General features: G+C 53.9%; 52 protein-coding genes (2 of these 52 cut by a window edge). 24 read left to right on the top strand and 28 right to left on the bottom strand.

The annotated features are described in order from the left end of the window. On the bottom strand, positions 1 to 737 hold the 5' portion of the coding sequence (locus tag DFO56_RS22415; RefSeq protein WP_045512563.1) for a gluconate:H+ symporter. Its footprint begins 598 nt before the window's first position; only the first 737 of its 1,335 coding nucleotides appear in the window; it begins with the start codon at positions 735 to 737; its stop codon lies beyond the left edge, outside the window. A 66-nt stretch (positions 738 to 803) separates the two neighbouring features. Continuing rightward, on the bottom strand, positions 804 to 1,871 hold the full coding sequence (gene uxuA, locus DFO56_RS22410) for a mannonate dehydratase (protein ID WP_045512616.1): 1,068 nt from the start codon (positions 1,869 to 1,871) through the stop codon (positions 804 to 806). A gap of 383 nt (positions 1,872 to 2,254) precedes the next feature. On the opposite strand from uxuA, the gene cspA reads away from it, so the two are divergent. Then, positions 2,255 to 2,467, top strand: a complete 213-nt coding sequence (gene cspA, locus DFO56_RS22405) for an RNA chaperone/antiterminator CspA (RefSeq protein ID WP_017457639.1) — start codon at positions 2,255 to 2,257, stop codon at positions 2,465 to 2,467. 9 nt (positions 2,468 to 2,476) lie between these two features. Continuing rightward, positions 2,477 to 2,665: a cold-shock protein gene (locus DFO56_RS25040; RefSeq protein ID WP_072051654.1), complete on the top strand. Its 189-nt coding sequence runs from the start codon at positions 2,477 to 2,479 to the stop codon at positions 2,663 to 2,665. A gap of 89 nt (positions 2,666 to 2,754) precedes the next feature. On the opposite strand, the gene DFO56_RS22395 is transcribed toward DFO56_RS25040, so the two are convergent. Then, complete coding sequence (locus DFO56_RS22395) at positions 2,755 to 3,534, bottom strand: helix-turn-helix transcriptional regulator (RefSeq protein WP_020455106.1); 780 nt, start codon at positions 3,532 to 3,534, stop codon at positions 2,755 to 2,757. 59 nt (positions 3,535 to 3,593) lie between these two features. Here DFO56_RS22395 and DFO56_RS22390 point away from each other — a divergent pair, with 59 nt between their 5' ends. Next, positions 3,594 to 4,403: a methyltransferase domain-containing protein gene (locus tag DFO56_RS22390; RefSeq protein WP_114413905.1), complete on the top strand. Its 810-nt coding sequence runs from the start codon at positions 3,594 to 3,596 to the stop codon at positions 4,401 to 4,403. A 40-nt stretch (positions 4,404 to 4,443) separates the two neighbouring features. Here the strand turns inward: DFO56_RS22390 and DFO56_RS22385 are convergent, their stop codons facing one another. Then, positions 4,444 to 5,325 (bottom strand): alpha/beta fold hydrolase, encoded by an 882-nt coding sequence (locus tag DFO56_RS22385; protein WP_045512557.1) that lies wholly within the window; start codon positions 5,323 to 5,325, stop codon positions 4,444 to 4,446. A 139-nt stretch (positions 5,326 to 5,464) separates the two neighbouring features. Between DFO56_RS22385 and DFO56_RS22380 the strand changes: the two genes are divergently transcribed. Both DFO56_RS22380 and DFO56_RS24850 read left to right on the top strand, forming a co-directional pair. Then, positions 5,465 to 6,040, top strand: coding sequence for an ABATE domain-containing protein (locus tag DFO56_RS22380; protein ID WP_045512555.1), 576 nt, complete (start codon positions 5,465 to 5,467; stop codon positions 6,038 to 6,040). Positions 6,041 to 6,170: 130 nt separating this feature from the next. After that, positions 6,171 to 6,521 carry a hypothetical protein gene (locus DFO56_RS24850; RefSeq protein WP_045512553.1) on the top strand — a complete coding sequence of 117 codons (351 nt, stop codon included), beginning with the start codon at positions 6,171 to 6,173 and terminating at the stop codon, positions 6,519 to 6,521. A 100-nt stretch (positions 6,522 to 6,621) separates the two neighbouring features. Here DFO56_RS24850 and DFO56_RS22370 read toward each other — a convergent pair whose 3' ends face one another. Further along, complete coding sequence (locus DFO56_RS22370; RefSeq protein ID WP_045512552.1) at positions 6,622 to 7,689, bottom strand: SDR family oxidoreductase; 1,068 nt, start codon at positions 7,687 to 7,689, stop codon at positions 6,622 to 6,624. 103 nt (positions 7,690 to 7,792) lie between these two features. On the opposite strand from DFO56_RS22370, the gene DFO56_RS22365 reads away from it, so the two are divergent. Beyond that, positions 7,793 to 8,725, top strand: coding sequence for a LysR family transcriptional regulator (locus DFO56_RS22365; protein WP_020455101.1), 933 nt, complete (start codon positions 7,793 to 7,795; stop codon positions 8,723 to 8,725). A gap of 64 nt (positions 8,726 to 8,789) precedes the next feature. Beyond that, complete coding sequence (locus DFO56_RS22360; protein ID WP_045512544.1) at positions 8,790 to 9,911, top strand: cupin domain-containing protein; 1,122 nt, start codon at positions 8,790 to 8,792, stop codon at positions 9,909 to 9,911. A gap of 56 nt (positions 9,912 to 9,967) precedes the next feature. On the opposite strand, the gene DFO56_RS22355 is transcribed toward DFO56_RS22360, so the two are convergent. From DFO56_RS22355 to DFO56_RS22345, 3 genes are all read right to left on the bottom strand, one after another. Then, positions 9,968 to 10,279: a CcdB family protein gene (locus DFO56_RS22355; protein WP_045512541.1), complete on the bottom strand. Its 312-nt coding sequence runs from the start codon at positions 10,277 to 10,279 to the stop codon at positions 9,968 to 9,970. Between the two features lie 3 nt (positions 10,280 to 10,282). Next, on the bottom strand, positions 10,283 to 10,528 hold the full coding sequence (locus tag DFO56_RS22350) for a type II toxin-antitoxin system CcdA family antitoxin (protein ID WP_020455098.1): 246 nt from the start codon (positions 10,526 to 10,528) through the stop codon (positions 10,283 to 10,285). 137 nt (positions 10,529 to 10,665) lie between these two features. Beyond that, positions 10,666 to 11,382 carry a nitroreductase family protein gene (locus tag DFO56_RS22345; RefSeq protein ID WP_082071801.1) on the bottom strand — a complete coding sequence of 239 codons (717 nt, stop codon included), beginning with the start codon at positions 11,380 to 11,382 and terminating at the stop codon, positions 10,666 to 10,668. A gap of 485 nt (positions 11,383 to 11,867) precedes the next feature. Between DFO56_RS22345 and DFO56_RS22340 the strand changes: the two genes are divergently transcribed. Next, positions 11,868 to 12,299 (top strand): hypothetical protein, encoded by a 432-nt coding sequence (locus DFO56_RS22340; RefSeq protein ID WP_045512538.1) that lies wholly within the window; start codon positions 11,868 to 11,870, stop codon positions 12,297 to 12,299. A 2-nt stretch (positions 12,300 to 12,301) separates the two neighbouring features. On the opposite strand, the gene oxyR is transcribed toward DFO56_RS22340, so the two are convergent. The 9 genes from oxyR to DFO56_RS22295 form a co-directional block, all read right to left on the bottom strand. Beyond that, positions 12,302 to 13,216 carry a DNA-binding transcriptional regulator OxyR gene (gene oxyR / locus DFO56_RS22335; protein ID WP_020455094.1) on the bottom strand — a complete coding sequence of 305 codons (915 nt, stop codon included), beginning with the start codon at positions 13,214 to 13,216 and terminating at the stop codon, positions 12,302 to 12,304. Between the two features lie 210 nt (positions 13,217 to 13,426). After that, a complete protein-coding gene (locus DFO56_RS22330) occupies positions 13,427 to 14,437 on the bottom strand; it encodes a glycosyl hydrolase family 8 (RefSeq protein ID WP_052679823.1) in 1,011 nt (336 codons plus the stop codon). A 43-nt stretch (positions 14,438 to 14,480) separates the two neighbouring features. After that, on the bottom strand, positions 14,481 to 15,410 hold the full coding sequence (gene galU, locus DFO56_RS22325) for a UTP--glucose-1-phosphate uridylyltransferase GalU (RefSeq protein WP_020455092.1): 930 nt from the start codon (positions 15,408 to 15,410) through the stop codon (positions 14,481 to 14,483). Between the two features lie 34 nt (positions 15,411 to 15,444). Further along, entirely contained in the window at positions 15,445 to 16,404 is a 960-nt protein-coding gene (locus tag DFO56_RS22320; RefSeq protein ID WP_045512536.1) for a sensor domain-containing diguanylate cyclase, read from the bottom strand. Between the two features lie 46 nt (positions 16,405 to 16,450). Beyond that, complete coding sequence (bcsD, locus tag DFO56_RS22315) at positions 16,451 to 16,912, bottom strand: cellulose biosynthesis protein BcsD (RefSeq protein ID WP_045512534.1); 462 nt, start codon at positions 16,910 to 16,912, stop codon at positions 16,451 to 16,453. Positions 16,913 to 16,924: 12 nt separating this feature from the next. After that, complete coding sequence (locus DFO56_RS22310; RefSeq protein ID WP_052679822.1) at positions 16,925 to 20,626, bottom strand: cellulose biosynthesis protein BcsC; 3,702 nt, start codon at positions 20,624 to 20,626, stop codon at positions 16,925 to 16,927. After that, the gene (locus tag DFO56_RS22305; RefSeq protein ID WP_045512531.1) at positions 20,623 to 22,941 is read right to left on the bottom strand and encodes a cellulose biosynthesis cyclic di-GMP-binding regulatory protein BcsB; all 2,319 of its coding nucleotides are present in this window, start codon (positions 22,939 to 22,941) and stop codon (positions 20,623 to 20,625) included. The genes DFO56_RS22310 and DFO56_RS22305 overlap by 4 nt, the downstream gene beginning before the upstream one ends. Then, a complete protein-coding gene (gene bcsA, locus DFO56_RS22300; protein WP_082071804.1) occupies positions 22,931 to 25,048 on the bottom strand; it encodes a UDP-forming cellulose synthase catalytic subunit in 2,118 nt (705 codons plus the stop codon). The genes DFO56_RS22305 and bcsA overlap by 11 nt, the downstream gene beginning before the upstream one ends. A 190-nt stretch (positions 25,049 to 25,238) precedes the next feature. Next, positions 25,239 to 25,631: a hypothetical protein gene (locus DFO56_RS22295; RefSeq protein WP_045512529.1), complete on the bottom strand. Its 393-nt coding sequence runs from the start codon at positions 25,629 to 25,631 to the stop codon at positions 25,239 to 25,241. Between the two features lie 568 nt (positions 25,632 to 26,199). Here DFO56_RS22295 and DFO56_RS22290 point away from each other — a divergent pair. After that, positions 26,200 to 27,843, top strand: coding sequence for an EAL domain-containing protein (locus tag DFO56_RS22290; RefSeq protein ID WP_045512527.1), 1,644 nt, complete (start codon positions 26,200 to 26,202; stop codon positions 27,841 to 27,843). Between the two features lie 879 nt (positions 27,844 to 28,722). Beyond that, on the top strand, positions 28,723 to 30,051 hold the full coding sequence (locus tag DFO56_RS22285; protein ID WP_045512525.1) for a diguanylate cyclase: 1,329 nt from the start codon (positions 28,723 to 28,725) through the stop codon (positions 30,049 to 30,051). Between the two features lie 20 nt (positions 30,052 to 30,071). On the opposite strand, the gene DFO56_RS22280 is transcribed toward DFO56_RS22285, so the two are convergent. Together DFO56_RS22280 and DFO56_RS22275 are read right to left on the bottom strand one after the other, a co-directional pair. Next, positions 30,072 to 31,214 (bottom strand): PLP-dependent aspartate aminotransferase family protein, encoded by a 1,143-nt coding sequence (locus tag DFO56_RS22280; RefSeq protein ID WP_045512523.1) that lies wholly within the window; start codon positions 31,212 to 31,214, stop codon positions 30,072 to 30,074. A gap of 10 nt (positions 31,215 to 31,224) precedes the next feature. Next, a complete protein-coding gene (locus DFO56_RS22275; protein WP_045512521.1) occupies positions 31,225 to 32,595 on the bottom strand; it encodes a cystathionine beta-synthase in 1,371 nt (456 codons plus the stop codon). A gap of 395 nt (positions 32,596 to 32,990) precedes the next feature. Between DFO56_RS22275 and DFO56_RS22270 the strand changes: the two genes are divergently transcribed. From DFO56_RS22270 to DFO56_RS22250, 5 genes are all read left to right on the top strand, one after another. Further along, positions 32,991 to 34,013 (top strand): methionine ABC transporter ATP-binding protein, encoded by a 1,023-nt coding sequence (locus tag DFO56_RS22270; RefSeq protein ID WP_045512519.1) that lies wholly within the window; start codon positions 32,991 to 32,993, stop codon positions 34,011 to 34,013. Beyond that, positions 34,006 to 34,674: a methionine ABC transporter permease gene (locus tag DFO56_RS22265; protein WP_020455079.1), complete on the top strand. Its 669-nt coding sequence runs from the start codon at positions 34,006 to 34,008 to the stop codon at positions 34,672 to 34,674. The genes DFO56_RS22270 and DFO56_RS22265 overlap by 8 nt, the downstream gene beginning before the upstream one ends. Before the next feature lie 18 nt (positions 34,675 to 34,692). Continuing rightward, positions 34,693 to 35,505 (top strand): MetQ/NlpA family ABC transporter substrate-binding protein, encoded by an 813-nt coding sequence (locus tag DFO56_RS22260; RefSeq protein WP_025263848.1) that lies wholly within the window; start codon positions 34,693 to 34,695, stop codon positions 35,503 to 35,505. A gap of 157 nt (positions 35,506 to 35,662) precedes the next feature. Beyond that, positions 35,663 to 36,844 carry an acetyl-CoA C-acetyltransferase gene (locus DFO56_RS22255; RefSeq protein WP_045512514.1) on the top strand — a complete coding sequence of 394 codons (1,182 nt, stop codon included), beginning with the start codon at positions 35,663 to 35,665 and terminating at the stop codon, positions 36,842 to 36,844. A 475-nt stretch (positions 36,845 to 37,319) separates the two neighbouring features. Next, positions 37,320 to 38,000, top strand: a complete 681-nt coding sequence (locus tag DFO56_RS22250; RefSeq protein WP_020455077.1) for an oligogalacturonate-specific porin KdgM family protein — start codon at positions 37,320 to 37,322, stop codon at positions 37,998 to 38,000. A gap of 332 nt (positions 38,001 to 38,332) precedes the next feature. Here DFO56_RS22250 and DFO56_RS22245 read toward each other — a convergent pair whose 3' ends face one another. Next, on the bottom strand, positions 38,333 to 39,508 hold the full coding sequence (locus tag DFO56_RS22245) for an oligogalacturonate lyase family protein (protein WP_045512512.1): 1,176 nt from the start codon (positions 39,506 to 39,508) through the stop codon (positions 38,333 to 38,335). Positions 39,509 to 40,007: 499 nt separating this feature from the next. On the opposite strand from DFO56_RS22245, the gene kduI reads away from it, so the two are divergent. The 3 genes from kduI to DFO56_RS22230 all read left to right on the top strand — a co-directional run bounded on the left by kduI (position 40,008) and on the right by DFO56_RS22230 (position 43,402). Next, positions 40,008 to 40,844 carry a 5-dehydro-4-deoxy-D-glucuronate isomerase gene (kduI, locus tag DFO56_RS22240; protein WP_045512591.1) on the top strand — a complete coding sequence of 279 codons (837 nt, stop codon included), beginning with the start codon at positions 40,008 to 40,010 and terminating at the stop codon, positions 40,842 to 40,844. A gap of 60 nt (positions 40,845 to 40,904) precedes the next feature. Then, entirely contained in the window at positions 40,905 to 41,666 is a 762-nt protein-coding gene (kduD, locus tag DFO56_RS22235; protein ID WP_017457661.1) for a 2-dehydro-3-deoxy-D-gluconate 5-dehydrogenase KduD, read from the top strand. 317 nt (positions 41,667 to 41,983) lie between these two features. Next, on the top strand, positions 41,984 to 43,402 hold the full coding sequence (locus DFO56_RS22230; protein ID WP_017457662.1) for a sugar porter family MFS transporter: 1,419 nt from the start codon (positions 41,984 to 41,986) through the stop codon (positions 43,400 to 43,402). Between the two features lie 33 nt (positions 43,403 to 43,435). Here DFO56_RS22230 and DFO56_RS22225 read toward each other — a convergent pair whose 3' ends face one another. From DFO56_RS22225 to DFO56_RS22200, 6 genes are all read right to left on the bottom strand, one after another. After that, entirely contained in the window at positions 43,436 to 44,566 is a 1,131-nt protein-coding gene (locus DFO56_RS22225; protein WP_045512509.1) for an oligogalacturonate lyase family protein, read from the bottom strand. Between the two features lie 66 nt (positions 44,567 to 44,632). Beyond that, positions 44,633 to 45,922, bottom strand: coding sequence for an ABC transporter substrate-binding protein (locus DFO56_RS22220; RefSeq protein WP_020455072.1), 1,290 nt, complete (start codon positions 45,920 to 45,922; stop codon positions 44,633 to 44,635). 140 nt (positions 45,923 to 46,062) lie between these two features. Then, complete coding sequence (locus tag DFO56_RS22215) at positions 46,063 to 47,190, bottom strand: ABC transporter ATP-binding protein (protein ID WP_020455071.1); 1,128 nt, start codon at positions 47,188 to 47,190, stop codon at positions 46,063 to 46,065. A 12-nt stretch (positions 47,191 to 47,202) separates the two neighbouring features. Further along, a complete protein-coding gene (locus DFO56_RS22210) occupies positions 47,203 to 48,105 on the bottom strand; it encodes a carbohydrate ABC transporter permease (RefSeq protein WP_017457666.1) in 903 nt (300 codons plus the stop codon). Next, positions 48,098 to 48,988: a carbohydrate ABC transporter permease gene (locus tag DFO56_RS22205; RefSeq protein ID WP_025263850.1), complete on the bottom strand. Its 891-nt coding sequence runs from the start codon at positions 48,986 to 48,988 to the stop codon at positions 48,098 to 48,100. The genes DFO56_RS22210 and DFO56_RS22205 overlap by 8 nt, the downstream gene beginning before the upstream one ends. A gap of 506 nt (positions 48,989 to 49,494) precedes the next feature. Further along, on the bottom strand, positions 49,495 to 49,821 hold the full coding sequence (locus tag DFO56_RS22200) for a cupin domain-containing protein (protein WP_045512504.1): 327 nt from the start codon (positions 49,819 to 49,821) through the stop codon (positions 49,495 to 49,497). Positions 49,822 to 49,990: 169 nt separating this feature from the next. Between DFO56_RS22200 and DFO56_RS22195 the strand changes: the two genes are divergently transcribed. Then, positions 49,991 to 50,683: an aspartate/glutamate racemase gene (locus tag DFO56_RS22195; protein ID WP_020455069.1), complete on the top strand. Its 693-nt coding sequence runs from the start codon at positions 49,991 to 49,993 to the stop codon at positions 50,681 to 50,683. On the opposite strand, the gene DFO56_RS22190 is transcribed toward DFO56_RS22195, so the two are convergent. Then, positions 50,680 to 51,606, bottom strand: coding sequence for a LysR family transcriptional regulator (locus DFO56_RS22190; RefSeq protein WP_045512588.1), 927 nt, complete (start codon positions 51,604 to 51,606; stop codon positions 50,680 to 50,682). The two genes, DFO56_RS22195 and DFO56_RS22190, sit on opposite strands and share 4 nt — an antisense overlap. Positions 51,607 to 51,728: 122 nt before the next feature. Between DFO56_RS22190 and lysA the strand changes: the two genes are divergently transcribed. After that, entirely contained in the window at positions 51,729 to 52,991 is a 1,263-nt protein-coding gene (gene lysA / locus DFO56_RS22185) for a diaminopimelate decarboxylase (protein WP_045512496.1), read from the top strand. On the opposite strand, the gene DFO56_RS22180 is transcribed toward lysA, so the two are convergent. Then, a complete protein-coding gene (locus DFO56_RS22180) occupies positions 52,988 to 53,992 on the bottom strand; it encodes a LacI family DNA-binding transcriptional regulator (protein WP_161796286.1) in 1,005 nt (334 codons plus the stop codon). The genes lysA and DFO56_RS22180 overlap by 4 nt on opposite strands. Positions 53,993 to 54,276: 284 nt before the next feature. Between DFO56_RS22180 and DFO56_RS22175 the strand changes: the two genes are divergently transcribed. The 4 genes in view from DFO56_RS22175 to DFO56_RS22160 are tightly spaced (at most 56 nt apart) and all read left to right on the top strand, a layout consistent with a single transcriptional unit that may run on beyond the window. Continuing rightward, positions 54,277 to 55,605: a PTS sugar transporter subunit IIC gene (locus DFO56_RS22175; protein ID WP_017457673.1), complete on the top strand. Its 1,329-nt coding sequence runs from the start codon at positions 54,277 to 54,279 to the stop codon at positions 55,603 to 55,605. 7 nt (positions 55,606 to 55,612) lie between these two features. Continuing rightward, entirely contained in the window at positions 55,613 to 57,040 is a 1,428-nt protein-coding gene (locus tag DFO56_RS22170) for a glycoside hydrolase family 1 protein (RefSeq protein WP_045512491.1), read from the top strand. Between the two features lie 9 nt (positions 57,041 to 57,049). Beyond that, a complete protein-coding gene (locus tag DFO56_RS22165; protein WP_020455064.1) occupies positions 57,050 to 57,367 on the top strand; it encodes a PTS sugar transporter subunit IIB in 318 nt (105 codons plus the stop codon). A gap of 56 nt (positions 57,368 to 57,423) precedes the next feature. After that, positions 57,424 to 57,671, top strand: the 5' end (the start) of a protein-coding gene (locus DFO56_RS22160; protein ID WP_045512489.1) for a GntR family transcriptional regulator. Its footprint extends 526 nt past the window's final position; the window shows 248 of its 774 coding nt (coding positions 1–248); the start codon lies at positions 57,424 to 57,426; its stop codon lies beyond the right edge, outside the window.

Genomic DNA, 57,671 nt, shown 5'->3' with positions numbered 1-57,671 from the left:
ACCGACGCGACAATCATTAGCACCGCCGGGATCAGCGGGATTAGAATGCTGATGCTGAACGGTGGCAAATCCTGCGCGGTTTTCTCTTCGACCGGTTTCAGTAGCGAATTCAACGGAATCGCGTTAATACCCGGCAGGTATTTGGGCAGCAGAATGCCCGCGCAAAACAGCGCCGGGATAATCACTAAAATGCCGTACAGATAGACCTGTACAATGTCGGCGTTGAATGCGCTGATGAGCGCGACCGGGCCGGGCTGCGGCGGGAAAAGGCTGTGTCCCATGGTCGCGCCAACCACGGTGGGCACCACTAATTTCATATACGGAATATTGGCTTTTTTAGCGATATTCAGCACCAGCGGCATTGCAATAAGAAATGCCACTTCATAAAACATGGCGATGCCAAAAATAACGCCGATAAACATCAGCCCGACCGAAAGAAAACGCGTCCCGCAGCGTTCAATGACGCTATCCGCAATCCGCTGGCTGGCACCAGATTCGGTCATGAATTTACCGATGATAGCGCCAAATATAATAATCAATGCAAGATGGCCGAGAATACTTCCCAGACCGTCCTGAATAACCGTGACAATTTTATCCAGCGGAATACCTTCCATGATCGCAACAAATATCCCCGCAATCAGCAAGGCGAAAATATTGTGAAATTTATATTTAAGATTCATAACGACCAGGAGCGCAATACCAACCAGCACCCAAAATAGCGCTAACAACGGGGACATAGAGAATACCTTTCGGATTTGCCTTACATGAAAGCCGGTGGAGCCACCGGCCTGAATGACATTTTATTAATGTTGTTTTTCGAGTGCTTCCCACAAACCGTGCAGGTAGGTGACACCGAGGGCGCGGTCGTAAAGCCCGTAGCCCGGACGCCCGGTTTCGCCCCAGATAAAGCGCCCGTGGTCGGGGCGGATATAACCATCAAAGCCGTTATCGTAAAGTGATTTCATTATCTGGAACATATCCAGCGAGCCGTAGCGGGATAAATGTGCAGACTCATAAAAATCTTTATCTTTAATGAGCTTAATATTTCTAACGTGAGCAAAGTGAATACGTTTGCGGCGGGTAAATTCTGCGAGGATTTGGTAGACATTATTATCCGGATCTTCAGCAATGGAGCCAGTGCATAATGTAATACCATTGGCTTCTGAATCCACCGCATTACAAATCCAGTCGAGATCGTCGCGGTTTTTTACAATACGCGGCAGCCCAAAAATAGAATACGGCGGATCGTCCGGGTGAATGGCCATTTTTATGTCGACTTCTTCACACACTGGAATAATGCGTTTAAGGAAATACACCAGGTTTTCGCGCAATTTCGCGTCGTCGACATCTTTATATTTGGCAAACAGCTCCTGCACTTTTGCCAGCCTTTCTGGCTCCCAGCCGGGCAGGGCGAAACCGTTGGAATTCTCCAGCACCTCTTTCACGACTTCATCAAGAGTTTTATCGATGCCTTTTTTCTCGAACGCCATGGTGAGTGAACCGTCTGGCAGAACGTAATTCATGTCGGTTTTCATCCAGTCGAAAACCGGCATGAAGTTATAGCAAATCACCTTGACGCCGACTTCCGCCAGGTTGCGAATAGTTTGCTGGTAGTTGGCAATTAGCTGCTCGCGGCTGGGCAGGCCAATTTTGATATCATCGTGAATGTTAACGCTTTCAATGACTTCCATTTTTAAACCAGCCTGATGAACCTGATCGGCAAGCGCGCGGATTTTCTCTTTGGGCCACACGTCGCCAACCGGAACATCATAAAGCGCGCCAACGACACCTTCGACGCCGGGAACTTGCCGGATGTGCTCCAGCGGAATTTTGTCTTCAACTGGACCAAACCAGCGCATTGTCATTTGCATGCTCATTACCACCCTTAAACGTTTTGCTTAACTACCATACTAGTATTGATAATAGCCGGATGGTAAGCGCATTTGTGCGATCCACTTCACACAAACCCCTTCGCCAGGATTGAATCCCTGAGAAGCAAATAGAACAGCACGTTAATCTGCTGATAACGTTTTACTGACAAATATTTTTAAAATAGTGCTTGCGCTGTCAAAGCAACCATGCGTTAATGCGTCGTCGGTTTGATAAATCATTATCTCCAGCAGTTCACTAAAGTCTTTCTCATCTCTAAGTACCTCCTTGCTACTTCTTTTTGGGTCTTCGCTTTACACTCTGATAAAAATAATGTCTCAGACCATTACTGCCGCATTCGGCGAACAAAAAGAAGGTAATAAGCATGTCTACTAAAATGAACGGTATCGTTAAATGGTTTAACGCTGAGAAAGGCTTCGGTTTCATTACTCCGAAAGATGGCAGCAAAGATGTATTCGTACATTTCTCCGCTATCCAGAGCAATGCATTCCGTACTCTTGAAGAAAATCAAGAGGTTGAGTTTACTATTGAGAACGGCCCGAAAGGTCCGGCTGCGGCCAACGTGGTTCCGCGCTAAGGATTTAGAATTATTAATCGTATTCATTTTCGCTGCCCGTGCTGTCACGGGTCGCAATACCGAGTTTCCAGCTTTGATATAACTGAGAAAAATCCGGCAGGTGCCAAATGTATTTTTTGCAAATCAGCAATGACCACATTTGATAATATCGCCGCATTTGTTCAGGCCAGCCAGACGCCACTGGAATTCCGTAAATAATAAAAAAACAGGTCAGTTTTCTGGCCTGTTTTTTTATGTCGAGCAATAAACTTCATTTTTTTCTGCGATATACAGAACCCGCGCCCGAATTACTCGTCCATTAACATAATCATTTTGATCGAACGGTTGCTGGTTAGCTGCCAGGTCATCTGCCGGTAGTGCAACTCGCCTTGTTGCGGATGATGAAAAACGCGCTCGCCACCCTCACGCACCACCACTTGCTGGCGCGACCAGAACGCGCGAAACAGTTCGCTGTCGTTACTCAGACTCTGCACAAACTGGTTCAGTCCTTTGTCGTGCGGGTAGTGCATCGCGTCCGCGCGTAGCTCGGCGACAATCCGGCTGGCGCGCGTTTCCCAGTTGATAACCAGCGTTTGCGCCAGCGGGTGGCGAAACATAAAACTCATCATATTCGGTTGGGTATCCTTATCCAGCCAGCCGCTGAACAGTGTCTCAGCGGGTGTATTCCACGCCAGCATATTCCAGGTCAAATCCAGCAAATAGCAGGGGCAGGCCATCTGATTCACCGTGGCCAGCACAGCAGGTTCGACGGTAATGACGTGCTCTTCCTGCGGGTCGTTTTGCAGCGCCAGATGAAACAAATACTTGCGCTCTGCGGCGCTCATTTTTAACACGTTGGCGATATTCGACAGGGTTTGCGGCGAAACAACAATATCCCGCCCTTGTTCAATCCACGTATACCAGGTGGTGCTGATGCCGCTGAGTTGCGCCACTTCCTCCCGCCGCAACCCACGCGTGCGCCGCCGCCCTTGCGCCGGCAAGCCAATATCCGCAGGCGCGGTATTTTCCCGCTGCGATCGCAAAAAAGCGCCAAGAGTTTTCGGCCCGGCAAATAAGGTACTTTCCATGGGGGTACTCATTAATACCAGTATAAGTACACATATTGTACCCCTATAAAGGCGGTCGTATAGTCGCCAAAGAGCAACTTTGTGTCGTGCTAAAAAGGAAAAAGAGAATGTCGGTTAATCATCATGAGTTAACAAAAAAGCAGTTTGGCGACCAGGCCCAGGCCTACCTGACAAGCCAGGTGCATGCGCAAGGCGCAGATTTAGTGCGTCTGGTCGAGTGGCTGAGTACTGATGCGGATGCCTCGCTGCTGGATTTGGGCTGCGGTGCCGGGCATGCCAGTTTTGCCGCCGCAGGCGTGGTGCGCGAAGTAACAGCGTATGACTTATCGGAAAAAATGCTGGCGGTAGTGCGCCAGGCGGCGAGCGATCGTCAGTTACACAACATCACCACCGCACACGGCGCGGCGGAAAAGCTGCCCTTTGCCGACAATACATTTGACGTGGTAATCAGCCGCTACTCGGCGCACCACTGGCATGATGTCGCACTGGCGCTGCGCGAAGTAAAACGTGTGCTGAAACCCGGCGGGAAATTTATCCTGATGGATATCGCCTCGCCTGGCCGCCCGGTGCTGGATATCTGGCTGCAAACCATTGAAGTGCTTCGCGATCCGTCCCACGTACGTAACTACTCGCCAGCCGAGTGGCTGCAAATGACGCAGCAAAGCGGCATGCAGGTTGAGAAGATGGTTTCTGATCGGCTGGCGCTGGAATATCAGCCCTGGGTGGAACGCATGAACACGCCGGAGGTATTGCGCGCGGCGATCCGCTACCTGCAAAACCAAACCTCCGACGAGGTGAAAGCGCACTTTTTTATTGGCGACGATGGCTCGTTTACTTCCGACACGCTGATGTTTCAGACGCGTGCGTAAGCAAAATCGGTGCGCCCACCACGCGGGGTGCACCGGTTTCTTAGCCAATCGCGTTACCGATCACATCACGAATGCGCTGGGCAATGTAGCCAGCATGGGTTTCCAGTGCGAAATGCCCGGTATCAAGCAGCTCGACCACCGCATTTGGATTATCGCGTTTATAAGCGTGCGCGCCTGGCGGGATAAAAAACGGATCGTGCTTGCCCCAGATAATCAGTGCGGGTGGCTGGTGGATGCGGAAAAAGGCCTGAAACTCCGGGTAGCGCTTCAGGTTGTTGGCGTAATCAAGAAACAGATCCAGCTGGATCGCTTTATTTCCGGGGCGCTCCATCAGTAATGTATCCAGTTGATAACCTTCCGGTGCGACAGTTTCAGGATCGCGCACACCGTGCAGGTACTGCCATTTTGTCCCTTCCAGATTGAGGATCGCATCGTGAACGACCTGCCGGTTTTCCGCGGTCGGCGCGTGCCAGTAAGCCTGTACCGGCACCCATGCGTCGCCTAAACCGTCCAGATACGCATTGCCATTTTGCGAAATAAACCCGCTCACCCGCTGCGGATAATGCAGCGCCAGCCGCAATCCGGTCGGCGCGCCGTAATCAAAAACATACATGGCAAAACGTTGCAGATTCAGCGCATCGACAAAAGCAATCAGCGTGTTTGCCAGCCCATCAAAGCTATAGCGGTAATCGCGCTCGGCGGGGACTTCGGTAAAGCCGAAGCCGGGCAGATCCGGGGCGATAAGGTGAAACTTATCTGCCAGCAGCGGGATCAGTTCGCGAAACTGATGCGAAGAGCTGGGAAAACCGTGCAGCAGCAGTAATACCGGGTTTTCCGGGTTACCGGCTTCACGGTAAAACACCTTGACGCCATCGGCGTCTGCATACTGATAGCGAACCGGGAAATGCGTATTGGCAGCCATATCGTCACCTCTTTTGAAACCGTTAAAAGTTAATTTATAAGGTTACTTCGAAGCTGAGTATGGCGAAAGCATGTAACTGTGTAAAATATATTTTATCGGTTACAATATGCGGAAGAATGAGAAACAGGGGAGAGCAACGATGACAGCAGCCACGTTACCCGGTGCGGAAGGCCCGTGGTTCATAGCCGAAGACCACGCGCTGGATTTTATCAACACGCTGGCGATGGCGGAAAAATCGCCGCATGACTTTTGGCAGTCCGATGACGATGTGCGCCAGTGGCTACAGCATGTCGGGTTGCAGGTTAACGCGATGGCAAAGCCGGGAGAGTTGCTGGCTGAGGCGCGTAAGCTGCGTGCGTTGATCCGCCAGCTTGTCGAACAGAAAAAGCACGGGCGGGAACTGTCGCTGGATGAGCTGAACGGCTGGCTGGCGCAGGCGCAAAGCCACTTACGCCTCGTGGTCGATGAGCAAGGCGCGCTGCAAACGCAGCGCGTATACCTGCTTGATTCGCCGCAGCAAGCACTGGCACCGGTCGCAGAACAGGCGGCAGCGTTACTGGCAAACGGGCAGTTTGACTATATCCGCCAGTGCGAACACCCGGATTGCACACTGTGGTTTTACGATAAGACCAAAGCACATCGCCGCCGCTGGTGCAGCATGGCGCTGTGCGGCAACCGGGCAAAAGTGGCCCGATTCCGCGCCAAAAGTAATTAATCCGTGACCCAATGGTGAATAAGCCACGGTGACATAAACACTTTGGCACCATAGACCTCGCGCAGTGCCTGCCAGAAAGTAAATTTGCGCATAAGTCGCTGTTATAAATTTGCTTAGGGTTTGAGGACTAATGAATCAATCTCTGCTGGTGCTGGTGCTGGTGCTGGTGCTGGTGCTGGTGCTGGTGCTGGTGCTGGTGCTGCGACGCTGTTGGCTCTTTTATGGCGCAGGCCGCGCCAACGAGTTTTCTACCAGCATATTTTTCCGGCAACGCGGGTTTCGCCACTTGAAAATGCGCAAGGCGCTGCCGCAACGCCGAAAATCAACGGCGTCGATATTTAGTATCTCACCGCCACCAACGCCAGTGACGCGACGATCGTTAGCGGTTTGCCGGAATTGGCCGCGCAAAATGTCACTTTGCGGCACAGCAATATCGCCGCCAACTACGGTATGTGAACCGGCAGGGGAATGCGATACATAGCGAGGCGCAGCAAGGGGCAATGCCGGAACAGTGCCGCAGACGGCGTTGAACCTAATTGAGGAATTGCCCGGCATGTCAGCGCTGCCGGGCAAATACTACTTTAGCTTGGGATAATGTTTTCCGCTTTCAGGCGGTCAAACAGCGCGGTGAAGGAATCCAGCGTGCTGCGATAACCGGTAAACCCGGCTTTTCGGCTCTTGCTCATATCAGCGAAGGCTTCCATCGGGCGACCAAGATCGGCATCCGTATGCCACCAGGAGGCCAGTTTACCGATGTCTGGTTCTGCCAGTTGATACTTGTCCGCGATCTCTGTCCACGCGGCTTGCGCCTCTTGCATGCGCCCTTCCAGCGGCATCATGCTCGCCGGAAAGGCGGCCGCTTCAATGCCGAAATAAGCCGCCAGCCGCGGCCATAACCAGTTCCAGCGGAACACATCGCCATTCACCGCATTAAAATCTTCGTTCGCGCCACCGTCGCTCACCGCCGCCCAGCTCAGCTGCTCCGCCAGTAAACCGGCGTCGGTCACATCGGAGACACCGTTCCACTGCTCAGGTGAGCCAGGGAAGATAAACGGCCACCCTTTTTCGCGGCACAACGTGGCGTAAACCGCCAGCGTCTGCCCCATGTTCATGGCGTTACCGAGCGCATACCCGATGATGCTGTGCGGGCGATGTACGCTCCAGCGATAACCGTATTTTTCCGCCCCGGCGAACACTTCATCTTCCTGGGCATAGTAGAAGTTATCCACGTTCTGGCGGCCCTGCTCTTCGCGAAAAGGCGTGACCGGCACATTGCCTTTGCCGTAGGCTTCGAACGGGCCAAGATAGTGTTTCATTCCGGTGACCAGCGCGACATGCGCCCCGGCCAGGCGTTCGCCCAGCGCATCAATGACATTTTTCACCATCGCGCCATTGACGCGAATATTGGCTTTTTCATTCTCCTGGCGCGCCCAGACGCTAAAGAACAGCGCATCGGGTTTCTCGTTTTTCAGCGCCTCGTTGACCGCCGCCGCGTCGGTTAAATCCGCCGTCAGGCTGGTGCAGCCCGCCGGAACCGCGCCGCGCCCGCGTGATAAACCAGTAACCTGCCAGCCGTCTGCCAGCAGTTTCTCCGCCAGCGCCCGGCCAATCACGCCGCTGATGCCGACAATTAATGCTTTTTTCTGCATGAGATGTTCCCCTGGGTTTTGTCTACCTCACAGGCTAATAGAGAATTAATTTCTTATCTCTGGTATTAATTCACATCATTCGTAACTTAAATTCACTAATGCCATGAGCGATCAACGTCTGAAAGATATCGTCCCCTTCGTTGCCAGCGTTGAAGAGGGGAGTTTTACCGCAGCGGCGGAACGCCTGCATCTGACCGGCTCGGCGGTGAGTAAAAGCGTTGCCCGTCTGGAAGCGCGGCTGGGTTCGCGTTTGCTGGAGCGCACCACGCGTCGCCTTGAAGTCACCGATGCCGGGAACGCGTATTACCAGACCTGCATTCGTATCCTGGAGGAGCTGGCGGAAGCCGAGTCGGTGCTGGCGGCACACCGCACCATTCCGTCCGGGCGGTTGCGTCTCGCCGTGCCAAACACCTACGGGCGGCTGGGCGTGATGCCGCTGCTGATCCCGTTTTGTCAGCAACACCCGGAAATTGATCTTAGCCTGACTTTCTCCGATCGTTTTGTGGATCTGTTCGATGAGGGGATCGACGTTGCTGTACGCATCGGGCAAACCGTCGATCTACCCGCATCGCTGGGGTGCCGGCAAATTGGTCGTGAAAAGATGGTGTTTTGCGCCGCGCCCGATTACCTGCAACGCGCCGGGACGCCACAACATGAGGCGGAGCTGATGCAGCACCGGGCTATTCTTTATGAGCGGGTGGATGGCAGCACCAAGCCGTGGTTATTTACCACCGCCGACGGGCACCCGGAGTGGCGCCGCGTGCCGTATCGCATGGCGCTCGGCGATGTCGATGCGCAGGTGCAGGCGCTTTGCGCCGGGTTGGGCGTTGGGCAGATGCCGACCTGGCTGGTGCATGAGCACGTGCAGCGCGGCGAGTTGCAGGTAATTATGCCGCAATGCCAGCCGCACGGGCTGGCGCTCACGCTGGTGTGGCCGCGCCGCAAGCAGCTATTACCAAAAGTGGACGCGTTACTGATGGCGCTCGGCGCGCTGGAGATCTCTCCGCCGCTTGCCGCACCAGCACTTGACCAATGACAAGGCGGGTGGGTAGGGACTCTCTTTATAATCAGCCCCGTTTCCCTTCTCACTGGTGTGATTTATGGCTTACCAACTCAACCTCAACTGGCCGGAATTTCTTGAAAAATACTGGCAAAAGAAACCTGTTGTCCTGAAACGCGCGTTCCCGGATTTTGTCGACCCGATTACGCCAGACGAACTGGCCGGGCTGGCGATGGAGCCGGAAGTCGACAGCCGCATTGTCAGCCATGTGAATGGTCAGTGGCAGGCGTGGAATGGCCCGTTTGAGTCGTTTGACCATTTAGGCGAAAAAGACTGGTCGCTGCTGGCGCAGGCGGTTAACCACTGGCATATGCCCTCTGCCGAGCTGGTGAAGCCGTTTCGCGTGCTGCCGGAGTGGCGTTTTGACGATCTGATGATTTCTTACTCCGTGCCGGGTGGCGGCGTTGGCCCGCATATCGACCAGTATGATGTGTTTATTATTCAGGGGATGGGCAGCCGCCGCTGGCGCGTGGGCGATAAACTGCCGATGCGTCAGTTCTGTCCGCACCCGGCGCTGCTGCATGTTGATCCGTTCCCGCCGATCATTGATGAAGATCTGGAGCCGGGCGACATCCTCTATATTCCGCCAGGATTCCCGCATGACGGTTTTACACACCAGGAAGCGTTCAACTACTCAATTGGTTTCCGTGGGCCGAACGGCCGCGATCTGATCAGCAGTTTTGCTGACTACGCGCTGGAAAACGATCTCGGGAACGAGCACTACAGCGACCCGGATTTAACCTGCCGCGAACATCCGGGCCGGGTAGAAGCGTACGAGCTGGAGCGCGTGCGCAATATGATGATCGAGTTGGTTAGCCAGCCGGAGCATTTCAAACAGTGGTTTGGTAGCTTTATTTCCACGCCGCGCCACGAACTGGATGTCGCACCGGAGCCGGACGATTACCGCGTTGAGGAAATTGTCGATGCGCTAAAAGAGGGGCAGGTGCTGACGCGCCTTAGCGGTTTACGTGTGCTGAACGTTGACGGCAGCGTCTTTATCAACAGCGAATATCTGGACACGGCCGATGCGCAGGCCGCCGATGCGCTGTGCCGCTACACCATTATCGGCCTTAAAGAACTGGGCAACGCGCTGGATAACCCGGCCTTTGCACAAGAGCTGACCGATCTGGTGAATCAGGGTTACTGGTACTTCGACGAGTAAAATTTCTTCGTGTTTCCAGCAATAAAGTGACTGAGCATTTATGGTGTTCAGTCACTTTAAATCCCGTTAAAAATAAAATCCATCGCGTTGCGGATCACGTCGCGCTGCGCGCGCATACTGCAAACCTCTTCACCCAAAATCGCCAGGCTGACGCCTGCAAGATCGTGGGTCAGTAACAAATACGAGTTCCCTTCGATCTCCAGTACCGGGTTTAACCGCTCAACCCGGCGGCGATCTTTGTAATCCGCCAGTGGGCAGAGCGGGATCACCACCCGCGAGTTCATGCTACCGATAATATCGCTCTGTACATCCAGCAGAAACGGGAAATCCCGGCTGTTACTTTTGTTCCGATAAACCGAATATTGCATGGATTAAAACTTCCTGTGTTCATCCGAGAAGTGGCCGCGTTCGGCAATAAATTCATTTAGATCGGCAATGGCGGCGGCATTTTCGCGCTTCCAGCGCTCAGCTGCCAGATTGCGCAGTTCACCTTGCAAGGCGGTCGCAAGTGTTTGCGAAAGGTTGATGCCTTCTTTGCGCGCTTGTTCCAGTAGTTCGCGCTCGACGGTCACGCTGACATTTTGCTTGTTTCGCTGTTTAGGTGCAGTAGCAGGCATGACGTCCCCCTCCTGTGTATAGATGTGTGTAGTATACGCAGGTATTTGCATGCCATCTAGCCAAAATTTGTACAATACCAATACGTGGCGGAGAAAAAGAATTGCCCGCTCAGCGGGCAATATCTTTATCAATATCGTTATCTCGCGACGATAAAGCGCTTATCATCGTCGATGTAGCTCTTTTCATCAGCGGCAGTAACAATCGAACCAAAATTCATTTCTGCGCGCAGCTTCCAGCTTTCCGGGATCTGCCACGCGGCGCGAACATCAAGATCGATTAACGGGTTGTAGTGTTGCAGATTCGCGCCAATGCTCTTTTCCGCCAGCGCCAGCCACACCGCGTACTGGGCGATACCGCTGCTCTGTTCTGACCAGACGGGGAAATTATCGGCATAAGCGATGTACTGACGCTGCAGGTGAGTGACCACTTCCTGATCTTCAAAAAACAGCACGGAACCAGCGGCGGCGGCAAAACCGTCGAGTTTATCGGAGGTGGCGTGAAAGCTCTCTGCCGGGATCACTTTGCGCAGCTGCTCGCGCACCATCTCCCAGAAACGATCGTGCTCTTTACCGAGCAGGATTAGCGCCCGCGAACTCTGCGAGTTAAACGCCGACGGCGCCTGGCGGATGGCCTCTTTAATGATGTCAACCACCTCATCTTCGGCGATGGGCAAATCTTTGCCGAGGGTATAAATGGTTCTGCGTGCTTTGGCGAGCGAGAGGAAGTCGTCCACCGCAACGTGAGCAATCCTCGGTTTTAACTCCGCTTCCAGCAATGCCTGAGGCTTGATGGCAGGTGGTGCGTCATCGGTGCGGGCGAGCGTTGATTTTAATATTTGCTGAAACGGATCCATCAGGTGCGGCTCCTGTCATGAGCGTCAGTGGGGTTAAACGTGTCATTATCAGAGCATAGGCCAGAGCATTTCCATCCTTCAAATAGATGAAAGAAAGCGTGGTATTTGGCGCAAAAAAAAAGAGGTGTCACGGCATCACTCTCGTGATGATGTGGAAAAAGACGAGGCTGTTGAGATAATCCTGAACCATACCTTTCCCTTTTAGGTGATAGATTTTCATCTTACAGGCGAAATAAACTCAATATTATTCAACAATAACCTGAGTAAGGCGGCGTTTAATTTATGAAATAAATGAAAAACGGATATTTAGATCGATGCTGTCAATAATTGATCATGAATTAACCTTTTTCTTTATATGATTTTTTTAACGTTTTAAGACGATCCGCATAGCTAATTTTCCTGTTATTCTTTATTTTAAATAATATTCCTAAAGTATTTTCCAGACTGGTCGATGAATAGAGTTTCGCCAGGCATCGAGGAAAAAAATGAAAACGCAATCATTCGGTCAGGACCTGCCTTTGCACCCGGATCCGCAGGCGACGCAAAATATCCCGATCCCACCTTTTGTCGAGACCATTGCGGTGCGTTTATCCTGGGCCTCATCAGTTGCTGAATCGGAAGCGTATCGCCTGCTCGCGGCACCCTATTATCACGGTGCGGTGACGGCGGAAAACAGAGAACAGCTACTCGCACGCTTTCCTTTTATGGCGGAACTGAATGCGCCTGCGCCGATTGCCGACTATACGATTATGCTGGTCAGCCTGTGGCTTACTATTGAAGAGATGTATCACCGGGGCAAGTTATTGCCGGACGAGATTATGCAGGGATTAATGGCAAAAACGACAACCACGCATTTGCGTGATTGTCGTGAAAATGAAAACGGCTGCATGCAGAATATTCCACAACCGCACGATTAAGTTCACGCCATAACGTTGTAATCGAGAAGGTAGCGTTCCATATAACGGGCAATAACGTTGCGCAGAATTTCATATTTCTTGCGCATCGGATCGCTGCGGTGGAAAATCAGCACCACTTTACGTTTTGGCTCCGGGCTAACGCAGCGAATATAACGAATATTCTCGTTGCCGCCCTGCTGTGTGGAAAGCAGCGGAAAGAAAGAGACGCCGCGATTAAACGCCACACCGCGCCGCAGGGTTTCCAGATGCATGGCGACAAAGCGCGAATCCGGCTCCAGCTCAAATTGATAGCAGTAACGCAGTACCTGGCTATGCAGGCAGTTGCCGTCATCCACCATCAAAATCTTATTATTCTTCAGATGCCCCATATCGATTTCGCTCATTCGCGAATAGGGGTGCTGGTGGCTCACGCCCAGCACCAGCGGTTCGTCGAACAGCGGCAGCTCGACATATTTGCTGGTGTCTTTATTGGAGGTCATGATCGCGCATTTAATGGTGTCCGACTCCAGCATATGCAGCAACTGGTTAGTTTGCGCTTCGTGAATTTCCAGCTCGATTTCCGGGAAATTCTCGCGACACACCGTATTGAGATGAGAAAAAATATAGGGTGCGAGCGTCGGAATAATACCGACATCCAGCGTCTGCATCAGGTTCTGATAATGGCTGCTGCTGGCCATATTTTTCAGCGCTTCAATTTCGCGCAGCACCACCTGGGTTTGCTCAACCAGCCGCAACCCGGTTTGTGTGAAGCGGATCTTACGCGTGGTACGTTCCAGTAACTGCAAGCCCAGCTCATTTTCCAGCTTGCGTAACTGGGCGCTGAGTGTTGGCTGGCTGACATTACACGCTTCGGCAGCGCGCTGAAAATGGCGATGTTTCGCCAGCGCGACAAGGTACTCAAGATTACGGATGTTCATTGTGTTCCCCGGGGCGCAAGTTTCCGTTCTGCTGAGAACCCGCCTGTAACAACATGCTGTGCAAATGACGTGTGATTGTTTTCAACTCAGTCATCAGGTTTTCCCCCTCATGTTTGCACATGAGATTTGATGGTTTTTATTATTCATTTCGCGCTTGAAGCTTCCTGCCTGACTCCTGCGCAATCCCGCGCCGGCATTGTTGCTTTACTACTATTTCGTTTTTAATGAGACGGCAAAAAGCGACAACATGTGCAAAACGGACAAATAATAACCTTCGCCCGGTAGCACAGATGTCTCTATTTGCTGATAGTCGCCCATCGTTAAATCACGCACTGCCAGCATGCCGCCGGACATCGCGTAACTCGCCCGTTCGTCGCCGGAGACACTCACCCACGCAGGCGTCGTGCTGCGGGCATAATTAGCCCAATAATGACGGAAATTCTCCATCGAATGCGCTTGCGTATCGCTGAGGCTTAAATACAGCGGAACGCGAATCGCGTCATAACCAAATCGCGCCGGCCAGTTTTCGGCAGGCATGACTTCACCACTATTCTTAATAAAAATCCAGTCGCTGGGCAGTTGCGGCTTACCGAAGCGCGCTTTATTGAGCAATTCGAGGCTCGACTTTTTTAACTTAAGCCAAATCTCATTATGCCGCTGCCGCCAGAAGCTCTCCCACGCCGGAAAAATAAAATAAGAGGGGTTAACAATATAGCCGTCGTCTTTGGTAAAACCGCTCAGCCCCGGCAGCAAAAGCAGGCGGGAATCTTGCTCAATAATCAGGCAATTGATCAGCGCATCCTGAATATTATTCGAAGCCGCCAGGTAACTCTGATCGTGCCATTTATTACCGGCCAGCAATAAGGCCCAGGCAATCAACGTATCGCCGTCGCTGGCGTTATTTTCGTCCGTCACGTTGTGCGTCTTCGGATCGTAACGCCAGGCAAACAGCCACAGCGACGGGCGTAATAAGGTGTTGCGCGTCCAGCGCCACATTCTTTCAAACGTGGCGGGATCGTCATTCAGTACGGCCAGTAACATGCCATATCCCTGACCTTCCGAATGGCTGATATCGCCATTTTCATGGTCAACAATGCGGCCATCCTGGCTCAGGTAATTCTGCTTAAATAGCACCCAGTTACTGTCCTGGCTGTGGGCTGAAAAAGCGGTCATGGCCAGCGACAGTAACAAACACGGCATGAGCCAGGTGGTTCTTAACATGAGATTTCCTGTGGTAGAGATAGGGCAGTTACCTGCCCAGGCGTTACACCGCTTCAGCGATACGTTCTACGACCTCAGCCACCGGCTTGAGCGCCAGTTCATGCTGCAGCCAGTGGCGGAAAGCCGGGCCAGTCGCGCCGTGGCGCAGGCCGTACTCCACAAACGCTTTCATATAGCCAATTTTGTCCCCGCAGTCGTGTGACTTGCCGGTCAGCGCATAGGCTTCAACCGGCTCACGCGCCAGCAGCATAGCGATCGCATCGGTCAGTTGAATTTCGCCGCCTGCGCCAACCGGCGTTTTATGCAGCAGCGGCCAAATCGCTTTCGACAACACATAGCGACCCACCACCGCCATATCGGATGGCGCTTCATCGACCGGCGGTTTCTCCACCATGCCCTGTACCTGGCCGAAACCACCGGCGGGCAGGTTTTCACCGCCGCAATCCACCACGCCATAGCGCGAAACATCGTCGTGATTAACCTGCTCGATCATTAACTGGCTGGCGCCGGTGAGGGTAAAGCGATTGATCATCGCCGCCAGGTTGTCCTGCGCCATATCGCACTGGCTATCGTCGATCAGCACGTCCGGCAGCACGACGACAAAATCGTTATCGCCAATTAGCGGCTCGGCGCACAGCACCGCGTGACCAAGGCCTTTCGAGTGACCCTGGCGCACATGCATAATGTTCATCCCCGCCGGGCAGATGGTGCGCACCTCTTCCAGCAGCTGGTTTTTCACGCGCGATTCCAGCAAGGACTCCAGCTCAAAAGAGGTGTCGAAGTGGTTTTCTATGGCGTTTTTAGACGAGTGCGTCACCAGCACGATCTCGCGGATCCCGCAGGCGTAGCACTCCTGCACGATATACTGGATAAGCGGCTTATCGACGATGGGTAACATCTCTTTCGGAATAGCCTTGGTTGCCGGAAGCATACGCGTGCCGAGGCCTGCCACTGGGATTACAGCCTTTAACATAGTTATTTCCTGTTTTTTTATTGCTGTTTAAATATCAACACACAACGGTGTTAATGATGCCACCCGATTCATTAATGCCCGGAACCTGGTAGTTAATATAATTATCACCGCCTCGCGCCTTCACTTTATAAAGGGCGGTATCGGCGGCTTTTAAAATGGAAGAAAAATTCGGCCCATGTTCGGGATAACTGGCGACGCCAATACTGACCGATAATTCCACCGTCTGTTGCAGGTACTGCAAATACATCGGCTGGCGGGTGGCTTCGACAATTAATTGCAACACGCCACGCCCGGCAGGTTCATCGACACCTTCAATGTACGTCAGCGCAAATTCATCACCGCCAAGCCTGCCAAGCAGCGTGCCGCGAGAAATGCACTGTTTCACCCGGCTGATAAAACAGCGCAGCACCTCGTCACCGGCGGCGTGACCCAGGTCGTCGTTAATGTTTTTAAAATTATCGAGATCGAGGATGGCCACCACAATCTGCGCGCCGCGCGCATTGGCGGCACGGATTTTCTTGCGGCTGCGAATATAGTAGCCCTGGCGATTCAGCGTTTTGGTTAACGCATCGTTGTGAGCGCGAAAATGTAATTTCTCGCGAATCGCCATGTGCCGGGTAATATCAAAGCCTAACAAAATAAACGCGAATATTTCACCACGCTCATCTCGCTTAGGCATTAAGCGGGTGTCGAGCCAGACAATTTCACCGCTCTTTTTACGCTGGGATATTTCTCCCTGCCAATTATCGCCGGTGGTTTTGGCGATATTTATCGCCGCCGCCAGTGAGATTTCCGTGTCGTCGTCCGCGGTCTGAAACAGCACCTGGCCTGTCACCTCATCCGGCGTAAAGCCGGTGAGCTGATAAAAGAACGGGCTGGCGTGAATTAGCCGCCCGGCGGTGTCGAGCACCAGCGAAACAAAGGCATTATCCTCCATATAATTAACGGCTTCGATTTCAAGTTTCCTGCCTGAAACCATAATTTCATTCACCATGATGATCACCTGATCGTTGATATAGAGTTTTCATGCCTTTGTGTACTTATTCGCCGATGGCGTAGCGGAAAATCAGTACATCTTCCGTGGCGTTGTCTTTCCAGCGTACCGGAACCTGGTTGCCCGCCCCCTGCGATACCAGCCACTGGGAGTAAGCCCCTTCCAGCACATACGCACTGGCACGACGCCAGCCCGCTTCATCGCGGTACTCCGGCGCGTGCGGCCAGGCGCAGTGCAGCAAGATCAGCTCGCGCTGCGCCGGTGCCATATTCACAAAACCCCAGTTGAACAGCTCCAGCACCCGGTTGATGCTGGCTTCCAGTTCGCTCACCGTGGTGGCGTTATCAATGGGATACCACTGAGCCATCATCTGGCCGATGCGTCTCAGGGCGTCGGGATCTTTATCGCCACGGCCTTCGGTGTATTCGTTAAAAAACAGATACACCAGGTCATGCCAGCCAGCCTGATAATTGCGTTGTAAATAAGTGTCCTGATTGCTAAACATCATCTGTCCCACGGGTTATTTATCTTGATCGACGTAATATTTGAAATAAAACAACGCTTTACCTTCGTTATAACTGCCGAAGGTGTCATAGCCTAAGTTCGCACCCAGAGCCAGGTTGTCGCTGAGGTGGTAGCGCGCATCCACGCCCAACGTGTAGCCAATGCCGTTTTTCGAGGTGGCTTTGTAAACCGCATCCACATCGTCATCGTCGCTGGCGTAGCTGTTTAACTGCGACTGCAGGCTGCTGTGGCCGGGGAAATAGTCGCTCTTGCTCTGTTTGTAGGACTGGTAACCCACTGCGCCGTTGAGCGTCAGATCCCAGTCATTAAGATGGCGCGTCAGCGTGACCGGCAGCGAAACCGCCATAAAATCCTGCGGGCTGAAATAACCGCCCTGGCCGAGCGTGTAGTAACTGAGGTTACGGTCAAAGTTCATGTAGTTGACGTTAACCCCGACTTTCAGCTCGCTGTCGGCGGTTTTCCACGGCCGCAAATAGCTGCCCGCCTGCGCGCTCACCGCGTGGTTGGTCGGTACGTTGGTGCCAACATAGGTGTCGAAACCTAATTTGCTGTAAAGCCCGATTAACTCGTTATCCCAGGCGAATTGTGCCGACACGCCGTTACGGGTGATGCCACCCCAACTCTCACCGGTGCTCTTATCCTTCACGCCGACATAAGAGAGCAGGCTGTCGGTCACCGCCCGGCGTTCTGCTTTCAGGTTCAGCGAGCTGTTTTGCGTCAGTTTCGGGTTCCACTCCACGCCGCCCACCAGCCGGGTGAACTCGCCGCCGGTCGGCGTGCTGCCGATATCCAGCTTATAGTTGTCGCCGCTCATGCTGAGGCTGGCGGCAACGCCATTTGCCTGCTGGCTGCCTTGCGAAGTGGCATTCGTCGAGCTGGTGGTGGTTGAAGTGCTTGCCGCCGCTTGCGCCAGTTTTTCCGCATGCTCCAGCGCCCCGGAACCAAAGCGGTTCGCCGCTTCGCCAGACATCTCCCCAGCATTGAGTGACACCGGCGTGATATTCAGGCTCAGGCGCGTGGCGTCGCCAATGGCACCGGAGAGGATCATCGGCGCCTGCACTTCATCCAGCGCGCCAAGGCCGGACTCGCCATTACGGCTACGCAGCGAGACGCCCGCGCTGGTCCACGTGGCGCTCTTTTCCTGTAAATCGCGCATCATGCTGTTGATGCCGCTCATTGCCGTTAACTGCGCCTGGCGCGTCGGCGAGGGCAGGGACATCACGGCGCTGAGTTCGTCGTTGTCGTTCTCATCCCCCTGTTGCAGACGCCACTGGGCGGTGCGCAGCAGCGACATGGCGCGCTGGTTTTCACCGTTAGCGGCGGCGACACGCGCCGCCAACAGCATGTAATCGGCATCCTGGCTTGGCTCAAGCGTAGAGAACGCCCGCCGCGCCGCATCGTTATCGCCACGCGCCAGTGCCAGGTTTACCAGCCCGGTCAGCGCCTGTTTATCGCGCGGGGATTTGCGCAGCACGTACTGGTAGATCTCGGTAGCTTTGTCGTCCATGTGATCGGCCTGGTAAATACGCCCCACCGCCAGCAGCAGATCCGTATTGGTCGGGTTGCGTTGCAGTTCCGGCATGAGCAGATTCCACGCTTTGCCAATTTGTCCTTTTTCCCGCAGGCGGTCGGCGCGGGCGATCAGGCTGCCGGTACGGATATCGTTCATCTCCTGCTGGCTGGTGCCGTTTTGCAGCGCCGGGGCGTTGAGAATGCTCTCCGCTTCGGCGAACTGACCGGCCTGATTGAGGACGCGGATCTGCCCGGCGTAATCGATCACCGAACCGTGCAGCCCCTGCGCCTGGTTTTCCCGCACTAATTGCAGTGCGCCGCTGCTGTCACCGCTTTGCATTAACAGTTCTGCCAGACGGCCAACATCGACCGGGGTTTGCGGCGGGTTACGCTGCAACGCCAGCAGCGAGTTGCGCGCGGCGGCGGCATTGCCGAGCCGTAAATAGTTACGGGCAATATCCAGTTGTTGGTTGGTCTGCACGCGCGTGCTGAGCGCTGTCATATCGGCGCTGTAGCTGCTGCGCGGTACGCGGGCGAGCAGGCTTTGCGCGCGTGACCAGTCGTTCTCTTCGGCGGCGAAAACCGCGGCGGCATACAGCGCTTCTTTGCTGGTATTACTGCGCGTGGTAACGGCGGTCATTACCGTCGCGGCTTGCTGTTTCTGTCCGGCTTTGCGTAAAGCGCGCGCATAGTCGAGTTGCAGCCAGACGTTTTGCGGATATTTACCGGACGCCGCCTGTAAAATTTGCATTGCGCGTGAGCTGTTGCCCGCCTCCAGTGCTGACTGCGCGGCTTTGCGTTCGCCGTCGCCGTTATCGCCAACGGCGGCAAAGCGGGTGCGCAGGCTGGCGGGCAGGGTACGCAGCATGGCGTCCGCTTCGCTTTGCTTGTTTTGCTGCTTTAACACCCACCACAGGCCGGTGCGGATATCGGTGTTTTGTGGACGTTCAGCCAGCAGCTTGCGATAAATCTCTTCCGCTTGCGGCAATTTTCCCTGGCGGCGCAGGATGTCGGCGCGCAGCATCTCCGCCGCCAGTTGTTGACTGTCGTCGTGAGTGTTGCTGCCTTCAAGGCTTGCCAGTGCTTGATCGTAGCTGCCTTTCTGGCTCAGGCTGCGCGCCTGGCCGAGCGCACCGTAAAAGCGAGCGTTATCGGCATCTTTCGCCCACTGCACGTTGTTCGGATTAGTGGTGTCCTCCTGGGCGGCGCGGCGCAGAAATTTTTCCGCATCGCTGAAATTATTCTGTCGCAGCGCGACGTAACCCATCCCGGCCAGCGCGTTGCCGTTATTGGCGCGGGTTTGCAGCGCTTCGGCAAACTTATCTTTCGCGCCGCCTAAGTCGCCGCTGTTTAACGCGTCGAATCCGGCTTTGGTGGCATCGCCTTCCACACTTTTTCGGTAGTGATCCATCGGCGCGCTATCGTCCGGGTGGCGCTGCGCATACGCGGTGTAGGCCGGGAGATCGCCTGCTTTGGCATCGAGCCACAGCAGCGCTTGTTGCAGCGCTTTGTCGGCGTTTTTATCGTCCGGCGCAAGGCGGCTCAACTGTGCGATCCCTTCCCGGCGCGTTGGCTCCTGGTAGGTGAGCGCCATCGCCAGCGCCTGTCTGGTCGGCACATCATCCGGCATCACGCTGGCGCGCTGGCGCATCGCGGCAACCGCTTCTGACCAGCTGGCGCTGTCGCCTGCCATCGTCTGGTAATACTCCAGCGCCACATCGTCCGGCGGCGGATTACCGTTAAACAGCGCACGCCAGGCGGCAATCGCCTCTTTAATCTGCCCACGGCTTGCCAGTTGGCGGGCCGCAGTGAGCTTGTCCTGCGGGATATTACGCAGCGTGCTGGCGCTGTTCAGCGCGTTGAGGCGCGGATCTTGCGGTGAAAGTTCGGCGATTTTTTTCCGCCAGATTTCCGACTGCTGAACATTGCCTTGCTGCAACGAGTAGAGCGCCAGCAGATACATGGCGTCGATATTTTTGTCATCCGCCGCCAGCACTTTTTGCAGCGCGTCGATAGCCATTTCGTCGTGGGCTTTGCTGTGCCAGTAACTGGCCTGCGCCAGCAGTTTTTTCACCGCCGTGTCATTGGCGTTCGCATCCGTACTTTCCGTCGCTGCCGCCGGGTGGCAAGCTCCCAGCAGGCAGAGCAGATAAAAGGCGTGCGTCAGTGGTTTACGCGTATTCATTTCTTCGTCTTATCCTGCAAGCGTTGGTGGGCATGGCGCTGTAACGCGTTAAACAACATCGGGCCGGTGACGGCGGCAATCAGGCAGGTAAGGGCAACCAGCCAGAAGATGTGCTCGCTGGCAAACCACAAGATTTTCATGTAGCCCGGCAGGTTGCCGCTGGTGAACTGCTCGCCCACGCGCCAGCTTCGCACGTCGCCCGCATTGCTGATGGCGGTGAAGTCCCCGCCGGCATTGGCGAGAAATGCCGGTTTGCTCATGTCCGCTGGCAGTAAGGCCAGTTGCTGGTTGTCCGTGCCGGTGGCAATGACCACGACGCGTTGTGCGTTCCACGGCGAGCGCAGGCTCAGCAGGCCACGCCACTGGTTGGTATCAAGCAGGTATTCGGCGGCGTCCATGTCTGTGCGTGGCTGGTCGCCGCTCAGCAGAGACAGCATCCGGTTGATCACGCTGGCGGTCATTACTTCGAGCGTGTTTTCGTTGAGCGTAAAAGCACTGCTTTGCAGCAGGGGCGTGAGCAGTTCACGGTTGCTCAGGCTGCCAATCGCCAGAATGTCGCTGTCAGCAAGCTGCGCTTGTGCCTCTTCCTGCCCCGGCATGCCGGTGTACAGGTGCAGATAATTGACGCTTACGCCGGTATCGCGCCCGGCTTGCGCCATCAGGTTTAGCAGCAACGCAATATCCTCGGCGGACGGGCGTGCTGGCATCAGCACCGTGGTATGCGCCAGGTCGGCATGGCGAGTGAACGGGAACATGGCGCTGCTAAACCAGGCCAGATTGGGTAGCTTGCCAAAGTGCCAGGCGCGGCTGAAATCGAGCGTCGAATCACCGTCAATGCGGCTTTGAATGTTCTCATCCGCCAGCGCGTTACACGGGGCATTTTTCTGCGCCTGCAAGCCAAACCAGAAGCCAAGCTGGTTGTTGCCGAGGATCGCCCGTGGGTCTATGTTCACCACCGCGCTTTGCTGGCGGTGCGACAGACCGAATGCCGCCAGCACAGGCGCCAGCAATCCCTCTTTACTTACCGGCAGGCGTTTGAGGAACTCACCGTTCAGGCTGACATTGAGGAACGATGCCTGATCGTCGATCCAGTTTTTCTGCGCAAAGCTGTAGTTCAGGTGCAGGGGAACGGCAGAACCGTCCCATAAGAACAGATCCGGCGCGGTGCGAAACGGCAACTGATTCTCGCCGTGCCAGACGCCGTGCGCCACCAGCGCGCCTTCATCGCTGAGCAAAGAGCGTATGGCCACCGGACGTTCGGTATTGATCCAGCGCGGAGCATCCCAGGCCGCGCGTTGCGCCACTTTCAGAGGCGGCACATCCAGCGTGTCGCTGTCCGGCAGCCCCGGTATGTTCAGCCGCCAGGCGGCCTGGCGCAGTTGCATGTCGTTATGACCGCTTACGATCAACAGCTTGTATGCCGGGTTTTGTGGGTTGTCGATAACCTGCAATGCGGAGCCGTTGCTCTGCGGAATGGTAACGCCTCCGATGGTCTGGCCGGGTTTGCCAATCAGGATGCCATTGCCCGCAGGCAGGGTGTCGTACTGCACCTCAAAGCGGCTGGGTTTGCCATTACTCAATGCGCCAAACTGCGAGGCGACAATTGCCGACGCGGTGAGTACATCCGCATCCGGCGAGGCCGGATAAGCAATGCTAATCGTCTGGTCTTTGGTCTGCTTCACATCGAAGAACGGGCGCGGGAATGTGCCGAGGGTTTTGCGCACGTTCAGCCATAATCCCTGGTAATTCAACGACGATTCCGGCTGTAACGTCACGTTGTAATCGGCGGGCAGCGCGCGCTGGCAGCTCCAGACGTTATTGATAATGTCGTCACCGGTTTTTAGCTGGAAGCTGAGGTTGTTGCTGGACGCAATCATCGACGCGGGTACATCGAGGCTCCAGGCTCCTTTATCCTGCTGCAACTGATCGAGCGGAATTGCGCCCAGCGGCTGGCCGTTGAGCATCAGTTGCAGATTTTCACCGCTCACATCGCTGCGGTTAACCTGCACATTCAAATTGATATGCGCATTGGTGATCACCAGATCGCCCGGCAGGTTGAACGACACGCCGTTTTGTAACTGCTGGCCGCTGAGGGTTAAACCGCCGGTTGCGCCCATATCGCCAAAGCTGAGCGTGCTGGCAATATCCTGGTTGCTGCTGCCCGCAACGGGTGCAGGTTGCGGCTGCGGTTTTGCGCCTTGCAGCGTGACCGGCAGCGGTAATTCCGGCAGCGCGTCGTCCTGGGCCGTAAAGGCGCAGATCGGGCTGAAGCCGCCCACCAGTAAGGCGGTCAAAGTGAAGGGGTTAAAGCGCATTGTTAACCTCTTCCTGTTTTTTCGCCACGGCGGACATCTGGCTATTAAAGCCACTCACGGTTTTTTTGCGGCCGAAGAACAGCTCATACACGCACTGCAAAATCCCCATAAACGACACCAGCGGGCGGTCTGGCGCATGCGGCGGGCGATACCAGGCATCGGCGCGGGAGAGCACCACGCGCACCAGCTTACGGCGTTCGCTCAGCGCCACGGTGTCGAACTCCAGACGGAGATCGCCCACGCCAGTCCCGGCGGCGCGAATCGGCACATGGGCGATTTCACCGCCCAGCCCCAGCTCGATTTGTACCGGGGTTTTGTGGCTCATATCTTCGCCTTTCACCAGCGCCACGCGCGCGCCGCCCATCGAGATATCAAAGGTGCGGGTCTGCATTTTTGAACCGTCAGAGAACAGCACCGTGACCGGCAAGCGGGCGTAAATACGGATGGTTTTGCGGATCTGCTTGGTCTCTTTCGCCACTGCAATGGAGGCCAGCAAAATAATGGTACTGAACGTGCCCCAGGCGATGTTGAACAGGATCACGCGCGGATCGATACCGGCGTAATCATGCATAAAGTAACGTACGCCAACCCAGATCATGCTGCCCACCATCAACAGGGTGGTGATGATCAAGGGGCGTACCGTGTGGGCATCGAAGTAATCGCGGTCGGTCAGGTCGCCTTTATCGGTAACGTTGAACTTGCCCAGACGCGGTGAAATCAGGCTGAGTAGCGTCGGCAGAATCAGGTGGTACGCCATCACCGTTTCATAAATTTCGCCCCAGAACGCGTAGCGGTAGCGCCCGGTAATACGCGAGTTGACCATTGTCGACAGCACCAGATGTGGCAATACATAGGCGAAAATCAGCGTTGCCGACGACGAAATAATGTTCAGATTGAATAACATAAACACCAGCGGCGAGGTCAGGAACACCACACGCGGCAGGCCATACTGGAAGTGCAGCATGGCGTTGAGATAGCAGATGCGCTGCGTCAGCTTCAGACCGCGCCCTAAGAGCGGGTTGTCGATACGGAAAATCTGCGTCATGCCGCGCGCCCAGCGAATACGCTGGTTAACGTGCAGCGCCAGACGTTCGGTTGCCAGTCCCGCCGCCAGCGGAATATCCAGAAACGCGGTGTTCCAGCCGCGACGCTGTAATTTCAGTGCGGTGTGCGCATCTTCGGTCACGGTTTCCACAGCAAAGCCGCCAACTTCATTGAGCGCGCTACGGCGGATCACTGCGCAGGAGCCGCAGAAGAAGGTGGCGTTCCAGTTGTCATTGCCCTGCTGCACCGGGCCGTAGAACAACGCCCCTTCGTGCGGAACGCGCTTTGCCGCCGTCAGGTTGCGCTCAAACGGATCGAGCGAATAGAAGTGGTGCGGCGTCTGGATCAGCGCCAGTTTATCGTCACGGAAAAACTCGCCAATCGTGGCTTGCAGGAACACGCGCGTTGCCACGTGGTCGCAGTCGAACACGCAGATAAGCTCGCCGTGGGTAATGGTCATCGCGTGGTTGAGATTACCGGCTTTCGCGTGGCTGTTATCCGGGCGGGTAATATACCCAACGCCCGCTTCAGCGGCGAAATCACGGAATTCGTCGCGCTTTCCATCGTCAAGAATATACACCTTCACTTTATCTTGCGGATATTCGATACACTGCGCTGCCAGAACCGTATCGCGAACAACTTCAAGGCTTTCATTATAAGAGGGGACATAAATATCGACGGTCGGCCAGATTGATTTATCTGCCGGTAAAGGCGCAATCGGGCGTTCTAATGGCCACGCCATTTGAATATAGCCCAGCAGTAAAATCGTCCACGAGTAAATTTCTGCGGCAAACAATAAACTGCCGAGCAGCATTTCAACCGTTGAATCAAAATGCAGCGTTGTTGTGGCGCGCCACCAAATATAACGTGTCGACATCAATACGGAGAGGGAAAGCATTGCCAGTACGGCTTTTTTGCTTTTTACTCTTCCCAGAATAAATACCACTGCCATCACGCTAAGGCCAAAAAGGTATTGTTTATCGCTGCTCATGGGAGTAATCACTACCAGCAGCGATAATAACAGCAGTATCAGCGTGAAAATAATCCCGATGATTTTTTTCATGTTGTTATCATCTTGCACAGAAAAGAATAAAGGCATACCGGCGCGACAATGTCTTCCGGTTACCAGTTAAAATTCGTGACGAGACGGATTTATCCGGTCAGTTAAAAATCGTTACTGTTTACCGGGCCGCAGGCCAAGAAAAATCGTGCGTTATTATTACCAGGTGAAGATTTCACATGGCAGAGCGATATTATTTGCCAATAACGGAAAATAACATATCCAGCCGAACTGGATTGCGCTCGCGAACGTCCACCTCCGCCGGGCGGTGAAGGGCAGCCACGCTCTGCAGAATACCGTTAGCCGGTGTGCTAAAGGCGTCAGGCGCGGGGACCGGTACCGGTTTATTTTTAGGCCAGGAAAGGGTGTTAGCCGGGATGCCTGCCGGTGCACTGGCCTGGTTAGCCTCCTTGTGGCTCGCCGGTGTTGTTGCAAGCGCGGCGGCCTGCATATCGTCTTTGACCTCGGATGTGACTGCCGTTGTGGTTACTGCTTGCATTGTTGCACCATCTTCATCACTCATTTCCTGGAAAGAAACACCGGACATCTTCAGTTTTTCAGCCAAAGAACCTAAATCATCATACATAGTATTTGCCTGACTCCGATGTGTTGAATATGCGCTAATATAAGCACGTGGTGGTTGTTTTCTCTTTTATTCGCGAACAAAGGTTACGCGTTAAAACGGACGGGGTGTCGTTAATATTAATTTCCGCATTCCGCTTTAAATGAGAATTTCCTTATATACTGTCGGTGGCGGTCAGTTAAGGTCAAGTGACGTTATCGATAAATAGCCAGACACTTATTAAATGCATCTATGAATGCAACGTTTATTTATTGCTGTGCATCGCGTCGGGGCCGCTAAGTACGCGGGATGGCGAGGGGAAAGAGGTAAATATTATCGCTGTGCGTTACGTCAGTATTTTTATTGATAAGCACGTATAATTAAAATCTCCACAATTAATCCATAATTCTTCATTTTTTGATCGTTTTTAATTGATCGGCATTTACTGCGGTTTCTTTAACGATAAATAACTGTTTATTTATTGAGGTTCTCTATAAATGATATGGCCGCATAATATTACGGCTGGGTGATATTGAACCTGTTATTACTTTCAATTAGGATGTTGCCGAACTCTTCTTTAAGAAAAAAGATTATGCATTCTGAAAATGATATTTTCGGCTCTGAGAATATGCTTGCCGCACTCGAAAATGTTCACGATGCTGTCGTACTGCTGGACAGTACGGAAACCGTGTTTTTCTTTAATCGCGCGGCAGAGAAATTATGGGGCTATCCACGTATTTCAGTGCTGGGCTGTAAGGCCTCGGCCATTCCGTTATTCGGCTCGCTGGATATGCTGCCCGGCGAAATGGAAAGTGAACGTGCGCTGACGGTGATCTCGTCTACCGGCGAGGAGACCTCGCTGGCGGCGACCATCAGTTATGAAGGCGCAAGAGGCGACCGTGCGCCTTGCCGCGTCGTGGTGCATATCGATCAGGAGCGCGTCACTAAGCTTTCCACGTTTGATCGTTTAACCGGGCTGCCCAATCGCAGCGCGCTGCATCACTATATTGATCAGATGATCGCAGGCGACATTCATCAGCGCGCCGCGTTTTTCTTTCTCGATCTCGACCATTTTAAAGATGTGAATGATGCGCTTGGTTACGCCGCCGGGGACAACGTGCTGGTGGCGATAGCGCAGCGTCTGCTGAGTGAATTTTCACGTCAGGGCTTTGTCAGCCACGCCGATAGCGACGCCTTTGTGCTGGTGATCCCGGACTGTGATTACACGCGTGCCACCAGCATTGCGCAGAAGATCCAGGCCCTGTTCCGTATGCCGTTCAATGTCGCCGATCTGGCGCTGAATGTGACGGTCAGTACCGGCATCAGCGTCTACCCGGATCACGGCGCCTCGCGCGATGGCCTGCTTAAACATGCCAACCACGCCTCGCATCTGGCGAAAGCGGCGGCCTCCGGCGGCTATCTGTTTTTCAGCCCGGAGATGAACCAGGTCGATCAGGAACGTTTAAAACTGGCGGCGGCGTTAAAGCTCGCTATCGCCAGTAACCTGCTGCATTTGCACTATCAACCGCAAATATGGCTGAAGAATGGCGAGCTTTATGGGGTTGAGGCGCTGGCGCGCTGGACAGATCCGGTTCTTGGCGATATTCCCCCCGGAAAATTTATCGCCCTGGCCGAGGAGACCGGTGAGATTGAAGCCATTGGCCGCTGGACACTCCATGAAGCTTGCCGCCAGATGGCGGAGTGGCGCAGCAACGGTATTCACGTGCCGGTGGTGTCGGTAAATCTTTCACCCATTAACTTCTATAACAGTAGCCTGCCGCACTATATCAACTATCTGTTGCGCCAGTACCGGATCCCGGCCAGCAGCCTGACCATTGAGATCACCGAAGGGGTGATGATGGATAAGCGCCCGGAAACGATGGAAGTGATTTGCGCGGTGCGCGAGCTCGGCGTTGGCCTGTCGATGGATGATTTCGGCACCGGTTTCTCCTGTCTGTCACGCCTGGCGCACCTGCCTATGACCGAGCTGAAAATTGATCAAAGTTTTATGCGCGATCTCAGCGAAGGCAGCAAAATGAAAGCCATTGCCACCACGGTGGTGAAAATCGGCCAAAGCCTGCACCAGACGGTGGTAGCCGAAGGGGTGGAGACCGAACAGCAGCGTAATCAGCTACGGGATTTGCAGTGCGATATCGCTCAGGGATATCTCTATTCCCGGGCGTTAAATGCCTCGGCGTTGGCAGGGTGGTTACAAAGCCGACATGCAGCGCAATAATAAAAGAAGTGAGTTTGCAAGGTAGCAGCAGTGGCCCAGGCCGCAAGGAGTGCGAGCCGGAATATATCCCCCGTTATCGGGGGATTATTTTATTGTTTTAATAGCCATCTCGCCGATTCAGCTAAAAAACTTCAATACCAGAAGAAATAAGCAAAAGAATAACATTCCCCACGACATCTGGCGGTGCGCCTGGCGCGCCGGGTTGACGCTGGTGGTTTTATTTTTGCGGTTATCGCTATTCATTGTTTTTATAACCCTGCACTAATAACAAACCCGCACCAGGCCTTGCGGCGCGGCGTGGGTGATGAGTAAAGCGTTGTGGCTATACCGCCAAAGTAAATGCGGTAACGTTATTTTTATTTTATAGATAGTATTAATTAATTTGTCTTTATATATAGCTATTGTCTTGCGTGATAAATATCGATGGCGATAATCGGTGAAGAGAAAATATATTAACCGGAAAATTTAAAAAATCCAGGAGTAATTCGCCTTAAGGTAAATCAATTGCTTTAAATAGATACGATCTATAATTGCTTATTGTAATTAAGGTGACGATAAATAAATCGCAGGTTCTGGCCACGTTGCCGAGAGATAAAAAAATAAGCCGCATGAAAAAGTCTGACGAAATCGTGTACAGTGTGGCTATTATTACTTCTGGTGATTGAAAACAGGCTAAGCAGGCGCAAAACCGACATCTCCGAAGCAGAGATGTTGCAGAAAAAAACGCCCAAAGTAAGTATGAATCTTATTCACTTTCATTGGGTTAATGCGCAGCTTTGCAAAACAGATAGATATATTTTTGTGGTGAATATTTCTTGCCTTCACCACGCTGACCAGGCAAGTTGTTGCGCGCATAGCGGGCCATGCGGAACAGAAACCATGAATAATGACAAAAAACGGCTGGATCACCGGGAAGAAGATGCCAAACATCTCTTCGAATTGCTGCACAACAATTCTGACTGGGTGTGGGAAGTCGACGCGCAGGGACGTTATACGTGGTCTTCCGACGTCGTGACGGAATTGCTCGGCGTACCGCCTGACCAGGTGATTGGCAAAACCCCTTTTGATTTTATGCCGCCGGGCGAAGCGGAACGCGTGGCGGGCGCGTTTGGTGCCATTGTGGCGGAGAAGCGCGCGTTTTCTGGCCTGGTCAACCGTAATCAACGCGCCGATGGCAGCATTGTGGTGCTGGAAACCAGCGGCATCCCGCTGTTTGATGAGCAGGGTGAGCTGCGCGGTTATCGCGGTATCGATCGCAATATCTCCAACCTCGGTGAACGGGTGCTGCAACTGGAGACCATTTACGAAACCACGCCGGTGGCGCTGTGTATGATTTACCGCCACGGGCGTCTGGTGATGTCCAACAAGGCGATGGCGAAATTGCTGGGTGAGGCGCTGGAAACAGAGGATCACTTTCAGCGTTTGATGCCTGATTACTGGCCCTTTTTCCTGACGGATTTCGCGCTGGCGGATAAGGGTGAGGCGTTGCCGTCACGCGAGTTGGGCTGGCGCGATCGCTGTTACGATATTCAGGCGGTACCGGTACATGACGCTATGGATATGGTGGTGGGGCTGTCGGTCACCTGGGTCGATATCACCGAACGTCGCCAGGCAGAGCACAAGCTCGCCAGCGCGAATAAAGTGTTACAACAGTACGCGCAACACGATCATCTGACCGGGTTGTTTAACCGGCGCTATATGGATGAGTGTCTGCTTAGCGAGATTTCCCGCGCTTTGCAGGAGGATTTCCCGCTGTCGGTCTGTCTGGCGGATATCGACTATTTCAAAAACTACAACGATACCCAGGGGCATCAGGCCGGGGACGATTGCCTGCGCCTGGTTGCCCGCACGCTCACCTCGTCACCCTTGCGCAGCGGCGATAACGTCAGCCGTTACGGTGGCGAAGAGTTTCTGATTATCCTGCCGGGAACCAACCTGATGCAGGCGATGAATGTCGCCGAAGATGTTCGCGGCAATATCAACGCGCTTAGCGTACCGCACGCGGCTAGCCCGACCGGTTTTTTGACCATCAGTATCGGCGTGGCGACACTGCAAACGGGGCAAGTGCATTTTGAAGATAAACCGTTGCATATGATTGCCAGCGGTCTTATTCACCGGGCCGATACGGCGCTGTATGCCGCGAAAAAACAGGGCCGCAACCAGGTGGTATCGGCGTGGGACAACCCGTTAACATCGCAGGGAGCCTGATGGCTCCCCGATTTATGTGCTTACGCCAGCGCGTTTTTCCAGTCAGCAATCAGATCCTGTTCATCTTCGATGCCCACCGACAGGCGGATCAACTGCGGTGTGATGCCGTTTGCCAGGCGCTGTTCAAGCGGAATTGACGCGTGAGTCATGCTAAACGGCTGGCTGACCAGGCTCTCGACACCGCCGAGGCTTTCCGCCAGCGTAAACAGTTTTAGCTTATTGATAATCTCAGTCGCCCGCGCATCGTCGCCTTTGATGACCACCGAAATCATGCCGCCCGGCAGCGCCATCTGCCTGCGCGCCAGCTGATAATGCGGGTGCGATTCCAGCCACGGGAACCACACTTTCTCGACCTGCGGTTGCTGTTCCAGCCAGCGTGCGAGGGCCAGCGCGTTGCTGCTGTGGCGCTCCACGCGCAGGGAAAGTGTGCGAATGCCACGCAAGGTGAGGAAACTGCTGAACGGATCGAGCACCCCGCCGACGGCGTTTTGCAGATAACCGAGTTTTTCGGCCAGCGCCGGGTTATCACCGACCACAGCCAAACCAGCAACCACATCGGAGTGCCCGTTCAGGTATTTGGTGGCCGAATGCACCACAATATCAAACCCTAACTCCAGCGGGCGATGGATAACCGGCGATGCGAAGGTGTTATCCGCCACGCTGAGAATATTATGACGTTTGGCGATGGCGGCAATCGCCGCCAGATCCGCCAGCTTCAGTAACGGGTTGGTTGGCGTTTCCACCCAGATCATCCGTGTGTCGGGGCGAATGGCAGCTTCGAGGCCTGCGAGATCGTCCGGTTTTACCCAGCTCACCTGTAATCCGGCGCTGCGGCGACGCACATTTTCAATCAGGCGGTAGGTGCCGCCGTAAACGTCATCAATCGCCACCAGATGGCTGTCTTTATCCAGCAGTTCCAGCACCGTGGAGATGCTGGCGAGGCCCGAAGCAAACGCGTAACCGCGCGTGCCGCCTTCCAGTTCGGCAATCGCCGTTTCCAGCGCGTGGCGCGTCGGGTTGCCGCTGCGCGAATATTCGTAGCCGGTGTGTTGTCCCGGCGCAGGCTGTGCGAAGGTGGAGGTGGCGTAAATCGGCGGCATCACCGCGCCGTGTTGGTCGTTGAATGCGCCGCTGTGGACGCTCTGCGTTGCCAGTGTTTTCATTTTATTTCCCTTATTGTTCAAGACGGTTGCGCCAGGTGGTCAGCACATCGCTGCGGGTTATCAGGCCAACAAAGTGGCCGTTGTCGGCGATCACCGCTACCAGGCCGCGATCAAAAATGGCGTACAGCGCGCTTTCCGGCGCGTGTTTATCGAGGATTTCCACGTTGCGGGTCATCGCCGTTTTCACCGGCAACGCGAAACGCGCACTGTCGCCGCGCACGTGGCTTATCAGATCCCATTCGTCAACAATCCCCACCACCTGACCGTTTTCCAGCACCGGTAGTTGCGAAATATCGTACAGCCGCATGCGCGCCAGCACGGCGGCGAGGCTATCTTCTGGCGCGGCGGTGACGGTGGCCCCTTCGTCGTGGCGCAGGGCGATAAAATCCGTGAGGTCGCCGTTAGAAGGGCGCGTAAGCAACCCTTGCTGGCGCATCCAGTCGTCGTTGAACATTTTCGACAGATATTTGTTGCCGCTATCGCAGGCGAACGTCACCACGCGTTTCGGCGCGGTTTGCGCCTGGCAGTAACGCAGGGCAGCGCTGAGCAGCGTCCCGGTGGACGATCCCGCCAGGATGCCTTCCTGTTGCAGCAGTTCTCTGGCGGTGGCGAAGGCTTCGCGATCGGTAATACGAAAGGCTTTGCGCACACCGTCAATGTGTGCCAGCGGTGGAATAAAATCTTCGCCAATGCCTTCAACCAGCCAGGAACCTGGCGTGCTGTAACGACCATGTTCCACCTGATCGGCGAGGATCGAGCCGGCCGGATCGGCCAGCACAAATTCGGTGTGCGGCGAGTGTTTAGCAAACCAGGCTTGCAGTCCTCCAAGCGTGCCGCCGGAGCCCACGCCAACGACGATGGCATCGATTTTGCCGTCCAGTTGTTCAAAGAGTTCCGGCGCGGTTGTCGACGCGTGTGCCAGCGGGTTGGCGTCGTTATTGAACTGGTCGATGTAAAACGCGCCCGGCGTCTCTTGCGCCAGGCGGCGCGCGTAATCCTGATAGTAAGCCGGATGGCCTTTGTTCACGTCTGAGCGGGTGAGCACCACTTTCGCGCCCAGTGCGCGCAGGTGGAAAATCTTCTCGCGGCTCATTTTGTCCGGTACTACCAGCACCAGTGAATAACCCTTTTGCGCAGCGATCAGCGCCAGTCCCAGCCCGGTGTTACCGGCGGTGGCTTCAATAATCGTCCCGCCGGGTGCGAGCAAACCGAGGCGTTCGGCTTCGTTAATCATCGACAGCGCGACCCGGTCTTTAATCGAACCGCCAGGGTTCTGGTTTTCCAGCTTGAGAAATAATTCGCATGGCCCGCTCGCCAGTTTATGTAACTGCAACAGCGGTGTTTGACCGATCAATTCGGTTACAGAATGGAAGACTGACATTGTAGATTCACCCGTTAACATTCGTGATGAGCGGATGATAGGTCTGTCATTTTGCCTGTTTAAATAACCTTTATTCGGCGTTTAGAGCGATTGGAAATATAAACCGCTGTTTAGCCATCAGGACGTCGAGCCATACAGTCGTCCGGATGGATTGATTGCCAGAAAAGCAAGGTTTTGTGCTGATTTCAGGCACTTTTCCTCTTCTCTCCATCGCAGTTATGCAATTTCCGGCAATGCAATGCGAAATAAAGTCTTATCGTCAAAACCCCGGTTCCATCGCTGTTAGCGTGTTTAGTTATAAGTAATGTCTATTTGGTTATTTGAATTATAACTGCGGCTGATTATTATCTTCTGGACATCCATACTGCTAAACCGCCAAACGGAAACACCAACGAATGATCGTCCTCAGGAATATCTCCAAGATTTTCGACCAGGGAAAGGCATCGATTACCGCCGTCGACAGCGTCAATCTGACGGTTGAGCAGGGGCAGATTTACGGCATTATTGGCTACAGCGGCGCCGGGAAAAGTACGCTGATTCGCTTGCTGAACGGTCTGGAAAAACCCACCTCCGGCAGCGTTGTGATTAATGGTCAGGACATTGCCGCCGCGCGCGGGGAAACGTTGCGCCAGGCGCGGCTGAAGATCAGCATGGTCTTTCAGCACTTCAATTTATTGTGGTCGCGCACGGTGAGCGAAAACATAGCGTTTTCGATGCAAATTGCCGGTGCGCCAAAAGCGCAGATTAATGCCCGCGTGGCGGAACTGATTGAGCTGGTGGGGCTGAAAGGGCGCGAAAAGGCTTATCCGTCGCAGCTTAGCGGCGGGCAGAAACAGCGTGTTGGCATTGCCCGCGCGCTGGCGAATAACCCGGATGTGCTGCTGTGCGATGAAGCCACCTCGGCGCTGGATCCGCAAACCACCGATCAGATCCTCGATTTGCTGCTCGATATTAACCGCCGTTTCAAACTGACCATTGTGTTGATCACCCATGAAATGCATGTGGTGCGCAAGATTTGCGACCGCGTGGCGGTAATGGAGAACGGCAAAGTGGTGGAAGAGGGCGATGTGCTGAGCGTCTTTACCCATCCGCAGCAGCCGATCACCAAACAGTTTGTGCGCCAGGTGAGCCAGTATAAAGAAGAAGAGGCGTTCAACCCGGAGCTGAACAGCGATCTGGACGGTACGGTGATCAAGCTGACCTTTACCGGCCACAGCACACACCAGCCGATCGTCGGCGAACTGACGCTGCGCTATGGTCTGCCGTTTAACATTTTGCACGGCAAGATGTCGCAAACCGCGCACGGCGTATTTGGACAATTATGGGTGAACGTGAAGGCGACCCCGGAACAACTGAACAATATCCTTGCAGACCTGAGCAAGACGGATATTGAAAGCGAGGTCGTGACGCATGGCTGAATCCCTCTTTCCGCACCTGAAATGGGCGCAACTCTGGGCGGCGACGCAAGAGACACTGTATATGACAGCGCTGTCGGGCGCGGCGACTTTTGTACTGGGGATCGTGCTCGGTCTGGCGCTGTTTCTCACCGCGCGCGGCGGCCTGTTCCAGAATCGCACGTTGTACAGCGTGATTTCGATTGTGGTGAACGTCTTCCGTTCTATTCCGTTCATCATTTTGATTGTGCTGCTGATCCCGTTTACCAAAACCCTCGTTGGCACCATTCTTGGCGCGAACGCCGCGCTGCCTGCGCTAATCGTCGGTGCCGCGCCGTTTTATGCGCGCCTGGTCGAGATTGCGCTGCGCGAAGTGGATAAAGGGGTGATTGAGGCGACGCGTTCGATGGGCGCGCGGTTGAGCACACTGGTATTTCGGGTGTTACTGCCCGAGTCATCACCAGCGCTGGTGTCCGGGATTACCGTGACGCTGATTGCGCTGGTGAGCTACAGCGCCATGGCCGGAGTTATCGGCGCTGGCGGGTTGGGCAATCTTGCTTATCTGGAAGGATTCCAGCGGAACCATAACGACGTCACGCTGGTGGCGACGGTGACCATTCTTATCATCGTCTTCATCATCCAGTTCTGCGGCGACGTGATTACTTCTCTGTTAGATAAACGATAATTATTGGAAACCAACATCATGAAAAAAACACTGACACTGATTGCCGCAGCCACCCTCAGCGTGCTGAGCTTCTCCTCCTGGGCCGATACGCTGACCGTTGGCGCGTCAAACGTGCCGCACGCCGAAATCCTTGAGCAGGCAAAACCGATTCTGGCGAAGCAGGGAATTGATCTGGAAATTAAACCATTCCAGGACTACATCCTGCCGAACACGGCGCTGGCCAGCCGTGAACTGGATGCCAACTACTTCCAGCACATTCCGTACCTGAACAGCGTTATCAAAGATCACGCGGGCGACAAAACCTATGATTTCGTCAGCGCAGGCGCCATTCATATTGAGCCGATTGGTATTTACTCCAAAAAATACAAATCGCTGAAAGATCTGCCGCAGGGCGGCAAAATTATCATGCGTGATGCGGTGTCTGAAGAGGGGCGCATTCTCTCTATTTTCGAAAAAGAGGGTGTCATCAAGCTGAAACCGGGCATCGACAAAGTGACGGCGCGTATTGATGACATCGTTGATAACCCGAAAAAACTGCAGTTCCTGCCGAACGTCGAAGCAGCGCTACTGCCGCAGATGTACAACAATGATGAAGGCGATGCGGTGGTGATCAACGCCAACTATGCGATTGATGCCGGTCTGGATCCGGTTCACGATCCGATCGCGGTGGAAAGCGGTGAAAACAACCCGTATGCCAATATCATCACCGTACACCGTGGCGATGAGAAGAAAAAAGATATCGTGGCGCTGGTAAACGTGCTGCACTCCAAAGAAATTCAGGACTGGATCCGCACCAAATATAAAGGCGCGGTGATCCCGGTTAACAACTGATTTTCCCCTTCTGCGCGGCCTTGCTGGCCGCGCAACTTGCCGCTGCTTTCCCGCCTCTGACTTTCGCTGTGACTAATCTCACCAATTTTAAACAATTGAGTTAATACTTGTTAACAATGCACTACTATTGCCGGGTTGAACAACTGCGGGGGTAGAGATGAAAGATGTCGTGATAGTCGGCGCGGTTCGCACGCCTATCGGCTGTTTTCAGGGCGCTTTGTCACGCCTCTCTGCCGTTGAGTTGGGCAGCCAGGTGGTGCGCGCATTGATTGAGCGTAGCGGCGTGCAGCCACAAGATATCGACGAAGTGATTTTAGGCCAGGTGCTGACAGCAGGCGCCGGGCAAAACCCTGCGCGGCAGTCGGCGATCAAAGGCGGCCTGCCGAATACGGTTTCGGCAATCACCATTAATGACGTCTGCGGCTCCGGGCTGAAAGCCCTGCACCTGGCCTCTCAGGCGATCCAGTGCGGCGAAGCCGATGTGGTGATCGCCGGTGGGCAGGAGAATATGAGCCGTGCGCCGCATGTACTGACCGACAGCCGCACTGGCGCGCAGCTCGGCAACAGCCAGCTTATTGATAGCCTGGTGCATGACGGGTTGTGGGACGCCTTCAACGATTATCATATGGGCGTAACGGCGGAAAACCTGGCGCGTGAATATGGCATCAGCCGTGAACGCCAGGATGAATGGGCGTTAAGCTCGCAGCATAAAGCGCGTGTCGCTATCGATTCCGGGCGTTTTCGCGATGAAATTGTGCCGGTAAGTGCGTTGGATGCAGCAGGCCAGACGCAGGTTATCGAAACCGATGAACAACCGCGTACCGACCCCAGCGCGGAAGCGCTGGCGAAACTCGCCCCCGCTTTTGAACAAAGCGGCTCCGTCACCGCCGGTAACGCCTCGCCGATCAATGACGGTGCGGCGGCGGTGCTGGTAATGAGCGAAGCAAAAGCGCAGGAACTGAATTTACCGGTGCTGGCGCGCATCCGCGCGTTTGCCAGTGTCGGCGTCGACCCGGCGTTAATGGGCATTGCGCCGGTTTATGCCATGCGCCGCTGCCTTGAGCGCGCGGGCTGGCAGCTCGATGATGTCGATCTGATTGAAGCGAACGAAGCCTATGCGGCGCAGGCGCTGTCGGTCGGTAAAATCCTTGAATGGGATGAGAAGCGGGTGAATGTCAATGGCGGGGCGATAGCGCTGGGCCACCCGATTGGCGCTTCCGGCTGTCGTATTCTGGTTTCGCTGGTGCATGAAATGCAAAAACGGCAGGCCCGTAAAGGACTGGCAACCTTATGCATCGGCGGTGGCCAGGGCGTGGCGCTGGCAATCGAACGCGATTAATCTGACTTTAAGCTAAATAAAACCTTCCCGCTGGAAGGTTTTATTATTTTTGGCACCCATTACCTCTCGCGTTTCAATTTAATTAAAACTTCCACCTTTCCAACTAATAATTTTCCTGGCTTATTCAAAATCACTTCTTCAGCGCTGGTTATTAATATCGTACCCTGCGTGACCATTATGTCTGCAAGCGATAAGCGTGCTTATTATTAATGATTTTGTTTTGTAGGTATCTGTTTTATTTTATGTTTTTAATTTGTATTTGAATTTGTAAGTTAACAGTTAATAGAAAATCGGTGTGATCTTTATCATATTAATTCGCCGTTTTCGGGAAAATATATTGATATTCATCACGCCGTTATACATAGTTCCGTTCCATACAAATATTTACGATCGCGATCACTAAAATAAAGTTACCAAAAAAATAAAATGAAATTCCATAAAAATGGAACATAATTTTAATTATTGAGGTAATCTCATGTTTAAGAAAACTCTGGCTCTTGCTTCACTCCTTGGCGCTTCCTTTGCTTCACAAGCCGTCACCGTGGATTTACGTCATGAATACATCGACAGCGGTTCCAACGCCGATCGCGTAGCGGTTTCTCACCGTTTCGATAATGGCTTAGGTTTCGGTGTTGAAGCGAAATGGAAATCTGGCGGCGATGACGCCGACAAACCGTTAACGGAAATCGTGGGTAACGGCCACGAAGAGTCCATTAACTGGCGCTGGGCTGCGACGCAGAATTTTGCGTTAACACCGGGCTTTAATATCGAAAGTAAAGATACCAACTCCATCTATAAACCGTATCTTCATGTGCAATACAGCTTTGATAACGGCGTCTATATTGCCGGTCGTTATCGCTACGAATACACACGTAACCCGGATTCCAATACCGTTGATAACAAGGTCAACAAATTTGATACCTGGGTCGGCTGGGCGATGGGCGACTACCGTATTGAGCTGAACTATGTTTACGCGAAGAGCACCGAAGATGTTATTCGTGAAAACAACAAAACCTATTCCAACGAATATAACGCCAAGGTGGCGTACAAACTGGATAAAAACTGGTCCCCGTATGTGGAAGTGGGCAACGTGGGTGTGAAAAGCACCGACGAACGCCAGACCCGTTTCCGCCTCGGTGTAGCTTACTCTTTCTGATTGTCTGAACTACCTGTGTTACCCTCACAAAAACCCCGGAGCCATTGGCCGGGGTTTTTTATATTTATGCCCGCCATGCTCACCGCAATCACTTACTTCAGTTAGCTCCCGGAAACTCGCTGCGTTGCCGCCTTCCTGTGACTCAAATTATTCAGGGCAGACCTGAGCAAATGCAAAAAGCACTCTCCAAAAGTCCAAAGAAAGTAACGAACCTGTAGCGAAAAGTAAGGCAGCCAGCACACCAGTGGCTGAAAGTATGACGGGCAAGAACGGCACAAAAAAAGCCCCCCAGGAGGAGGGCAAGGCCAGTTACAGAAACACTAACTCAAAGTTTACGCTTGCAACATTACGCGTTGCTCAGGAAGTTTCGCGATATAAAGCGCCGGTTTACCGTCTTTATCGGAACTAAACAGAATCGCACTGTCGTCCGGTGTGAACGACGGATGCGGATGCGTTACCTGGCGGCTGTTGGCAACCGTTGCCCAGGAGGTATCGTGGCGCGCCATGCGGAAATAGGCTTTTTTCGCCACGTCGAAAACATACAAATACGGATCGTTATCAATGGTGTAACCGCTGGTATCTTTCACATCCACCGGCGTGCCGGAACCATCGCCGACCAGTAATGTGCCGTCGAAGTTGCTCATCAGATGTGAACACGCAGGCATCGGCATCACCGCGTCGTTCACGCCGGTATCCGGGTTGAAGCTGTAAATCATGCGCCCCTGTTTGCCTTTCAGGTAAGAGACATACACCAGCGCGGAACCGTTCGGCACCCAGAATTCGTGGGTACAGCTTTCGCCTTCGGCGTGATCTTTGACTTTGCGCACATGGCTGCCGTCTTCATTGACCAGCCACATCCGCGCATCCACCAGATCGTGCGGGCCTTCGTGGCAAAACGCCACGGTGTTGTCGTCGAATGGGCGATAGATCGGGTGCCCCAGCCAGTTTTTCTCTTCATGGATCACGCTGCTTTCGCCGCTTTGCAGATCCACGCGCAGCAGACGGCAGTGCGGGCCTTTATGAAAGAAATCATGGAACAATTTCCAGTCATTGAGCGGCGTCCAGTCGCTGGCGGCGATTTCAATCCCAACCAGTTTGCTGCAATCGCTGTTTGCCACCCAGGTGCCGTAGCCGACCCACTCATCCGGTACGCGATAAATTTCGCGCTCGGCGAGTGTCTGTAAATTCACTTCACGCAGCGTGCGATCGTTTTTCACATAATATAAGGCACTGTCATCCGGCGAGAGGAAACCGCCAAAGGTGTTATCGCCCGCGCCTTCCGTTAACTGCACGGCTTCGGCTTTCGCGATATCCAGCAGGTAATAATTCCAGTGGCCATCAAATTCACCGGCAAACAACAGGTGGCTGCCATCATTGAAAAAACACTTCTGATAGAAGTAGTTCCGGTGACAGGTCACTTCCGGTGGTGTTAAGCGGGTGACTTCCGCGCCGGTATCCGGATCGCGGCTGATTGCGTAATTGAGTTTTACCCGCATGCCTTTCGCCATATTTCACTCCTTTAGATGGTCCGGTGGGAAAGTTGCGCCCCAATGATGACCACAGATGATTACAAGTTTAAAAATAGAGTGTTAATTTATCAAAACAACGTTTCAATATGTGTGATTGCTGACGCACTTTATAAGAAAACAACGTCTGTGAGCCGGATGAATGCGAGGTGAAAAAGCGTTTGTGCTAGCGTGCTTTGATTTTACACACAAAAATTACTGATTAGCCGTCAAAACTCAAAGACGGTGTTAACTTATTGTTTGCTATGATTTATTTAAACTTACTCTCATAACCTAACCGGTAATGACGCACTGTCAACGCCAAACAATCGTGATCGGACTTACAGATTTAATAATAAGTCGCAGAAAAATTGAAACGTTGTTTTATTCAAGATTGAAAACATGTTTTAGCCGGGATAAGATGCGCCTAATGAAGAAACGGAACACTGTTTCTGCGTTTCGTTAAGTGACGTTTCGGTCAAAATTTACTTCGGAGGTTATTGTGGAAGTCAGACAAAGCATCCACAGTGCGCATGCGAAAACGCTGGATACCCAGGGCCTGCGCAATGAGTTTTTAGTCGAAAAAATATTCGCTGATGACGAATACACCATGGTTTACAGCCATATCGACCGCATTATTGTCGGCGGTATTAAACCGGTGAATAAAACCGTTTCTGTCGGTGGCGAAGTGGGTAAACAGCTTGGCGTGAGCTATTTCCTTGAGCGCCGCGAACTGGGCGTGATTAATATCGGCGGCCCGGGCACCATCACCGTTGATGGTCAGTGTTATGAAATTGGTCATCGCGATGCGTTATATGTCGGAAAAGGCGCCAGAGAGGTGGTTTTTGCCAGCATAGATAGCGCTAAACCGGCCAAGTTTTACTACAACTGCGCACCCGCACACACCACCTTCCCAACGAAAAAAGTGACGCCAGCCGATGTCGCACCAGTGACGCTTGGCGATCCGCTAACCAGTAACCGTCGCACCATCAACAAATATTTCGTGCCGGACGTGCTGGAAACCTGCCAGTTAAGCATGGGGCTGACCGAGCTTGCGCCGGGCAACCTGTGGAACACTATGCCGTGCCATACCCATGAGCGCCGCATGGAAGTGTACTTCTATTTCAATATGGAAGAAGACGCCTGCGTATTCCATATGATGGGGCAGCCGCAGGAAACGCGTCACATTGTGATGCATAACGAGCAGGCGGTCATTTCTCCCAGCTGGTCAATCCATTCAGGCGTTGGTACGCGTGCGTATACCTTCATCTGGGGGATGGTGGGTGAGAACCAGGTCTTTGATGACATGGATCACGTCGCTGTAAAAGATCTGCGCTAATAGCGGGCAGCATAAAACCATGCCTGTCCAACACAGGCGCTGATAGATTAAGGAATAAACATGATTCTGGATGCATTTTCTCTTCAAGGTAAGGTTGCGGTAGTCAGCGGTTGCGACACCGGTCTGGGCCAGGGTATGGCGCTGGGCCTGGCGGAAGCGGGCTGTGATATCGTCGGTATCAATATTGTTGAACCAACAGAAACCATCGAGCGCGTCACCGCGCTGGGCCGTCGTTTTCTTAGCCTGACTGCCGATCTGCGTCAGATCGATGGCATTCCGGCTCTGCTGGAGCGCGCGGTCGCTGAGTTCGGCAAAATCGACATTCTGGTAAACAACGCCGGTTTGATCCGCCGCGAAGACGCGATCAACTTCAGCGAGAAAGACTGGGACGACGTGATGAACCTGAACATCAAGAGCGTATTCTTTATGTCCCAGGCGGCGGCAAAACACTTCATCGCGCAGGGTAATGGCGGCAAGATCATCAACATCGCGTCGATGCTCTCTTTCCAGGGCGGCATCCGCGTACCGTCTTACACCGCGTCAAAAAGCGGCGTCATGGGCGTGACGCGTCTGCTGGCGAACGAGTGGGCGAAACACAACATCAACGTTAATGCTATCGCGCCGGGTTATATGGCGACCAACAACACTCAGCAACTGCGTGCCGACGAGCAGCGTAGCGCCGAGATCCTCGATCGCATTCCGGCGGGCCGCTGGGGGCTGCCGAGCGATCTGATGGGGCCGGTTGTGTTCCTGGCATCAAAAGCGTCTGACTACATCAACGGCTACACCATTGCGGTGGACGGTGGCTGGCTGGCGCGTTAATTCGCCTGGCATTAGCTGCATAAAAAACCTGCCTGCGGGCAGGTTTTTTTATCTCTGCGTATTAATTGTCCATATCTGATGAATAGAAAAATCCATATCCTTTTATCTTAATTCGCAGGCTATTGATTAAAAATCGTTAAAAATAAATAATTTAAAATTAGTTTAGTGCTTAAACTATATTTTCAAAATTGTAAACTCCATCACAAAACACCATGCCACAGCGCATTTATCCATATCTTCGCGTTTTCAGCACTGACGCTTTGACCCGTCGCTGACTTACTTTCATAGGACGTCTTATTCTGTGTAGGCAGGAAAAAATGACTTCTATCAGTAATGATTCCGTAGCTTTACCGCGCGCCCTGCGTGATACCCGGCGTATGAATCTGTTTGTCTCGGTGTCGGCAGCGGTTGCCGGGCTGTTGTTTGGTCTCGATATTGGGGTGATTTCCGGCGCGCTGCCGTTTATCACCGACCATTTCACCTTATCCAGCCGTTTGCAGGAGTGGGTGGTGAGCAGCATGATGCTGGGCGCGGCGCTGGGTGCGCTGTTTAACGGCTGGCTCTCTTTCCGCCTTGGGCGCAAATACAGTTTAATGGCGGGCGCGGTGTTGTTTGTCGCCGGCTCGCTCGGTTCCGCGTTTGCCGCCAGTGTGGAAGTGCTGCTGCTTTCCCGCGTGCTGCTCGGCATTGCGGTCGGCATTGCGTCTTACACCGCACCGCTGTATCTCTCTGAAATGGCCAGTGAAAACGTGCGTGGCAAGATGATAAGCATGTACCAGTTAATGGTCACGCTGGGCATTGTGCTGGCGTTCCTGTCGGATACCGCGTTTAGCTACAGCGGCAACTGGCGGGCAATGCTCGGCGTGCTGGCGCTGCCAGCGGTGTTGCTGATTATTCTGGTGGTGTTCCTGCCTAATAGCCCGCGCTGGCTGGCGCAAAAAGGGCGGCATATTGAAGCGGAAGAGGTGCTGCGTATGCTGCGCGATACCTCGGAAAAAGCGCGCGAAGAACTTAATGAAATCCGCGAAAGCCTGAAACTGAAACAGGGCGGTTTCCAGCTGTTTAAAGCTAACCGCAACGTGCGCCGCGCCGTTTTCCTCGGCATGTTATTGCAGGCGATGCAGCAGTTCACCGGCATGAATATCATCATGTATTACGCGCCGCGCATCTTCAAAATGGCCGGGTTTACCACTACGGAACAGCAGATGATCGCCACGCTGGTGGTGGGGCTGACCTTTATGTTTGCCACCTTTATCGCGGTGTTTACGGTAGATAAAGCCGGGCGCAAACCGGCGCTGAAAATTGGTTTCAGCGTGATGGCAATTGGCACCTTGATCCTGGGCTACTGCCTGATGCAGTTTGATAACGGCACTGCGTCGAGCGGGTTATCCTGGCTTTCCGTTGGTATGACGATGATCTGTATTGCCGGGTATGCAATGAGCGCCGCGCCGGTAGTATGGATCTTGTGTTCTGAGATCCAGCCGCTGAAATGCCGCGACTTCGGTATCACCTGCTCGACCACCACTAACTGGGTGTCGAACATGATTATCGGCGCGACTTTCCTGACCTTACTGGACGCGATTGGCGCGGCGGGTACCTTCTGGCTCTATACCGCGCTGAATCTGGCATTTGTCGGCGTCACTTTCTGGCTGATCCCGGAAACCAAAAACGTCACGCTGGAACATATCGAGCGCCGTCTGATGTCGGGTGAAAAACTGCGTAATATCGGCGTGTAACAACATCCCTCTCCCTGGCGGGAGAGGGCAAAATTACACCCGCGCCAGGTAGAGCGCGGGCATGCCTTCGGCATCGGAGGTGTAGAGTACCCACTGGTTATCTGGCGAAAAAGACGGGTGCGGGTGAGTGACCTGGCGGTCGCCATCCAGCACTTTCCAGCTACTGTTATGCTGGCAAATCGCTTTCTGTTCGCCGCTTTTGATATCAAATACCCAGATAAACGGATCGTTAAGGTGGATATCCCCGGTGTGATGCGGCGCGCCGTCGCCAACCACCAGGCTGCCGTCTTGATTACTCATCAGGTGCGAACAGGGCGGGATCGCCATTAACTGCTGGTTTTCCAGCGTGTTCGGATCCGCGCTGTAGAGATACCGGCGCGGATCGTTTTCCTGGTGCGCTACGTAATAGAGCGCGGAGCCGTCCGGCACCCAGAATTCATGGGTAAAACTTTCTCCTGGCTTGTGCTGGCGCACTTTGCGCACATTGCTGCCATCTTCGTTAATCAGCCACATACGTGCATCAATCACATCGCGCGGGCCTTCGTGGCAAAACGCCACGGTGTTATCGTCAAACGGGCGATAGATCGGGTGGCCAAGCCAGCGTTTTTCCTGCAACAGGGTCTCACGTTTACCGCTTTGCAGATCAATGCGGATCAAGCGGCACTCCGGATGAGTGAAGTAGAAATCGCGGAATTTCTGCCAGTCGGTAAGCGGCTGCCAGTCACTTTTCTTGATTTCGATACCAACCAGTTTTGTGCAACCGGAGTTGGCGACCCAGGTGCCGTAAGCCACCCATTCATCGTCGACTTCGTAGATGATATGCTCTTCGAGCGTCTGCAAATCCACGCGGCGCAATTCGCGGGTATTTTTCACATACCACAGCGCGCTGTCATCGGCGGATAAAAAGCCGCCGAAGGTATTATCGCCCGCGCCTTCGGTGAGTTGTGTCGCTTCGCGGTTAGCGAGATCCAGCAAGTAGTAATTCCAGTGGCCTTCAAACGCGCCGCCGAAAATCAGTTTCTCGCCGTCGCGGGTAAAGCATTTTTGATAGAAGTAGTTACGGTGACAAATAATATGCGGCGGCGTCAGCCGGATAACTTCATGCCCGGTTTTGTCGTCTTTCTGGCTGCGGAAGGTGAGAGAGACTATTTTCCCCTTTGCCATTACCTGCTCCTTAGATAAAAAAATACCCTGCCGCGAACGGGCAGGGTATGTCATTGCGGTAAAACCTTAGCGCATGGCGCGTTTCAGAATACGTTCAGCCTGACGCTGGAAGTCGGCTGCGGTTTCTTCAACGGATTTCTGGCCATAGTCGATGTACTGAATTGCGGTACCGAACTGGGCAACAATCTGCGGATCGTCAAAGTAAGGCGATACCGAGAGTTTGGTCGGCAGAGACTGTGCCAGACGCAGACCCGCAACCGCCGGATCGGCCTCTTTGATCGCGCCATTGGCGGTCAGCGTTTGCACCGCGGCTTTGCTCAGCGGCACACCGCGTTCCAGACCCAGCGTTTCCGCGCCTTCTTTGCTGTTCAGCAGGAAGTTAATCACCTGGGCCGCCTCTTTCGGATGCTTGGTGGATTTACCGATCGACAGCATTTGCGCCGGTTTGAAGAACAGGCCCGCGTCTTTCGCGCCCGGCAGCATCGGGTAGTCACCCAGCACCAGTTTGGCTGGCGGCTTCAGGTTGTCGGAGTATTTGGTGATGGTGGAGTTCCACATGTAAGTACCGGCCCATTCACCTTCGATCCACGGCTTCATTTCATACATGTTGCTCTTACCGAATGACGCGTAGTACTTAGCGTCCGGCATCACGTGGCTATCGACCAGTTTTTTATACATCTGGAAGAATTCGACCCACTGCTCGCTGGTGTAGCTGAATTTCTTCGCTTTTTCATCCACGGCAGGAATGTTGTATTTCTGCACCATGTAGGAGTTCAGCAGCGCCAGCGTATCCTGGTGCTCCAGCACTACCGGGTAGTACTGTTTGCCGAGCTTGCTTTCAAAGGTTTTGCCCGCGGCTAACAGCTCATCCCAGGTTTTCGGGAAGGCGACGCCCGCTTTTTTCCACTGCTCATCGTTGAAGTAGAACACGCGCGCGGTGACGGAGATTGGAATGCCGTTCAGCTTGCCGTCAACGGTGGTGGACTGCAGCTCTTTAGCGTCGAACTGGCTTAAATCAATAATGTCTTTCACCTGGTTCAGGTCGTAAAAACCGTCGCCATTTTTGGAGAAAATCGGCAGCCAGTTCCAGTTGGTCTGCATCACGTCCGGCTCGGTGCCGCCCGCGATTTGCGTGGTCAGACGGGAGAGGTGGCCGTCCCAACCGGTGTATTCAGATTTAACGGTAATGTCCGGATGCTGTTTATGAAACTCTTCCAGCGCTTTTAAGGTGACCTGATGACGACCGTTGCCCCCCCACCAGGACATACGCAGATCAACATTATCAGCGGCGGTTGCGGGTACAGCGCACATGCCCAGAGTTGCGGAGATGATGGCGCCGGTAAGCACTTTTTTCATTTTTATACTCCAACGTTTAGTTAAATTTCATTCTTCAGGCTGCCCCTTTGTGGCTGCGTTGATGTCTGCCGGCGACTTACTTGCGTAAGCGCCGGGAGACAACGACTTGCCGCGCCGGGGCATCGCGAATGATTTCGTCGTTATAAGGAAATGTTCTGTTCTGTTTTCGCGTCAAAAATATGACACTTATTCATATCAAACTTAAAGTACACCTTCCGGTGAAGCCCCTTTGCAATCATCGGCTTAGCTTCATCAGAAGGGATTCGGGCGGTCAGTTCGTAGTCGCCAACTTTCAGGTAAACAAAGAACTCGTGACCCATGTTTTCGACGCGCACCAGCTCACCGGAGCCGCAATCGTCGCTGTAAGGCTCATCTGAAACGGAGACAAACTCCGGGCGCACACCAAAGAACACCTCTTTGTCGGCGTAATCGGCGACTTTCTCCTGCTGATAAGCGTTCAGCGCCAGCGTTTCATGACCAACGGTGATGTGCAGTTGGTCGGCTTTTTTCACGATTTTCGCTGGTTTGATGTTCATCTCCGGCGCGCCGATAAAGCCCGCCACGAACATATTTTTCGGGAAGTGGTAGAGGTTATCCGGGGTATCCACCTGCATGATATGGCCGAGTTTCATCACACAGATACGGTCGCCCATGGTCATTGCTTCAGTCTGATCGTGCGTGACGTAAACGGTGGTCGCCGGTTTACCGGATTTCTTTAACTGCTTGTGCAGGTCGGAAATACGGATACGCATCGAGGCGCGCAGCTTGGCGTCCAGGTTCGACAGCGGTTCGTCAAACAGGAACACATCCGGCTTTTTCACAATCGCGCGGCCCACCGCCACGCGCTGCGCCTGACCACCGGAAAGCTGGCGCGGCAGGCGGTCCATCAGCTCTTCCAGTTCGAGGATCTTCGCCGCTTCATCAACCTGTTTGTTGATCTCCTCTTTCGGCATTTTGCTGAGCTTGAGGCCGAACGCGAGGTTTTCACGCACCGTCATGTGCGGGTAGAGCGCGTAGTTCTGGAACACCATCGCGATACCGCGTGATTTTGGCGCGAGGTTGTTGACGATCTTCTCGCCGATGCGCACTTCGCCGCCGCTGATGGTCTCCAGACCTGCCAGCATACGCAACGTGGTGGATTTGGCGCAGCCGCTTGGGCCGACAATCACCATAAATTCGCCATCGGCAATTTTCAGGTCGATACCATGTACCGCTTTGAAGCCGTTGGAGTAAACCTTTTCCAGTTTGTTGAAAATAACTTCAGCCATGATACTTCCCTCTTAACCTTTAATTCCGCTGCTGGTCACGCCCTGTACGAAGTAGCGCTGTGCCAGGAAGAAGACAATGATGGACGGCAGAATGGAGATACTCGCCATTGCCAGAATTTCGTTCCACGGCGCACCTTCGGTGACGTCGATGGACATTTTCAGCGCCAGTGCGATCGGGTATTTATCCACGCTGTAGACATAAATCAGCGGCCCGATGAAGTCGTTCATTGACCACATGAACTGGAACAGCGCCACGGAGATAATCGCCGGTTTCAGGATTGGCACTACCACATACCACAGCACCTGCCAGGAGTTACAGCCGTCGATTTGCGCCGCTTCTTCCATGTCGCGCGGTACGCCGCGTAAAAACTGAATCAACATAAAGACGAAGAAACCGTGTGTCGCAAACGCCGTTGGCAGATACAGCGGCATGTAGCTGTTGAGCATGCCCATTTCACGGAACATCAGGTATTGCGGGATCAGCAGCACGGTGCTTGGCAGCAGCATGGTGGCGATAAGCGTACCGAACCAGAAGTTCTTCCATGGGATCTCAAAGCGGGCAAAGCCGTAAGCCACAATGGTGGAAGAGATAATGGTCAGGATCACTTTCGGGATCACATACTTAAAGGTATTCAGCATGTAATGACCGAAGGTGTATTCGGTGCCGGTTTTCCAGCCGTTAATAAAACCGTCCCAGGTGGCGTGGGTGGGCCACAGTCCCAGCGTGGTGAAGATCTCGTGGTTCGGTTTGAACGACGCCGAGAACATCCACGCCAGCGGGTAGAGCATTAACAGGCCGACAAAAAGCAGGATCGTATAGCGGATCCATGCGCTGATTTTCTCGCGGCGCAGCGTGCGCGCCACTTCACGTTCGGCTTCTTTCATGCCCGGCGTGAGATGTTGGATATCAGCCATTTTTGCCTCCCTTATCGGCAGAGTAGAACACCCAGTATTTCGAAGACTTAAAGGCGATGGAGGCAAAGACTGCCACCACCAGGAACAGCACCCAGGCCAGCGCCGCGCCGTAGCCCATGTCGAAATACTTGAAGGCGGTGTCGTAGATGTAGAGCGAGAACAGATAGGTGTAATAGGTCGGGCCGCCGCCGGTAATGACATACGGGCCGGTAAATTCCTGAAACGCCTGGGTGGTCTGCATGATGAAGTTGAAGAAAATAACCGGCGTAATCAGCGGCACGGTAACTTTCATAAACATCTGCCATTTGCTGGCGCCATCGATCATCGCCGCTTCATACTGGGATTGCGGTACGTTCTGCAGCGCAGCAAGGAAGATGACCATCGCGGAGCCGAACTGCCAGACGCGCAGCAAGGTGACGGACATCAGCGCCAGCGACGGTTCGCCAAGCCAGTTAATCGGATCCAGACCAAACACGCCGATAAAGCTGTTCAGCAGGCCATCGATGGCGAACAGTGCGCGCCACAGTACGGCGATCGCCACAGAGCTACCGAGAATGGACGGAATGTAGTAAGCCGTGCGGAAAAAACCGATGCCGCGAAGTTTAAAGTTGAGCACAAAGGCAATCCCCAGCGCGAAGGCGAGCTTCAGCGGGATTGTCAAAAATACATACGCAAAGGTGACGCCCATTGATTTCCAGAAGAGCGTGTCTTCGGTAAACATGTAGCGATAATTCTCAATGCCGTTAAATACCGGCGGGCTCATCAGGTCATACTCAGTAAAACTGAGAAAGAACGATGAGATGAATGGGAAAGCCGTAAAGACTATCAACCCAATAACGTAGGGCGATATCCAGGCCAATCCCAGTAGTCTGTTTTCATTCATACATACCTACCTGGCGAACAATGTGTAATACGGATTCGGAGATTAACTTTTTTCCCCCGCCGCATGGGCGTCCGGGGATTAAAACAGGCTCTGCGCGTGCGCTTGATCACAATAATCAATTGAATCAATACGTTTTGAAACTTTAACCACCGGAAATTACTCACGATATTCCGGGTTTTAAAATCCTGCGAACTTGCGTTCTTGGTTTGTGAAACGTCGTTTTAAAATATTTTATTGCGTTTTGAATTGGCGTCATTCGATTAATTCGTGAAATGTGATCGAAGTCGAAACGATGTTTCAATAAAGTGAGGTGGGTGTCATTTTTGCCGAAAAACAGCGGGTTTAAAGCCAATAAGCGTAAAGATTTAAGTAACAGCCTAAGGTATTAAAAATTGCGAAATGAAATCATTGGAAATTAAAACGATTATCCGGCGAACTATTTTTATTGGCCGGGAAATAAAAACGCCCCCCTAATTATGGGAGGCGTTAACTATTTTAGGGCGCGATCAACGTTTTAAAAAATCTTCACGTACCGGTGTAAAGGTATCGAGCAGCGTTCCGGCTTTTAAACACACACATCCGTGCATAATGTGCGGTTCCTTATAAAGTGTATCGCCTGCGGTGACGATATGTCTCTCATCACCAATGGTAAATTCGAACTCGCCGGATAAAACGTACGTAAGTTGTTCATGAGGATGGTTGTGCATTGGGCCGATGGCGCCTTGTTCGAACATAACTTCGACCGCCATCATTTTGCCGTTATGGGCAAGAATACGGCGGCTGACGCCGTTGCCCAGGTCTTCAAGCTGAGTGTCTTTATGGAAGATAAACATCGGAGTGTCCTGTAGTAGGTATCGTTAGTGATTACGACAGAGTAAATGATGAAACGTTGTTTCAAAATAACTTATCTCAGCGTTCTATAAAAATAAACGCGAGGCCAGAGAAGTTGAAAGTCGATCACAACTTTGATTGACTGAGCGCTAAACCAGACGGAGACAAGCGATGAAAACGATAGGACTGTTGGGCGGTATGAGCTGGGAATCGACCATTCCTTATTACCGCCTGATTAATGAGGGCGTGAAAGCTCGTCTCGGCGGCTTGCACTCCGCCAGCTTGCTTCTGCACAGCCTGGATTTCCATGAAATTGAGACCTGCCAGGCGACAGCGCAGTGGCACAAAGCGGGTGAGATCTTGGCCCAGGCGGCGGCGGGTCTGGAGCAGGCGGGCGCGCAGGCGATTGTGCTGTGTACCAACACCATGCACAAAGTCGCCGGTCAAATTGAAGAGCGCTGCCATATTCCGTTCCTGCATATTGCCGACGCCACCGGACGGGCGATTCAAAACGCCGGCATGCGCAATGTCGCGCTGCTGGGTACGCGCTACACCATGGAGCAGGATTTTTACCGTGGCCGCCTGGAAAAACAGTTTGGCATCGAAACCTCTGTGCCGGGCCCGGAAGATCGCGAGCGCATCAACGACATCATCTTTAGTGAGCTCTGTCTGGGAACGTTCACCGATGAGTCTCGCTACTATTTTGTTAATTTAATCAAGAAATTGGCTGGCGAAGGCGCGGAAGGGGTGATTTTCGGTTGCACCGAGATCGGCCTGCTACTGCCGGAAACGCATTGCCCGATTAAGGTGTTTGATACGGCGGCGCTGCATGCCGCCGACGCGGTGGACTTTATGCTCTCTTAACGTTCGCCCAGCATGGCAGCCAGCGGCCCGCTAACCAGCGGCATGGCTGCCTGCAAATGGGCGGTAAACGCCTCGACTAGCGCGGAAGCGGGGCGGTGCAGTGGACGGATCAGGCTCACCGTAAACGGCACATCAATACTGAAACGACGCACGGCGACACCGCTGGCCGCGTAATCCAGTGCGGTCAGCGGGTTCACCACCGAAATGCCCACCCCGGCGCGTACCATCGCGCACACTGAGGCGGCGCTGTGCGTTTCCAGTACCATCCGCCGCTTCACCTGATGTTCATTAAACAGCGCGTCCAGCAACTGTCGGTAGCTGTCGGAGCGCGACAAACTGATGTAATTCTCGCCCTGAAAGTCTGCCGGTGTTAACACGGTTTTGCGCGCCAGCGGGTGATCCTGTGGCATGACGCAGACTTCATTACAGGTGAGCAGCGGCGTGCGCTCGGTGCCCGCCGGGGTGCTGAGCGTTTCGGTTAAGCCCAGATCGTGGCGCTGCGCCGACAGCCACTCCTCCAGCAATGGCGACTCCTGCGGCACGATATTCAGGCTGACATCCGGATAGCGCGCCAGAAACGGTTGCAGCAGCAGCGGTAAAAAAGACTGCGAAAATACCGGCAGGCAGGCGATAGAAAGCTCGCCCTGGCGGAACTCACGCAGGCTTTCGGCGGCGCTGACAATCCGGTCCAGCCCGTACCAGGAGCGCTGCACCTCTTCGAATAACCGCAAGCCTTGCACCGTGGGTTGTAAACGCCCGCGCGTGCGCTCGAACAGTTTCAGCCCCAGCACTTTTTCAAAGCGCGCCAGCTCGCGGCTTACCGTCGGTTGCGAGGTATGCAGCAGTGCGGCGGCCTCCGTCAGATTGCCGGTGGTCATTACGGCGTGAAAGATTTCGATATGGCGCAGATTGACAGCGGGCATCGGCAGATCCAGTTTCAGCAGGTTATCCATATCATTTTTGCATAGAGTCGCGATAAAACGATATTTTTTATTCTCTTCGCGCTGTGGCGTAATCAGTAAAAATTTTGTTGCCCGGAGTCACCATGCCACGCTCATTACACCAGACTGAAACCGACCTTAACGCCGCTAATCTGCTGCGCTTACCTGCTGAATTTGGCTGCCCGGTATGGGTTTATGACGCGCAAATCATTCGCGCGCAAATCGCCAAACTGCGCGCCTTCGACGTGGTGCGCTTTGCGCAAAAAGCCTGCTCGAATATTCATATTCTGCGTCTGATGCGCGAGCAGGGCGTGAAAGTCGATTCCGTCTCGCTCGGTGAGATCGAACGTGCGCTGGCAGCGGGTTACGATCCGCAAACGCACCCGGACGATATCGTTTTTACCGCCGATGTGCTGGACGAGGCAACCATCGCGCGGGTGAGCGAACTGGGTATCGCAGTGAACGCCGGTTCGGTGGATATGCTGGAACAGCTTGGCGCGGTCTCGCCGGGGCATCGCGTCTGGTTACGCGTTAACCCTGGTTTTGGTCATGGCCACAGCCAGAAAACCAACACCGGCGGCGAAAACAGCAAGCATGGCATCTGGTACAGCGATCTGGCCGATGCGCTGGCGGTAATGCAGCGCTACCAGTTGAAACTGGCGGGCATTCATATGCATATCGGTTCCGGCGTGGATTATGGCCATTTGGAACAGGTGTGCGGGGCGATGGTGCGCCAGGTGGTCGATTTCGGCCAGGATCTGCATGCTATTTCCGCGGGCGGTGGTCTTTCGATCCCCTATCACGAAGGGGAAGAGCCGGTGGATACCGCGCATTATTACGGGCTGTGGAATGCGGCGCGTGAGCAAATCGCCAAACATCTGGGGCATGCGGTGAAGCTGGAGATCGAACCGGGGCGCTTCCTGGTGGCGGAATCTGGCGTGCTGGTTTCACAAGTGCGTAGCGTGAAAAACATGGGCAGCCGCCACTTTGTGCTGATCGACGCCGGTTTTAACGATCTGATGCGCCCGGCAATGTACGGCAGCTACCACCACATTACGGCGCTGGCCGCCGACGGCCGCGATCTTCGCCATGCGCCATTGATTGATACCGTGGTTGCCGGCCCGCTGTGCGAATCCGGGGATGTCTTTACCCAGCAGGAGGGCGGGAAAGTGGAAACCCGCGCGCTGCCGGAAGTGAAAGCCGGAGATTATCTGGTGCTGCATGACACCGGCGCGTATGGCGCATCGATGTCATCAAACTACAATAGCCGCCCGCTGCTGCCGGAAGTGTTGTTCGATAACGGCGTCGCGCGGTTGATTCGCCGCCGCCAGACCATCGAAGAACTGATCGGTCTGGAGCAGTTCTAAGCCTTGCTGACCGGTCCCGCCGCTACCGATTCACGCAATACCAGTGTGCCGGTAAACGGTGGGATCGCGGCGATCTGTTCGTTGTTCACCAGTTTGATCGCCTGATCAATCGCGGTGGTGATCATGTTGTCGATCGGCAAATAGACCGTCGACAGGCCCGGCTCCAGCCAGCGGGCGCTTGGTGCATCATCAAAGCCGAACAGCGAAATATCCTGCGGAATACGCAAACCCGCCTGCCAGATGGCCTTTGAGGCACCCAGCGCCATATCGTCGTTACAGGCGAACAGGGCGCTGAATTTCACCCCTTCCTGCAACATCTGCTGGCACAGCTCATACCCGCGCGTCATGGTCGAGTCGCCGTACTTCACTCTGTGCGGATCCCAGGGAATGCCGTGTTTTTCCAGCGCCTTGCGATAGCCCATCAGCCGCGCTTTACCGGTTGGTGTATGGATCGGCGCGGTAATACAGGCAATATCCCGGTGGTGTTGTGTGATCAGGTAATCCACCGCCTGGAACGCCGCGTCCTGCTGCTCGAAGAACACGCATTTGTCATGTGCCTGGAACAGCTCGCGGTTGATGACAATCAGCGGCATTGGCGTGGCGTCAATGAGCGTTAGAATCGCTTTTTCGCTCATAAACCGGGTGTAAAGAATAATGGCGTCGCAACGCCTGTCCGCCAGCATCTGCACCGCCAGCTCTTCCCGTTCGGGCGTATCGTGACCGTCGGTGACAATCAGCTGTTTGCCGTGTAATTCCGCCTGACGCGACGCCTGCTGCAATAAGCGGCCGAAATAGAAACCGTCAAAACTGGACACCACCAGGCCAATGCTGTTGCTGGTGCGGTTTGCCAGCGAGCGGGCAAGAAAGTTGGGGCGATAATCCAGCTCCTCCATCGCCTTAAAAACCTGATTGCGGGTGCTCTCTTTGACCTGACCCGTACCATTCAACACGCGGGAAACCGTTGCTTTCGAAACGCCCGCGCGCAGTGAGACATCCAGCATTGTGACCATGACGAGTTCTCGTTTCGCGTAATGAAACGCAGTTTACCACACTCATTTCACGGGTTAAGGCCAGCGGTAACGGTTTGCGCTAAGTGTTGGAAATCCCTGCGAAGCGCAAGGTGGTATGCCAATGTGGGCTTACGTCTCGTTTTGGAATACCAGTAAGCGGGTTGGGAGGCTCGTCACAGAACTTTCCGCCACGCATCGCTATTTTTGGTATGCCAAATGGGACTGTGCTGTATCCCTGCATCGATAAAAAAGCCCCTTTACTGAGGTGTTAACTCATGGCCCTACAAGAAAAGCTCATCGATTCTCTGGGTAGTTTTGCGACAAAGTTCAACAGCTATCGCTATATCATGGCGATCAAAGCCTCGTTCATTACCCTGATGCCGGTGATCATCGTCGGCGCATTCTCCGTCCTGATCTCCAACATGGTGCTGGATCCGAAAAACGGCCTCGCCAGCTTCCAGTCACTCTCATTCCTTGCCGCGCTAAAGCCGATCACCAGCGCGATTAACTACGCCACGCTCAACTTTCTCAACATTGGCGCGGTGTTCTTAATCGGTATTGAACTGGGGCGTATCAACGGCATTAAGACGCTGTTTCCTGGTTTGCTGGCGGTAATCTGCTTTATCTGCGTCACACCAACCACCGTGGAAATGCTGGTAGACGGGCAAATGCACGTAGTGAAAGACGTGCTGCTGCGCCAGTTCTCCGATACCCGTAGCCTGTTCCTCGGCATGTTTATCGCTATTTTGTCGGTGGAAATTTACTGCTGGCTGGAGAACCGCGACGGGCTGAAGATCAAAATGCCGGACACCGTGCCGCCTAACGTCTCCGCGTCGTTTTCCGCGCTAATCCCGGCGATCATCACCACCACCGTGATTGCCACCTTCGGTTTTGTTTTCCACCAGGTGACCGGCATGTACCTGTATGACGCCGTTTACCAGGTAGTGCAGCAGCCGCTGGAGCGCGTGGTACAAAGCCTGCCGGGCATTTTATTGCTGATGTTTGTGGCGCAACTGTTCTGGGTTATTGGTATTCACGGCAACCAGATGATTAAGCCTATCCGCGAACCGCTGCTGCTGGGCGCGATCACCGTCAATATGAGCGCCTTTGAGCAGGGCAAAGAGGTGCCGAACATCATCACCATGCCGTTCTGGGATGTTTATATGAGTATCGGCGGCTCGGGTTTAACCATCGGTCTGCTGATCGCGGTGATGATCGCTACCAAACGCAAAGAGATGAAAGAGATCGCCAAACTCTCTATCGGGCCGGGGGTATTTAATATTAACGAGCCGGTGATTTTCGGTATGCCGATCATGCTCAACCCGATCCTCGCGATCCCGTTCATCATCACTCCGCTGGTGACCGGCTCGATCGGTTATTTCGCCACGGTGACCGGTTTTGCCGGCAAAGCGGTGGTGATGGTGCCGTGGACGACGCCGCCGTTGATCAACGCCTGGCTATCGACTGCCGGTTCAATGGGCGCGGTAGTGACGCAGCTTATCTGCATTATCACCTCCGTCATTATCTATCTGCCGTTTGTGAAAATTGCTTCTCGCCGCGCCGAACAAGCGCAACTGCAAGCCGAAGCGACGAACAACGCCTGAGGATGTAATGAGCACGAAAACAATTGCGATACCGCCGTCGTTTATTCTGGGCGCGGCGGCCTCAGCCTGGCAAACCGAAGGCTGGACAGACAAGCGGGAGGGCCAGGATTCCTGGCCCGATCTCTGGTACAAAAACGATCGTCACGTCTGGCACGACGGCTACGGTCCGGCGGTGGCGACCAACTTTTACCAGCGCTTTCGTGAAGATGTGCAACTGATGAAACAGGCGGGGCTAACCCACTATCGCACTTCGATCAACTGGTCGCGCTTTCTCACCGATTATGAAAACGGCGTGGTCGATGAACGCTATGCCGCCTATTACGACGAACTGTTTGACGAGATGCAGCGCCACGGCATTGTGCCGATGATCTGCCTGGAACATTACGAACTGCCGGGTTATTTGCTGGAAACCTACGGCGGCTGGGCGTCAAAAAAAGTGGTTGAGCTGTACCTGTTGTATGTCGAAAAAGTGTTTGAGCGCTTTCATCAAAAAGTGACCCGCTGGTTCACCTTCAACGAGCCAATTGTCGTGCAAACCCGTGTCTACCTTGACGCGCTGCGCTGGCCTTATGAGCAGAACACCAGTACCTGGATGCAGTGGAATCACCACAAAAACCTGGCCACCGCGAAAGTGGTGAAACTGTTTCGTGAGAAGGGTTATCAGGGCACTGTGGGCTGTATTCTCAACCCGGAAGTCACCTATCCGCGCTCGCGCGCACCGCACGATGTGCTGGCCGCCGAACGCTACGATCTCTTTTATAACCGTGTTTTTCTTGATCCGATGGTGAAAGGCCACTATCCACCGGAGCTGTTCCCGTTGCTGGAAAAACACCAGGTCGCGTGGGATTACAGCGAGGAAGAGCTGGCGATCATCCGCGATAACACTGTGGATGAGCTGGGCATTAACCTTTACTACCCGCACCGGGTAAAAGCGCCTTCCCGTGCCTGGCACCCGGAGACACCTTTCCACCCGGCGTATTACTACGAGCCGTTTGAGTTGCCGGGCAGAAAAATGAACAAATCTCGCGGCTGGGAGATCCTGCCGGAGATCATTTATGACATGGCGATGCGCATCAAAAACGACTACGGCAACATTCCGTGGTTTGTTGCCGAAAGCGGCATGGGCATTGAGAACGAAGGGCAGTTTCGCAATGCGGCGGGCACCATTGAGGACGATTACCGCATTGATTTTATTGCCGCGCATTTATACCAGACGCTGCGCGCCAGAGAAGCGGGCGCGAACTGCCAGGGTTACATGTTGTGGGCGTTTACCGATAACGTCTCGCCAATGAACGCGTTTAAAAACCGCTATGGCCTGATTGAGATTGACCTGCAAAACAACCGCGACCGCAGGCCGAAAAAGTCTGCCGGCTGGTTTCGCAAGCTGCGCGACGAACGCCAGCTTACCCTGACTATTGATGACGAATGGAAATAAGGAGCCACCATGAAACGTATTGTGTTGTGCTGCTCCGCCGGGATGTCCACATCGCTGGTGGTGACCAAAATGGAAAAAGCGGCGGCCGAGCGCGGTCTTGAGCTGAAGATCTACGCCATTGCCGAGCAATCCCTGCGTGACGAGCTGCAAAGTTATGCCACCGAGATAACCGCCGTGCTGCTGGGGCCGCAGGTGCGCTTTAAACTGGCGGAAAATAAAAAGTTAACTGACGAATACGGCATTCCGATTGATGTGATCGATTCGGTGGCTTATGGCACCTTAAACGGCGCGAAAGTTCTCGATCAGGCGCTGGCTTTGGTAAGATAGCGCCGACAGGCCGGGGCGCCCGGCCTGCGCGATAACTCAGACTTGCAGGTGATATTGTGGAGAAGGCCGTCGTCCCGCCGGAAAAAAAACAGTACCAGGAGATTGGCGAAGATTTACGCGAGCAGATAATCCAGGGGCATTACCCCGTGGGTTCCCGCCTGCCGCCGGAGCGCAATATCGCCGAAAAATATGGCGTTAGCCGCACCATCGTGCGTGAAGCGCTGTTGATGCTTGAACTGCAAGGCACGGTGGATATTCGCCAGGGCTCCGGCGTCTATGTGATGCGTATTCCGCAGGAGCATGA

Origin of the sequence: Kosakonia sp. AG348 (assembly GCF_003337365.1) — a bacterium.
GTDB lineage: Bacteria > Pseudomonadota > Gammaproteobacteria > Enterobacterales > Enterobacteriaceae > Kosakonia.
This window is presented reverse-complemented; position numbering and strand designations above follow the sequence as displayed.

Excerpts from the sequence above, each read along its gene's own strand:
- uxuA (WP_045512616.1), bottom strand. The coding sequence starts at position 1,871 with ATGCAAATGACAATGCGCTGGTTTGGTCCAGTTGAAGACAAAATTCCG.
- cspA (WP_017457639.1), top strand. The coding sequence starts at position 2,255 with ATGTCTACTAAAATGAACGGTATCGTTAAATGGTTTAACGCTGAGAAA.
- DFO56_RS22395 (WP_020455106.1), bottom strand. The coding sequence starts at position 3,534 with ATGGAAAGTACCTTATTTGCCGGGCCGAAAACTCTTGGCGCTTTTTTG.
- DFO56_RS22385 (WP_045512557.1), bottom strand. The coding sequence starts at position 5,325 with ATGGCTGCCAATACGCATTTCCCGGTTCGCTATCAGTATGCAGACGCC.
- DFO56_RS22380 (WP_045512555.1), top strand. The coding sequence starts at position 5,465 with ATGACAGCAGCCACGTTACCCGGTGCGGAAGGCCCGTGGTTCATAGCC.
- DFO56_RS24850 (WP_045512553.1), top strand. The coding sequence starts at position 6,171 with ATGAATCAATCTCTGCTGGTGCTGGTGCTGGTGCTGGTGCTGGTGCTG.
- DFO56_RS22370 (WP_045512552.1), bottom strand. The coding sequence starts at position 7,689 with ATGCAGAAAAAAGCATTAATTGTCGGCATCAGCGGCGTGATTGGCCGG.
- DFO56_RS22365 (WP_020455101.1), top strand. The coding sequence starts at position 7,793 with ATGAGCGATCAACGTCTGAAAGATATCGTCCCCTTCGTTGCCAGCGTT.
- DFO56_RS22360 (WP_045512544.1), top strand. The coding sequence starts at position 8,790 with ATGGCTTACCAACTCAACCTCAACTGGCCGGAATTTCTTGAAAAATAC.
- DFO56_RS22355 (WP_045512541.1), bottom strand. The coding sequence starts at position 10,279 with ATGCAATATTCGGTTTATCGGAACAAAAGTAACAGCCGGGATTTCCCG.
- DFO56_RS22350 (WP_020455098.1), bottom strand. The coding sequence starts at position 10,528 with ATGCCTGCTACTGCACCTAAACAGCGAAACAAGCAAAATGTCAGCGTG.
- DFO56_RS22345 (WP_082071801.1), bottom strand. The coding sequence starts at position 11,382 with ATGGATCCGTTTCAGCAAATATTAAAATCAACGCTCGCCCGCACCGAT.
- DFO56_RS22340 (WP_045512538.1), top strand. The coding sequence starts at position 11,868 with ATGAAAACGCAATCATTCGGTCAGGACCTGCCTTTGCACCCGGATCCG.
- oxyR (WP_020455094.1), bottom strand. The coding sequence starts at position 13,216 with ATGAACATCCGTAATCTTGAGTACCTTGTCGCGCTGGCGAAACATCGC.
- DFO56_RS22330 (WP_052679823.1), bottom strand. The coding sequence starts at position 14,437 with ATGTTAAGAACCACCTGGCTCATGCCGTGTTTGTTACTGTCGCTGGCC.
- galU (WP_020455092.1), bottom strand. The coding sequence starts at position 15,410 with ATGTTAAAGGCTGTAATCCCAGTGGCAGGCCTCGGCACGCGTATGCTT.
- DFO56_RS22320 (WP_045512536.1), bottom strand. The coding sequence starts at position 16,404 with ATGGTGAATGAAATTATGGTTTCAGGCAGGAAACTTGAAATCGAAGCC.
- bcsD (WP_045512534.1), bottom strand. The coding sequence starts at position 16,912 with ATGATGTTTAGCAATCAGGACACTTATTTACAACGCAATTATCAGGCT.
- DFO56_RS22310 (WP_052679822.1), bottom strand. The coding sequence starts at position 20,626 with ATGAATACGCGTAAACCACTGACGCACGCCTTTTATCTGCTCTGCCTG.
- DFO56_RS22305 (WP_045512531.1), bottom strand. The coding sequence starts at position 22,941 with ATGCGCTTTAACCCCTTCACTTTGACCGCCTTACTGGTGGGCGGCTTC.
- bcsA (WP_082071804.1), bottom strand. The coding sequence starts at position 25,048 with ATGAAAAAAATCATCGGGATTATTTTCACGCTGATACTGCTGTTATTA.
- DFO56_RS22295 (WP_045512529.1), bottom strand. The coding sequence starts at position 25,631 with ATGTATGATGATTTAGGTTCTTTGGCTGAAAAACTGAAGATGTCCGGT.
- DFO56_RS22290 (WP_045512527.1), top strand. The coding sequence starts at position 26,200 with ATGCATTCTGAAAATGATATTTTCGGCTCTGAGAATATGCTTGCCGCA.
- DFO56_RS22285 (WP_045512525.1), top strand. The coding sequence starts at position 28,723 with ATGAATAATGACAAAAAACGGCTGGATCACCGGGAAGAAGATGCCAAA.
- DFO56_RS22280 (WP_045512523.1), bottom strand. The coding sequence starts at position 31,214 with ATGAAAACACTGGCAACGCAGAGCGTCCACAGCGGCGCATTCAACGAC.
- DFO56_RS22275 (WP_045512521.1), bottom strand. The coding sequence starts at position 32,595 with ATGTCAGTCTTCCATTCTGTAACCGAATTGATCGGTCAAACACCGCTG.
- DFO56_RS22270 (WP_045512519.1), top strand. The coding sequence starts at position 32,991 with ATGATCGTCCTCAGGAATATCTCCAAGATTTTCGACCAGGGAAAGGCA.
- DFO56_RS22265 (WP_020455079.1), top strand. The coding sequence starts at position 34,006 with ATGGCTGAATCCCTCTTTCCGCACCTGAAATGGGCGCAACTCTGGGCG.
- DFO56_RS22260 (WP_025263848.1), top strand. The coding sequence starts at position 34,693 with ATGAAAAAAACACTGACACTGATTGCCGCAGCCACCCTCAGCGTGCTG.
- DFO56_RS22255 (WP_045512514.1), top strand. The coding sequence starts at position 35,663 with ATGAAAGATGTCGTGATAGTCGGCGCGGTTCGCACGCCTATCGGCTGT.
- DFO56_RS22250 (WP_020455077.1), top strand. The coding sequence starts at position 37,320 with ATGTTTAAGAAAACTCTGGCTCTTGCTTCACTCCTTGGCGCTTCCTTT.
- DFO56_RS22245 (WP_045512512.1), bottom strand. The coding sequence starts at position 39,508 with ATGGCGAAAGGCATGCGGGTAAAACTCAATTACGCAATCAGCCGCGAT.
- kduD (WP_017457661.1), top strand. The coding sequence starts at position 40,905 with ATGATTCTGGATGCATTTTCTCTTCAAGGTAAGGTTGCGGTAGTCAGC.
- DFO56_RS22230 (WP_017457662.1), top strand. The coding sequence starts at position 41,984 with ATGACTTCTATCAGTAATGATTCCGTAGCTTTACCGCGCGCCCTGCGT.
- DFO56_RS22225 (WP_045512509.1), bottom strand. The coding sequence starts at position 44,566 with ATGGCAAAGGGGAAAATAGTCTCTCTCACCTTCCGCAGCCAGAAAGAC.
- DFO56_RS22220 (WP_020455072.1), bottom strand. The coding sequence starts at position 45,922 with ATGAAAAAAGTGCTTACCGGCGCCATCATCTCCGCAACTCTGGGCATG.
- DFO56_RS22215 (WP_020455071.1), bottom strand. The coding sequence starts at position 47,190 with ATGGCTGAAGTTATTTTCAACAAACTGGAAAAGGTTTACTCCAACGGC.
- DFO56_RS22210 (WP_017457666.1), bottom strand. The coding sequence starts at position 48,105 with ATGGCTGATATCCAACATCTCACGCCGGGCATGAAAGAAGCCGAACGT.
- DFO56_RS22205 (WP_025263850.1), bottom strand. The coding sequence starts at position 48,988 with ATGAATGAAAACAGACTACTGGGATTGGCCTGGATATCGCCCTACGTT.
- DFO56_RS22200 (WP_045512504.1), bottom strand. The coding sequence starts at position 49,821 with ATGTTTATCTTCCATAAAGACACTCAGCTTGAAGACCTGGGCAACGGC.
- DFO56_RS22195 (WP_020455069.1), top strand. The coding sequence starts at position 49,991 with ATGAAAACGATAGGACTGTTGGGCGGTATGAGCTGGGAATCGACCATT.
- DFO56_RS22190 (WP_045512588.1), bottom strand. The coding sequence starts at position 51,606 with ATGCCCGCTGTCAATCTGCGCCATATCGAAATCTTTCACGCCGTAATG.
- lysA (WP_045512496.1), top strand. The coding sequence starts at position 51,729 with ATGCCACGCTCATTACACCAGACTGAAACCGACCTTAACGCCGCTAAT.
- DFO56_RS22180 (WP_161796286.1), bottom strand. The coding sequence starts at position 53,992 with ATGCTGGATGTCTCACTGCGCGCGGGCGTTTCGAAAGCAACGGTTTCC.
- DFO56_RS22175 (WP_017457673.1), top strand. The coding sequence starts at position 54,277 with ATGGCCCTACAAGAAAAGCTCATCGATTCTCTGGGTAGTTTTGCGACA.
- DFO56_RS22170 (WP_045512491.1), top strand. The coding sequence starts at position 55,613 with ATGAGCACGAAAACAATTGCGATACCGCCGTCGTTTATTCTGGGCGCG.
- DFO56_RS22165 (WP_020455064.1), top strand. The coding sequence starts at position 57,050 with ATGAAACGTATTGTGTTGTGCTGCTCCGCCGGGATGTCCACATCGCTG.